At 50.1% G+C, this 57,175-nt stretch carries 58 protein-coding genes and 1 riboswitch (2 of these 59 only partly in view); of the genes, 6 read left to right on the forward strand and 52 right to left on the reverse strand.

What is annotated here, in order from left to right; translation table 11 throughout:
• A protein-coding gene (gene kapB / locus C6I21_RS10650) for a kinase-associated lipoprotein KapB (protein ID WP_425352500.1) crosses the window boundary here: on the forward strand, positions 1-38 show its 3' portion. 334 nt of this gene lie to the left of the window's left edge; the window shows 38 of its 372 coding nt (coding positions 335-372); the start codon falls outside the window, past its left edge; it ends in the stop codon at positions 36-38.
• 108 nt (positions 39-146) lie between these two features.
• On the opposite strand, the gene rnc is transcribed toward kapB, so the two are convergent.
• The 9 genes from rnc to sdaAB form a co-directional block, all read right to left on the reverse strand.
• A complete protein-coding gene (gene rnc, locus C6I21_RS10655; protein WP_425352501.1) occupies positions 147-866 on the reverse strand; it encodes a ribonuclease III in 720 nt (239 codons plus the stop codon).
• A gap of 141 nt (positions 867-1,007) precedes the next feature.
• On the reverse strand, positions 1,008-1,241 hold the full coding sequence (gene acpP, locus C6I21_RS10660) for an acyl carrier protein (RefSeq protein ID WP_105959461.1): 234 nt from the start codon (positions 1,239-1,241) through the stop codon (positions 1,008-1,010).
• A gap of 56 nt (positions 1,242-1,297) precedes the next feature.
• The gene (gene fabG / locus C6I21_RS10665; protein ID WP_105959462.1) at positions 1,298-2,038 is read right to left on the reverse strand and encodes a 3-oxoacyl-[acyl-carrier-protein] reductase; all 741 of its coding nucleotides are present in this window, start codon (positions 2,036-2,038) and stop codon (positions 1,298-1,300) included.
• Positions 2,035-2,979, reverse strand: coding sequence for an ACP S-malonyltransferase (gene fabD, locus C6I21_RS10670; protein ID WP_105959463.1), 945 nt, complete (start codon positions 2,977-2,979; stop codon positions 2,035-2,037). The genes fabG and fabD overlap by 4 nt, the downstream gene beginning before the upstream one ends.
• A 2-nt stretch (positions 2,980-2,981) precedes the next feature.
• Positions 2,982-3,965: a phosphate acyltransferase PlsX gene (plsX, locus tag C6I21_RS10675; RefSeq protein ID WP_105959464.1), complete on the reverse strand. Its 984-nt coding sequence runs from the start codon at positions 3,963-3,965 to the stop codon at positions 2,982-2,984.
• Entirely contained in the window at positions 3,962-4,537 is a 576-nt protein-coding gene (gene fapR / locus C6I21_RS10680; RefSeq protein ID WP_105959465.1) for a transcription factor FapR, read from the reverse strand. Before fapR ends, plsX begins: the two co-directional genes overlap by 4 nt.
• A gap of 77 nt (positions 4,538-4,614) precedes the next feature.
• Complete coding sequence (gene recG / locus C6I21_RS10685) at positions 4,615-6,669, reverse strand: ATP-dependent DNA helicase RecG (RefSeq protein WP_245411606.1); 2,055 nt, start codon at positions 6,667-6,669, stop codon at positions 4,615-4,617.
• Positions 6,647-7,534: an L-serine ammonia-lyase, iron-sulfur-dependent, subunit alpha gene (gene sdaAA, locus C6I21_RS10690; RefSeq protein WP_105959466.1), complete on the reverse strand. Its 888-nt coding sequence runs from the start codon at positions 7,532-7,534 to the stop codon at positions 6,647-6,649. Before sdaAA ends, recG begins: the two co-directional genes overlap by 23 nt.
• Before the next feature lie 17 nt (positions 7,535-7,551).
• Complete coding sequence (gene sdaAB / locus C6I21_RS10695; RefSeq protein WP_105959530.1) at positions 7,552-8,214, reverse strand: L-serine ammonia-lyase, iron-sulfur-dependent subunit beta; 663 nt, start codon at positions 8,212-8,214, stop codon at positions 7,552-7,554.
• Between the two features lie 373 nt (positions 8,215-8,587).
• On the opposite strand from sdaAB, the gene C6I21_RS16545 reads away from it, so the two are divergent.
• Positions 8,588-8,878: a hypothetical protein gene (locus tag C6I21_RS16545; RefSeq protein ID WP_105959467.1), complete on the forward strand. Its 291-nt coding sequence runs from the start codon at positions 8,588-8,590 to the stop codon at positions 8,876-8,878.
• Between the two features lie 720 nt (positions 8,879-9,598).
• Here C6I21_RS16545 and C6I21_RS10705 read toward each other — a convergent pair.
• Genes C6I21_RS10705 through C6I21_RS10715 form a run of 3 tightly spaced genes read right to left on the reverse strand, consistent with a single transcriptional unit; the run spans position 9,599 to position 12,507 of the window.
• The gene (locus C6I21_RS10705; RefSeq protein WP_105959468.1) at positions 9,599-10,462 is read right to left on the reverse strand and encodes a DegV family protein; all 864 of its coding nucleotides are present in this window, start codon (positions 10,460-10,462) and stop codon (positions 9,599-9,601) included.
• A gap of 12 nt (positions 10,463-10,474) precedes the next feature.
• Positions 10,475-12,130 (reverse strand): DAK2 domain-containing protein, encoded by a 1,656-nt coding sequence (locus tag C6I21_RS10710; protein ID WP_105959469.1) that lies wholly within the window; start codon positions 12,128-12,130, stop codon positions 10,475-10,477.
• Positions 12,131-12,150: 20 nt separating this feature from the next.
• On the reverse strand, positions 12,151-12,507 hold the full coding sequence (locus C6I21_RS10715; RefSeq protein ID WP_105959470.1) for an Asp23/Gls24 family envelope stress response protein: 357 nt from the start codon (positions 12,505-12,507) through the stop codon (positions 12,151-12,153).
• 196 nt (positions 12,508-12,703) lie between these two features.
• On the opposite strand from C6I21_RS10715, the gene rpmB reads away from it, so the two are divergent.
• Positions 12,704-12,892, forward strand: a complete 189-nt coding sequence (gene rpmB / locus C6I21_RS10720) for a 50S ribosomal protein L28 (RefSeq protein WP_105959471.1) — start codon at positions 12,704-12,706, stop codon at positions 12,890-12,892.
• Between the two features lie 102 nt (positions 12,893-12,994).
• Here rpmB and C6I21_RS10725 read toward each other — a convergent pair whose 3' ends face one another.
• The 14 genes from C6I21_RS10725 to C6I21_RS10790 form a co-directional block, all read right to left on the reverse strand.
• Positions 12,995-13,621, reverse strand: a complete 627-nt coding sequence (locus tag C6I21_RS10725; RefSeq protein WP_105959472.1) for a thiamine diphosphokinase — start codon at positions 13,619-13,621, stop codon at positions 12,995-12,997.
• Positions 13,622-13,666: 45 nt separating this feature from the next.
• Positions 13,667-14,218: an energy-coupled thiamine transporter ThiT gene (gene thiT / locus C6I21_RS10730; RefSeq protein WP_105959473.1), complete on the reverse strand. Its 552-nt coding sequence runs from the start codon at positions 14,216-14,218 to the stop codon at positions 13,667-13,669.
• 82 nt (positions 14,219-14,300) lie between these two features.
• Positions 14,301-14,406: riboswitch (TPP riboswitch) on the reverse strand.
• A 17-nt stretch (positions 14,407-14,423) separates the two neighbouring features.
• A complete protein-coding gene (gene rpe / locus C6I21_RS10735) occupies positions 14,424-15,065 on the reverse strand; it encodes a ribulose-phosphate 3-epimerase (protein WP_105959474.1) in 642 nt (213 codons plus the stop codon).
• Positions 15,066-15,067: 2 nt separating this feature from the next.
• Complete coding sequence (rsgA, locus tag C6I21_RS10740) at positions 15,068-15,937, reverse strand: ribosome small subunit-dependent GTPase A (RefSeq protein WP_105959531.1); 870 nt, start codon at positions 15,935-15,937, stop codon at positions 15,068-15,070.
• Positions 15,938-15,962: 25 nt separating this feature from the next.
• A complete protein-coding gene (pknB, locus tag C6I21_RS10745) occupies positions 15,963-17,948 on the reverse strand; it encodes a Stk1 family PASTA domain-containing Ser/Thr kinase (protein ID WP_105959475.1) in 1,986 nt (661 codons plus the stop codon).
• A complete protein-coding gene (locus tag C6I21_RS10750; RefSeq protein ID WP_181186212.1) occupies positions 17,945-18,697 on the reverse strand; it encodes a Stp1/IreP family PP2C-type Ser/Thr phosphatase in 753 nt (250 codons plus the stop codon). Before C6I21_RS10750 ends, pknB begins: the two co-directional genes overlap by 4 nt.
• Positions 18,684-20,051: a 16S rRNA (cytosine(967)-C(5))-methyltransferase RsmB gene (gene rsmB / locus C6I21_RS10755; RefSeq protein WP_105959477.1), complete on the reverse strand. Its 1,368-nt coding sequence runs from the start codon at positions 20,049-20,051 to the stop codon at positions 18,684-18,686. Before rsmB ends, C6I21_RS10750 begins: the two co-directional genes overlap by 14 nt.
• Positions 20,032-20,973, reverse strand: a complete 942-nt coding sequence (gene fmt / locus C6I21_RS10760) for a methionyl-tRNA formyltransferase (RefSeq protein WP_105959478.1) — start codon at positions 20,971-20,973, stop codon at positions 20,032-20,034. Before fmt ends, rsmB begins: the two co-directional genes overlap by 20 nt.
• A 19-nt stretch (positions 20,974-20,992) precedes the next feature.
• The gene (gene priA, locus C6I21_RS10765) at positions 20,993-23,413 is read right to left on the reverse strand and encodes a primosomal protein N' (protein ID WP_105959479.1); all 2,421 of its coding nucleotides are present in this window, start codon (positions 23,411-23,413) and stop codon (positions 20,993-20,995) included.
• A complete protein-coding gene (gene coaBC / locus C6I21_RS10770) occupies positions 23,410-24,621 on the reverse strand; it encodes a bifunctional phosphopantothenoylcysteine decarboxylase/phosphopantothenate--cysteine ligase CoaBC (RefSeq protein WP_105959480.1) in 1,212 nt (403 codons plus the stop codon). Before coaBC ends, priA begins: the two co-directional genes overlap by 4 nt.
• Positions 24,622-24,684: 63 nt before the next feature.
• Positions 24,685-24,909 (reverse strand): DNA-directed RNA polymerase subunit omega, encoded by a 225-nt coding sequence (gene rpoZ, locus C6I21_RS10775; protein WP_105959532.1) that lies wholly within the window; start codon positions 24,907-24,909, stop codon positions 24,685-24,687.
• Positions 24,910-24,919: 10 nt separating this feature from the next.
• Positions 24,920-25,531, reverse strand: a complete 612-nt coding sequence (gmk, locus tag C6I21_RS10780; RefSeq protein ID WP_105959481.1) for a guanylate kinase — start codon at positions 25,529-25,531, stop codon at positions 24,920-24,922.
• Between the two features lie 69 nt (positions 25,532-25,600).
• Positions 25,601-25,864 (reverse strand): extracellular matrix/biofilm regulator RemA, encoded by a 264-nt coding sequence (gene remA / locus C6I21_RS10785; RefSeq protein WP_105959482.1) that lies wholly within the window; start codon positions 25,862-25,864, stop codon positions 25,601-25,603.
• Positions 25,865-25,884: 20 nt separating this feature from the next.
• Complete coding sequence (locus tag C6I21_RS10790) at positions 25,885-26,763, reverse strand: YicC/YloC family endoribonuclease (protein WP_105959483.1); 879 nt, start codon at positions 26,761-26,763, stop codon at positions 25,885-25,887.
• A gap of 120 nt (positions 26,764-26,883) precedes the next feature.
• Between C6I21_RS10790 and C6I21_RS10795 the strand changes: the two genes are divergently transcribed.
• Entirely contained in the window at positions 26,884-28,614 is a 1,731-nt protein-coding gene (locus tag C6I21_RS10795) for an Rqc2 family fibronectin-binding protein (protein WP_105959484.1), read from the forward strand.
• A gap of 92 nt (positions 28,615-28,706) precedes the next feature.
• On the opposite strand, the gene C6I21_RS10800 is transcribed toward C6I21_RS10795, so the two are convergent.
• Positions 28,707-29,192: a GNAT family N-acetyltransferase gene (locus tag C6I21_RS10800; protein WP_245411607.1), complete on the reverse strand. Its 486-nt coding sequence runs from the start codon at positions 29,190-29,192 to the stop codon at positions 28,707-28,709.
• A gap of 35 nt (positions 29,193-29,227) precedes the next feature.
• Here C6I21_RS10800 and C6I21_RS10805 point away from each other — a divergent pair, with 35 nt between their 5' ends.
• Complete coding sequence (locus tag C6I21_RS10805) at positions 29,228-29,980, forward strand: DUF3891 family protein (RefSeq protein WP_181186213.1); 753 nt, start codon at positions 29,228-29,230, stop codon at positions 29,978-29,980.
• Positions 29,981-30,082: 102 nt separating this feature from the next.
• Here the strand turns inward: C6I21_RS10805 and C6I21_RS10810 are convergent, their stop codons facing one another.
• The 4 genes from C6I21_RS10810 to C6I21_RS10825 form a co-directional block, all read right to left on the reverse strand.
• Positions 30,083-31,909, reverse strand: coding sequence for an ABC transporter ATP-binding protein (locus tag C6I21_RS10810; protein ID WP_105959487.1), 1,827 nt, complete (start codon positions 31,907-31,909; stop codon positions 30,083-30,085).
• Entirely contained in the window at positions 31,906-33,669 is a 1,764-nt protein-coding gene (locus tag C6I21_RS10815; RefSeq protein ID WP_105959488.1) for an ABC transporter ATP-binding protein, read from the reverse strand. The genes C6I21_RS10810 and C6I21_RS10815 overlap by 4 nt, the downstream gene beginning before the upstream one ends.
• A gap of 189 nt (positions 33,670-33,858) precedes the next feature.
• Positions 33,859-35,199 (reverse strand): Na+/H+ antiporter family protein, encoded by a 1,341-nt coding sequence (locus tag C6I21_RS10820; RefSeq protein WP_105959489.1) that lies wholly within the window; start codon positions 35,197-35,199, stop codon positions 33,859-33,861.
• 180 nt (positions 35,200-35,379) lie between these two features.
• A complete protein-coding gene (locus C6I21_RS10825) occupies positions 35,380-35,709 on the reverse strand; it encodes a hypothetical protein (protein ID WP_181186214.1) in 330 nt (109 codons plus the stop codon).
• A gap of 119 nt (positions 35,710-35,828) precedes the next feature.
• Here C6I21_RS10825 and C6I21_RS10830 point away from each other — a divergent pair, with 119 nt between their 5' ends.
• Positions 35,829-36,041 carry a hypothetical protein gene (locus tag C6I21_RS10830; RefSeq protein ID WP_105959491.1) on the forward strand — a complete coding sequence of 71 codons (213 nt, stop codon included), beginning with the start codon at positions 35,829-35,831 and terminating at the stop codon, positions 36,039-36,041.
• Here C6I21_RS10830 and C6I21_RS10835 read toward each other — a convergent pair.
• The 21 genes from C6I21_RS10835 to ftsA all read right to left on the reverse strand — a co-directional run.
• On the reverse strand, positions 36,034-36,720 hold the full coding sequence (locus tag C6I21_RS10835; protein ID WP_181186215.1) for a class I SAM-dependent methyltransferase: 687 nt from the start codon (positions 36,718-36,720) through the stop codon (positions 36,034-36,036). The genes C6I21_RS10830 and C6I21_RS10835 overlap by 8 nt on opposite strands.
• Positions 36,669-37,301: an orotate phosphoribosyltransferase gene (gene pyrE, locus C6I21_RS10840; protein ID WP_105959493.1), complete on the reverse strand. Its 633-nt coding sequence runs from the start codon at positions 37,299-37,301 to the stop codon at positions 36,669-36,671. The genes C6I21_RS10835 and pyrE overlap by 52 nt, the downstream gene beginning before the upstream one ends.
• Positions 37,273-38,004 carry an orotidine-5'-phosphate decarboxylase gene (pyrF, locus tag C6I21_RS10845; protein WP_105959494.1) on the reverse strand — a complete coding sequence of 244 codons (732 nt, stop codon included), beginning with the start codon at positions 38,002-38,004 and terminating at the stop codon, positions 37,273-37,275. The genes pyrE and pyrF overlap by 29 nt, the downstream gene beginning before the upstream one ends.
• The gene (locus C6I21_RS10850; RefSeq protein ID WP_105959495.1) at positions 37,986-38,912 is read right to left on the reverse strand and encodes a dihydroorotate dehydrogenase; all 927 of its coding nucleotides are present in this window, start codon (positions 38,910-38,912) and stop codon (positions 37,986-37,988) included. Before C6I21_RS10850 ends, pyrF begins: the two co-directional genes overlap by 19 nt.
• Positions 38,909-39,649: a dihydroorotate dehydrogenase electron transfer subunit gene (locus C6I21_RS10855; RefSeq protein ID WP_105959496.1), complete on the reverse strand. Its 741-nt coding sequence runs from the start codon at positions 39,647-39,649 to the stop codon at positions 38,909-38,911. The genes C6I21_RS10850 and C6I21_RS10855 overlap by 4 nt, the downstream gene beginning before the upstream one ends.
• Positions 39,646-42,828, reverse strand: a complete 3,183-nt coding sequence (gene carB, locus C6I21_RS10860; RefSeq protein ID WP_105959497.1) for a carbamoyl-phosphate synthase large subunit — start codon at positions 42,826-42,828, stop codon at positions 39,646-39,648. Before carB ends, C6I21_RS10855 begins: the two co-directional genes overlap by 4 nt.
• The gene (locus C6I21_RS10865) at positions 42,821-43,894 is read right to left on the reverse strand and encodes a carbamoyl phosphate synthase small subunit (protein ID WP_105959498.1); all 1,074 of its coding nucleotides are present in this window, start codon (positions 43,892-43,894) and stop codon (positions 42,821-42,823) included. Before C6I21_RS10865 ends, carB begins: the two co-directional genes overlap by 8 nt.
• Positions 43,894-45,180 carry a dihydroorotase gene (locus C6I21_RS10870; RefSeq protein WP_425352502.1) on the reverse strand — a complete coding sequence of 429 codons (1,287 nt, stop codon included), beginning with the start codon at positions 45,178-45,180 and terminating at the stop codon, positions 43,894-43,896. Before C6I21_RS10870 ends, C6I21_RS10865 begins: the two co-directional genes overlap by 1 nt.
• Complete coding sequence (locus C6I21_RS10875; protein ID WP_105959500.1) at positions 45,164-46,051, reverse strand: aspartate carbamoyltransferase catalytic subunit; 888 nt, start codon at positions 46,049-46,051, stop codon at positions 45,164-45,166. Before C6I21_RS10875 ends, C6I21_RS10870 begins: the two co-directional genes overlap by 17 nt.
• 155 nt (positions 46,052-46,206) lie before the next feature.
• On the reverse strand, positions 46,207-47,532 hold the full coding sequence (locus C6I21_RS10880) for a solute carrier family 23 protein (RefSeq protein ID WP_425352503.1): 1,326 nt from the start codon (positions 47,530-47,532) through the stop codon (positions 46,207-46,209).
• Between the two features lie 184 nt (positions 47,533-47,716).
• Positions 47,717-48,289 (reverse strand): bifunctional pyr operon transcriptional regulator/uracil phosphoribosyltransferase PyrR, encoded by a 573-nt coding sequence (gene pyrR, locus C6I21_RS10885; RefSeq protein ID WP_280953451.1) that lies wholly within the window; start codon positions 48,287-48,289, stop codon positions 47,717-47,719.
• Positions 48,290-48,449: 160 nt separating this feature from the next.
• A complete protein-coding gene (locus tag C6I21_RS10890) occupies positions 48,450-49,361 on the reverse strand; it encodes an RluA family pseudouridine synthase (RefSeq protein WP_105959503.1) in 912 nt (303 codons plus the stop codon).
• On the reverse strand, positions 49,358-49,822 hold the full coding sequence (gene lspA, locus C6I21_RS10895) for a signal peptidase II (protein WP_105959504.1): 465 nt from the start codon (positions 49,820-49,822) through the stop codon (positions 49,358-49,360). The genes C6I21_RS10890 and lspA overlap by 4 nt, the downstream gene beginning before the upstream one ends.
• A gap of 193 nt (positions 49,823-50,015) precedes the next feature.
• Entirely contained in the window at positions 50,016-52,784 is a 2,769-nt protein-coding gene (gene ileS / locus C6I21_RS10900) for an isoleucine--tRNA ligase (RefSeq protein WP_105959505.1), read from the reverse strand.
• A 415-nt stretch (positions 52,785-53,199) separates the two neighbouring features.
• Positions 53,200-53,706, reverse strand: a complete 507-nt coding sequence (locus C6I21_RS10905) for a DivIVA domain-containing protein (RefSeq protein WP_105959506.1) — start codon at positions 53,704-53,706, stop codon at positions 53,200-53,202.
• Positions 53,707-53,750: 44 nt separating this feature from the next.
• Positions 53,751-54,527: a YlmH family RNA-binding protein gene (locus C6I21_RS10910; protein ID WP_105959507.1), complete on the reverse strand. Its 777-nt coding sequence runs from the start codon at positions 54,525-54,527 to the stop codon at positions 53,751-53,753.
• Between the two features lie 14 nt (positions 54,528-54,541).
• Positions 54,542-54,808, reverse strand: coding sequence for a YggT family protein (locus tag C6I21_RS10915; protein WP_105959508.1), 267 nt, complete (start codon positions 54,806-54,808; stop codon positions 54,542-54,544).
• A gap of 22 nt (positions 54,809-54,830) precedes the next feature.
• The gene (locus C6I21_RS10920; RefSeq protein WP_105959509.1) at positions 54,831-55,259 is read right to left on the reverse strand and encodes a cell division protein SepF; all 429 of its coding nucleotides are present in this window, start codon (positions 55,257-55,259) and stop codon (positions 54,831-54,833) included.
• Positions 55,260-55,283: 24 nt separating this feature from the next.
• On the reverse strand, positions 55,284-55,967 hold the full coding sequence (locus tag C6I21_RS10925; protein ID WP_105959510.1) for a YggS family pyridoxal phosphate-dependent enzyme: 684 nt from the start codon (positions 55,965-55,967) through the stop codon (positions 55,284-55,286).
• 29 nt (positions 55,968-55,996) lie between these two features.
• Positions 55,997-57,127: a cell division protein FtsZ gene (gene ftsZ, locus C6I21_RS10930; RefSeq protein WP_105959511.1), complete on the reverse strand. Its 1,131-nt coding sequence runs from the start codon at positions 57,125-57,127 to the stop codon at positions 55,997-55,999.
• A 37-nt stretch (positions 57,128-57,164) separates the two neighbouring features.
• On the reverse strand, positions 57,165-57,175 hold the end of the coding sequence (ftsA, locus tag C6I21_RS10935; protein ID WP_105959512.1) for a cell division protein FtsA. It continues 1,285 nt past the right edge of the window; the window shows 11 of its 1,296 coding nt (coding positions 1,286-1,296); its start codon lies off the right edge, out of view — the gene reads right to left on this strand; its stop codon occupies positions 57,165-57,167.

The following is a 57,175-nucleotide window of genomic DNA, read 5'->3' on the forward strand; positions in this document are numbered from 1 at the left end:
AAACACTCCGCTCTGTCCGGCGGGGCTACCCTGGCTGAGCGCCCGGGTCTGATCAAAATCCGGAAGTGCCAACTGCTTGAAAAAGGATTTATAAAGACAAAAAGCGTGATCGATCAGCAGCCAGGAGGCTCATCGATCACGCTTTTTTATTCGTTGTCCTCGTCGGTCAGTTTTTCCAATGCTTTCTGGGCTGCCATCTGTTCCGCTTCTTTTTTGGAACGTCCGCTTCCCCGTCCGAGCGGATCTTCATCCAGAAGAACCTCAGAGACGAATTCCCTCGAGTGGGCAGGCCCTTTTTCCTGTACGATCTGGTACTGCACCTGTCCCTGGTTCTCACGCTGTATAAGTTCCTGAAGCTGACTTTTAAAGTCCATCATGTGAGAGAAAGCTCCGTCGTGAATTTTCGGGTAAACATAGTTTTCAAGGAAAAGATAAACCGCATCCATTCCGCCGTCCAGATACAGAGATCCGATAAACGCTTCAAACACATCCGCCAGAAGGGCCGGGCGGTTTCTGCCCCCGGTCATCTCCTCGCCTTTTCCGAGAAGAACATATTCACCGAAGCCAAGTTCCTCCGCATTTTTCGCAAGCGACGGTTCACATACGATGGCAGCTCTGAGTTTGGTCATCTCTCCTTCACTCATATGATCGAAGAGCTTAAATAAATACTGGGAGATGGCCAATTCCAAAACAGCATCGCCTAAAAACTCCAGTCTTTCGTTATCATCATGCGGGCGGATGCGGTGTTCATTAACATACGAAGAGTGCGTGAATGCCTGAATAAACAGCGATTCATCTTCATACGTAACACCAAGCTGATCGAGAAACTGCCGGTATTTCGCTTTCTGCGCTTTGGTAAGCTGCATTTTCTTCCCTTGACGTTTCATCCCACGCCGGTATATTTTTCGTGACTGCTGCATAGAAACCTCCAACTTATCGTGTATTTTCGGGTGGTCCATAGAGAAGCAGGCAGGATCCGCATGAGGATCCTGCCGGCAGAGTTCCTCTTATTGATGATTCTCTATGTAGTCGACGACGTCTCCGACCGTTGCGATTTTCTCCGCATCCTCATCGGAAATTTCGAGATCAAACTCATCTTCAAGCTCCATCACGAGTTCTACTACATCCAGAGAATCTGCTCCCAGATCATCTTTAAACGTTGCTTCACGCTTCACCTCGGACTCATCTACACCGAGACGCTCCGAAACGATCTTTGCAATTCTTTCCTGATTTGTTGCCATGTCTTTCACCTCCTTTAGCTATTATAGGATAAACCGCCCTGAAATACCAGACGGGGTCATCCCATATACATGCCACCGTCAACATGAAGCGTCTGGCCGGTCATGTAGGCTGATGCTTCTTCTGTAAGGAAACGGACGACACCAGCGATCTGCTCCGGCTCGCCGAGTCTTCCAAGTGGAATCTGGCCGAGAAGCGCTTCCTGCTGCTCTTCCGTCAGCTCATCTGTCATCTCTGTCGAAATAAAGCCCGGTGACACCGCATTTACGAGAATGTTCCGGTTGGCAAGTTCTTTAGCCATCGATTTTGTAAGACCAAGAATTCCGGCTTTACTTGCTACGTAGTTAGCCTGCCCCGGGTTCCCTGCGGAGGCAACGATGGAGGAAATGTTTATAATTCTTCCGCTGCGCTGCTTCATCATCGGCCTTGTCACAGCTTTTGAGCAGAGAAATGTTCCCTTTAAATTTGTATCCACGACGGCATCAAAATCTTCTTCTTTCATTCTCATAAGAAGGTTGTCCTTTGTAATTCCGGCATTATTGACGAGTATATCAATACTGCCGAAGTCATCCTGAATCTGCTTCATCATCTGCTGCACTTGTGTGCCGTCTGATACGTCGGCCTGATAAACTTCCGCCTTCACACCTAGTTCGCGGCAGTCCGCAGCCGTCTTTTCCGCCTTTTCGGTATTCCCCGCAAAATTTACTGCGATATTCCGTCCAGATTTTGCAAGTTCCAGGCAGATCGCGCGGCCGATGCCTCTCGATCCTCCTGTAACTACTGCTGTCTGTGTACTCATTCTGTATCCTCCCCCCAGGCAGCTTTTGCTTTATCCGCAGTTTCTGTGTCAAAAACCGGGAGCGTTTCCGCCCGTCTGTCTATTTTTTTAACAAGTCCGCTAAGCACTTTACCCGGTCCAGCTTCGACAAACCTCGTCACACCTCGCTCCGACAAGTACCGGATCGTATCCTCCCAGAGAACCGGCGAGGCGATCTGGGCTTCGAGCGCACCGGGAATGTCCTCTTTGGAAACCGGCTGGGCATTTACGTTTGCTATCACGGGAATGCCGGGTTCGCTGATTTCCAGGAACTGAAGCTCCGGTTTCATTTTCTCTGCCGCAGGTTTCATCAGACTGGAATGAAACGGACCGCTGACCTGCAGCATCATGGCACGGCGTGCCCCTGCTTCTTTAGCCAGTTCCACAGCACGTTCTACGCCCGCTCTGCTACCGGAAATGACAATCTGGCCCGGACAGTTGTAGTTGGCCGGCTCCACGACGCCCGTTTCCGCAGAAGCCTGTTCTGTCACTTTCTTAAGCGCATCCCTCTCCAGGCCGAGAACGGCTGCCATCGCTCCTTCTCCGGATGGAACCGCTTCTTCCATAAACTTCCCACGTTTCTGAACCGCCTTCAGCGCTTCTGCAAACGGTACGGCTCCAGCAGCGGTCAGCGCGCTGTACTCTCCCAGACTGTGACCTGCTGCATAGGAAGGTGTGAGCCCATCCGCCTTCAGCACTTCCCAGACAGCGGTGCTCACTGTCAGAAGTGCCGGCTGCGTGTTTTCTGTGCGTTTTAATTCCTCTTCATCTCCGTTAAAAATCAATTCCACAAATTCCGGACCGAGAACACTTTCTGCAAGACGAAAGACTGCCTCCGCCTCTTTCCGCGAATCGAAAAGGTCTTTTCCCATCCCGATATGCTGCGATCCCTGTCCTGGAAAAATGACTGCTGTTTTTACCATCATTACTCCTCCTCTGCTGCTTTACGGATCATTGGAATGACGTTTTCCTGATGCATGGTTACGGCCTGTCTGACAGCACTGAAAAAGGCGTGACCGTCCGACGAACCGTGTGCCTTAATGACCGGTGCCTGCAGTCCGAACAGACCGGCGCCGCCGTATTCTGCATAATCAAGCTTTGAACGGACATTTTTAAACGCCGGTTTTAAAACGCCTGCAGCCAGCTTATTCTTCAGCGAGGAAGTCAGTTCCTTCCGAAGAATCTGGAACAGGGAAAGCGCCGTTCCTTCGATCGTCTTCAGCACCAGATTTCCGGAAAAGCCATCGGTGACGACGATATCTGCTCTGCCTTCCAAAAGTTCTCTGCCTTCAATATTACCGATAAAGTGGATATCCGCCTGTTCCAGGCCGTCGAATGCTTCTTTAACAAGCTCCGTGCCTTTCCCTCCCTCTGCTCCAACGTTCAGCAGAGCGACTCGCGGCTTTTCAATCCCCCGCACGCGATTCATATATACTGATCCCATTTCAGCATACTGCACGAGGTGGGACGCTTTCGCTTCCATGTTGGCTCCGACGTCAAGAAGGAGGAAGCCACCGCCGTCAAGCGTCGGCAGCATCGGTGCAAGTGCAGGCCGCTCAATCCCGGGAATTCTGCCTACGATAAGAAGGCCGGCTGTCATCAGAGCACCAGTATTTCCTGCTGATATACATGCATCTGCTTCCTTATCTTTCACCATTTGAACGGCTTTAACCATCGATGCTTCTTTTTTCCTGCGTACAGCTTTCACCGGTGCATCATCTGATTCTATCTTTTCTGTTGTATGTACGATCCGGACGCGGCTGCTTTCAAGCCAGTCCTCCTTCATCTGCGATTCATCGCCTACTAAAATAAGCTCCAGATCCGGAAATGCATCATGTGCACTCCGGCAGCCATCGAGCGCACTCTGCGGCGCATTGTCACCGCCCATCACATCTACTGCCAGTTTCATGATAGCTCCCCCTTCTCCACCTGGTCTTCGCGGAACATATGAAACGAACCGCTGAAAACGAGTTTCTGTCCGACAAAACTTTCGACATTTACATGCGTCCTGTTCTGCGCTGCCTTATTGACGCGGGCTTTTGCAATGACACGGTCTCCTGCATATACCTGCCGTTTAAACGAGACTTCCGCTTCTGTCGTAAGTGCCAGTTCATCATCAATCACCGCTACAGCGAGAGAGTTCGCCTGTGCAAATAGATGGTGGCCTCTGGCAATATGATTTCTTGAAAAAGCATGCTCTTCTTTAATATCAAGAATTGATATCGCATAGGAATCCAGCTCCAGATCAACGATATCCCCGATCACTTCCTCTTCCGGGAGTGCCTTCACTGGATCATACTGCTTCTGGGCCACGTCTTTAATCCGTTCCCGCACTTCCGGTATATTCATCTCCAGACGATCGAGACGGATCGTCTGCACGCTCACATCAAAAAATGAAGCGAGCGCATCATCTGTTATGAATGGATCTTCTTCAATTTTTTCCCGGAGTTTCGGCTGCCGCTGCCGTTTATTCCATTTCATCGTATCACTTCCATGATCATAGGACTAGGTACTAATTGTAGTATATAGAACGGAGCACCGCCTGTCAAAGCGGCACTCTAGTCCATTCTATCTGCATCAAAGACGCCTTCCTTCTCAAGCATCTGCCGGAGACCGCGATAAGAGGAATCTTTCCAGAAAGCATCGGATTCCACAAGCTTAACGGCATCCTGACGCGCCGTTTCAAGCGCTTTAAAATCTTCCGCAATGTCCGCTACTTTCAGCTCAGGCAGCCCGCTCTGCTTGACCCCGAAAAAATCACCCGGGCCCCGGAGCTCCAGATCGCGCTGGGATAATTCAAACCCATCATTCGTTTCTGTCATAATGCTCATCCGCTCTTTACCATTGTCGGATTTTGGATCAGCGAGCAGAATGCAGTACGCCTGATCACTTCCGCGGCCGACACGTCCCCGGAGCTGATGAAGCTGGGCAAGACCGAACCGGTTGGCATCATAAATAACCATCAGTGTTGCATTCGGTACGTTGACGCCGACTTCCACCACGGTAGTGGAAACCAGTACTTGAACGCTGTTTTCTGCAAACTGCTGCATCACTTCTTCTTTGTCCTGTGCAGGAAGCCTTCCGTGCATCAGTCCGGCTTTCAATTCAGGAAGCGCCTCCTGGATCTGGGTGTGGAGGTCGATGGCATTCTGCACATCAAGCACGTCAGATTCTTCAATTAATGGACAGATTACGTATGTCTGGTGCCCGGCCTCCGCCTGTCTGCGGATAAATCCAAGAACTCTCGGCATCATATCCGGCTTTACCCAATACGTTTCCACCGGCTTTCTTCCGGCGGGCATTTCGTCAATAGTCGAGACATCCATGTCGCCGAAAGCCGTGATGGCAAGCGTCCTTGGAATAGGCGTGGCTGTCATAAACAAAACATCCGGCTGAAGCCCTTTTTCCCGGAGTACTCTGCGCTGCTGCACACCGAACCGGTGCTGCTCATCTGTTATCACGAGACCGAGACGGTGAAAATCCACCCCTTCCTGAATAAGCGCGTGGGTGCCGATAATAATGTCGATCTCACCGGCAGCGAGCTTTTCAAGCGTTTCCCGTTTGGCTTTCGTTTTAGATGAACCTGATAAATGAGCGGTGCGGATACCGCTGTTCTCAAATAATTCTGCAAGCGACTGGGCATGCTGCTCAGCGAGGATTTCAGTCGGGACCATCAGCGCCCCCTGATATCCGGAACGAACAGCAGCGAGCAGTGCTGCTGCCGCTACAATCGTCTTACCCGACCCGACGTCTCCCTGCAGCAGCCGGTTCATGCGGTACGGACTTTTCATATCTTCTGTAATTTCGTGGAGCACTCTTTCCTGTGCAGAGGTAAGTGGAAAAGGAAGTTTGTTTATAAATTGTACCAATTCAGATGGATCCCACACTTTTTCCGTTCCGCTGTCCGCTTCCCTCTGCGTCTTTCTGAAAATCTGCATTTTCAGCTGGAAGACGAGAAGTTCTTCATATACCATCCGTCTGCGCGCCTGTTCAAATAAATCCATATCATGAGGGAAATGAAGGTGGTAGCAGGCTTTTGAGCGTTCCATCAGCTTGTATTTTTTCAACGCCGGATCCGGCAGTATTTCCTGAATATCTTCCTGGAAATCCTGAAATACGCGGGCGATCCACTTTTTCAATGATGCGAGCTTAATGCCGCTTTTCAGCGGATATACCGGTTCAATTTCTCCATCGTCCGCAGGCTGTTTTAAAACAGCTCCCTGCACCATCAGGCGGTGTCTGTCAAATTTACCGTGAAAAGTGACGTAATCACCTGGCTGGATCTGACGTTTTAAAAATGCCTGATTAAAAAAAACAGCCTGTACGAGGACGTTGTCAACAAGGACGCGGATGGTCAGGCGCGATTTTTTCGGACCGTAAAAGCGGAGTTCCGGCTGACTGTGGACGGCTCCCTGCAGCGTGACTTTCTCTTCATGCTCCACTTCGTGAATATTCCGGACAGCGAAATCATCATAGCGGAAAGGAAAATAGAAGATTAAATCGTGGATCGTATAAATGCCGAGATCAGCGAGCTGTTCCACGGCTCTCGGTCCGACTCCCTGCACCGATGACACAGGCTGGGTCAGCACGTCAGCGTACCCCGTTTCCAGCACCGAAAAGCTCCTCCTTCCACCTGCGGCCGGTAGGAGTTGCTGCCAGTCCGCCTTCGCCGGTTTCCCGGAGAGAAGTAGGCATATTCTGGCCGATACGGTACATCGCATCAATAACTTCATCGCATGGGATCCGGCTTTCTATCCCTGCAAGTGCCATATCCGCAGCAAGAAGTGCCTGAGCAGTGCCGCCTGCATTCCGCTTCACGCAGGGAACTTCGACAAGGCCGGCCACCGGATCGCAGACGAGACCGAGCATATTTTTCAGCGTCATTGCCATCGCCTGTGCCGACTGCCTCGGCGTACCTCCAGCCATTTCAACAATCGCTGCGGATGCCATTCCGGCCGCAGAGCCGACTTCGGCCTGACAGCCGCCGGCCGCACCGGAAATAACCGCATTGTTGGCAACAACGAAGCCGAAAGCTCCGCTGACAAAGAGAAACCGGATCATCGCTTCCCGGTCAGGGTTCAGCTTTTCTTTCACTGCGAACAACGTACCCGGTACTACTCCGGATGCTCCAGCGGTAGGCGTGGCACAGATCGTTCCCATCGCTGCGTTCACTTCATTCACAGCCATTGCTTTTGCTGCCGCATCAAGCATCGTATCGCCGGACAGCGGCTCCCGGATCATCCGGTATTCATGAAGCTTTTTCCCATCGCCGCCGGTAAGTCCTGTAACAGACTGAACCGTGTCGAGAATCCCCCGTTCCACCGCGCGTTCCATTACAGATAAATTCCGCTCCATCTGTTCCATGACGGATTCTCTCGTTTTATTCTGCGCCTCCATTTCCTGAAGGATCATCACTTCAGAAATTGGAATTCCTTCTTTTTCTGCTTTCTGCACCAGCTCTTCAGCATTTCGAAACATGCGTCATTCCTCCTCCCCTATTCGTGTATTTTCGTTACCTGTCGGCACTGCGGCACCTGTTCCATTTTCTGAATGAGTCCGGCCGAGACATTCTGGTCCACCTCAATAACCATAAGCGCCTCTTTGCCTTTTTCTTTCCGGGATACCTGCATCTGACCGATATTGACTTCTGCATCTGCAAGAATATCTGCTACAGCAGCTACAGCTCCGTACCGGTCTTCATGTACAATCAAAAGCGCCGGGTGGTTGCCGCTGAGATGCAGGTCGAAACCATTCCATTTCGTAATATCCACTTTGCCTCCGCCGATGGAAATGCCTTCAAGCGTCATTGTTTCTTCACCCTCAGACAGCTCAATCATCACCGTGTTCGGGTGCAGAGACACTTCGTCTTCTTCAATAAATTCGTACTGGAGCCCTTCCTTGTCCGCCTCCTGACGGGAAGTGCGGATACGCTCATCGCTGGTATCAAAACCGAGGACCCCTCCAAGAAGCGCTGCATCGGTTCCATGACCTCTGTATGTTTTGGCAAATGAGCCGTACAGATGGAACACTGCTCTGGACGGGCTCCGCCGGAACATCTGCCTGGCTACGAGACCGATTCGTGCAGCTCCTGCAGTATGAGAGCTGGAAGGTCCGATCATAACCGGACCGATAATATCAAACACGCTGCGGTATTTCATTTTCATGCTCCTCTCCTCTTCAGGTACCTGGTTATTGCTGATGAAATAACTCCCTTGTTATCTACTGTCAGTGTAGCAGAGAACGCCCGTTCCTTCCAGATGCAATGTGTTCACTGAAAAGATTGTTCTTTCTATGTATACATCACGGAAAACACGCCGTTCTAAGCAGCATGCCGGTGCTTCCGGCTTAAAAGTACGCTTCTACCGAACAGCGGAGAAGCTCCATCAACAGAAACAATCGGTACACGGAACAGAACGCTGAAATGCTATAACCCTTGGCATCCCTGCCCGGAAGAGGCTTCAGGCTTTATACATTTTTACTCCATAAAATAACCCAGGCAGAAACCGCCTGACCTTAAAAAAGGGAGGTCTGTTGAACAGGTTCCCGCTTCCTGCCTGCACCTGCAGCCGTTCGCGTTCCGGAGGGAATCTGAAAAGCGGAAGCGCCCTGCTTACGAGCGACCAGTCCTGGAAGCCCTGCCGACGAAAGCTGATCTTCGCTTTCGTCGGCAGGGGTGAAGGAACCTCGAGCGAGTGGGTGCTGCAGCTGGACAATACTTCGATTGAAGAAGCACGGCTTCGCGCGGCCGCGCCGCATGGCAGAAAATCGCTGCCCTGCGGCTTAAACCAAAGGCCGGCTCCGCTCGTGCTTTCAACCGCTTGACGCGGCGTGGATTTTCGCCTCGTTCGGATCCTCCCGGAGTCGACGGCCTCCGGTTTCGGCAGGTAGAAAGAAAACGCTTGTTAGAAGCGGTACCTTCTGTATAGAAACTGCTTCCATCCAGTTCCGGAGTAAGGGTCATTATTGCCTTACGCATTTCGTTCCTGCTACGGAGCCTCTGTATTTCGTCTCTATTTTACTACGCTTCGGAGCGTTCGGCAGGGACGCCGGTGGAATTAAGCGCAGTCGCCCGAAAAGCGGAAGCGCCCTGGTCACGAGCGACCAGTCCTGGAGGCCCTGCCGAAGAAAGCTGCTCTTTGCTTTCTTCGGCAGGGGTGAAGGAACCTCGAGCGAGTGGGCGCTGCAGCTGGACAATGCTTCGATTGAAGAAGCATGGCTCCGCGCGGCCGCGCCGCATGGCAGAAGATCACTGCCCGGCGGCTCAAACCAAAGGCCGGCTCCGCTCATGCTTTGCAGCCGTGCAAACAGCGCCCGGCTGGAAGACAAGCCCACGGCAAGCTTCTGCCGGGTAGCGGAGAAGCTTTATCAACAGAAACAAACGGTAAATGTAACAGAACACTGAAATGCTATAACCCTTAGCATCCCTTCTCGGAAGAGGCTTCAGACTTTATACATTTTTACTCCACAAAAAAACTGCTGCCTCCGGCTTGGAGGCAGCAGCTCAGTGTAACCAGTTGGTTTGAATTCAGGACGTTCGTCTGCTCAGTTTTTACGGGCTGCGGGCGCAACGCTGATCGATACCGTTCCCGGACCGACATGGGTTCCGATGACCGGACCGATATCGGTGATCACTTCCTGCTGGACATCGAACGATTCTTTCATCCGGTCCATGAATGCGGATGCTTCTGCAGGTGCCTGAGCATGAGAAATCCCTACGTGCACAGGTCTTCCATTAAACCGGTTCCGAAATTCAGATACGATCTTCTCTGCAGCTTTCCTGCTTCCGCGGACTTTTTCAAACGGATATACTTCCCCCGCTTCATTAAGCGAGAGGATCGGCTTTATTTTCAGAAGCGATCCGACGAGCGCAGAAGCTTTGCCGATACGCCCGTTTTTCTGCAGATATTCAAGTGTATCAACCATGAAAAAGACCGTTGTATCTTCAAGCATTTCATCGATCCGCTGCCGGATGGATTCAAGCGATTCTCCCTGCGCCGCCATTCGCGCAGCTTCTGCTGCGATAATACCGATCGCGTAGGAAGCGCGGCGGGAATCAATTACCTCGACCGGCACGCTGTCTCCCAGTGTCTGCTGTGCAATATAGGCAGACTGATACGTACCGCTCAGCTTGGAGGATAGGTGAATGGAAAGTATCTGTTCGACACCGTCTTCATTCAGTTCCTGATACACTTCTTCAAACTGTCCCGGAGTAGGCTGGGAAGTAGTAGGGATGGTCTCAGAAGCGGAGAGCTTCTCGTAAAACTGGGAGGAAGTAAGGTCCACTCCATCCTCGTACGTATCCTCACCGAAATGTACTTTCAGTGGTACTACCTTAATACCGAGTTCGTTTGCGAGCGCTTCAGGAATATCTGCTGTTGAATCTGTTACGATCACGATCCTGCCCATACCATTCACTCCTTATTCTACGGAAATAATATACGAATAAAGCGGCTGACTGCCTTCATGCACTTCCACTTCTACTTCAGGAAACTTCTCTTCTACAAAGGATGCCAGTGCATCTGCTTCTTCTGCCGTCCGGTCTTCCCCGTAAATCAGCGTAACGATTTCCGATTCCCCGTCGACCAGTTCCTGCAGAAGGTTCTGTGCCACTTCCGCTACATCCGTGCCGCAGTTTAAGATTTTTTTTCCGGAGATACCCATATAATCTCCTTTTTTGATCGCCGTACCATCAATACTCGTATCCCTGACCGCGTACGTAACTTCCCCGGTTTTGACTTCCGTGGATGCTTCTTCCATTGCCGGAGCAAGCTCATCCAGGCCGCCGTTCTCTTCGTAGGCGAGCATGGCCGCCAGACCCTGCGGTACCGATTTCGTTTTCACAACACGGACGTCGGCATCCGCCACTTCCGCTGCCTGTTCTGCGGCCATAATGATGTTTCCGTTGTTTGGAAGAAGGATGACACGGGAAGCCCCGCTGTCATCAATCGCGCGGATAAAGTCTTCCGTTGACGGATTCATCGTCTGACCACCTTCGATAACTGTATAGGCACCAAGTCCTTCAAAAAGTGCCTTGATTCCGCTTCCCATCCCTACAGTGATCACAGCCGGTTCGGTTACTTTTTTCTTTTTGGCGGGCTCATTCACGATAGATTCATGCTGGTCACGCATATTTTCCGCTTTGATCTGCACGAGGGAACCGAACTGCTGGGCCTCGTTGATTACTTCGCCGGGGAAATCCGCATGAATATGTATTTTTAGGAGCTCTTCATCTGACACGACGAGAAGGGAATCTCCGTATTCACTCAGCTTCTCCCGGAAATTGTCCTCATCAAATGGTTTTTGACTCAATTTTTCTGCATCGAACTTTACCATGACCTCTGTACAGTACGTAAATGTAATATCTTCAGCATTCATATGAGACTGGGCGGATTGATGATGCTCCATTTTCACCAGTTCTTCCAGAGAAGGCTCTTCCTCTTCTCTGTACGACATTTCTTTTCCTTCCAGTACAGCTTCAAAAGCCTCATAGATTGTTAACAGACCTTGTCCTCCGGAATCTACGACCCCTACTTCTTTAAGCACCGGCAGAAGGTCCGGGGTTCTCTCCAGCGAAGCTTTCGCTTCTTTCGTGACAGCTTTCATGACAAATGTACAGTCATCTTCCTCAACTGAAGCATCCCAGCCGGCTTTGGCTGAATCTTTTGCGACGGTGAGAATCGTTCCCTCTACAGGCTTCATTACTGCTTTGTAAGCCGTCTCCACACCCTGCTGAAAAGCTTCTGCCAGTTCCGTACCGCTTACAGACTCCTTGCCTTCCAGCGCTTTGGAAAAACCACGGAACAGCTGTGATAAAATGACGCCGGAATTTCCGCGGGCTCCCATAAGAAGTCCTTTTGCGAAACGTCCTGCAGTCACACCTGCAGAAGAAGACTCCTGCGCCTTCATTTCTTTAACACCTGAAGTCATCGTCAGGTTCATGTTCGTTCCAGTGTCCCCATCCGGGACAGGAAAAACATTAAGTGCATCGATTTTTTTTGACTGGGCGGACAGATTCGCCGCCCCTCCCTGGATCATTTGAACAAGTTTTTCTCCTTGAATCGTTTGTACAGACACTGCGTTTCCCCCTGACTAACCTAATTTGTCACTCGAACTCCAGACACGAAAATGTTCACGGAGTTAACCTTAAGACCGAGCATTTTTTCAAGCTGATACTTTACTTTCTGCTGCACGTTTGAAGCCACTTCAGAAATACGTGTTCCATAGCTTACGATAATATACATATCGATATGCAGATTTTCATCTTCACGGATGACAACACCACGTGCCAGATTCTCTTTGCCAAGTAAATCTGTAATGCCGTCTTTCAGCTGCTTCTGCGAAGCCATACCTACGATTCCGTAGCAGTCTACAGCAGCTCCTCCTGCAATCACTGCTACTACTTCTTTCGATACATCTATACTTCCGAACTCAGATTGAATTTCAATGGTCATAATATATGGAAGCCTCCTCGAAGGATAATAGTAGCTCAAGGCTATCAACATTCTACTACAATATTACTGGATTGGAAAGGCAGGGTGAATAGAAGTGTCAAGGAAATCCGCTTGATTTTACTACTTGAATTTCATTTAAGCCGATGCTACAATATTCAAGTATGCAAAACGAACGCAGCACGAAGGAGGGATACGAATGTCTAGACGATGTGCAGTAACTGGTCGTGGACCAGCAACTGGAAATAAACGCTCCCACGCGATGAACGCGTCCAAGCGCCGCTGGGGTGCCAATGTTCAGAAAGTTCGAATCATGGTGGACGGCAAGCCGAAGCGTGTATACGTTTCTGCGCGTGCACTTAAGTCCGGCAAGGTACAGCGCGTATAATCCGGATATGTATAAAAAGCACTGAATTCTTCATTGAATTCAGTGCTTTTTTTCATTGAGAATGAACCTGCCTGTATTAGAATTATTAGACCTTTTAAGAAGCTACGCTGGATCAGTGGAATGTATCATCAACAGAAGTCCGCTGGAAAAGCGCACGAAAGCTGCATCCCCCTGCCATTCATTACTCACACAGAGACTCGACCCCCGGCGCAGAGAAGCATTTCTCAGTGGATATTTCGTTCCCGATAAAACGAGCCCTTCAACAGAATCTGTTACACTCAAAAATGACAAGTAAGTGGATCCTGTATTTTCCAGCGTATACTCCCCCGGGCGGAGCAGTTCCATGCGGTTCCACCGGTCCAGAAGAACCGTCGGAATCTGGACTGCTTCCAGAAGCTGAAGCGCAAACAGTGAATGGTCCATTCTTCCGCCTAGTGCACCATAAATATATAGTTTACCAGCCCAGGGTTCGGCCCACGTGCATGCAAGCTCCAGATCTGTCTGATCTTTCTCTGCCGGGTGCGTAATAACTTCTTCAGCAGATGCACGAATCACCTGCATTTCGGAATTGCTGACGGAGTCAAAATCACCGACGGCCGCCTTCATGTGCACCCCTTTTTCTGCGAGATACAAAGCACCCCGGTCTACGCCGATCCAGGACTGGCCGGAGTGAAGCTCCGGCAGAATGACATTTTCCTGCGGCGATCCGGCAAGCATATAAATATCCAACAATGGGTCCCCTTTCTTCTCATCTCAACCGTAAACGGATCCTTCTTACGATGTTTCCGGATGAAAAAGCCGCTCTCCTGTGCGGACGATAAGCACCATGATGAGAATCGTAATAACAATAATAGGCCCGATATAGGCAATATTGTAAAGAAAAGAGTACAGTTCGGGAGACATTCCGTCCGGAGCGAGTTCTCTGAACCATACAACACCTGCCGTAAAGTGGGAAGCCAGTCGAAGCAGATTTGCTACGATAGTTCCGGCAATGACTGCGGTAAGCTTGCGCTTCAACGTCCACGACCGCTTAAATGCGAAAAATCCTGCTGTACCCAGCACACCAAACGCGACCGGGTAGTCCAGTAGCATCTGTGCCCAGTGAACAACGTAGCCGCCGATCATCCAGTTGATAATTCCAAAGATAACTCCTGCAGTAATACCTGCGCCTGCCCCCCGGCGGAATGCAAGAAGAATAAGCGGTACTGCAGCCAGTGTAATCGATCCTCCAAACGGCATCTGCGCCACACGGACAAAATCAAGTATTACTGCCAGTCCTGTCATCATCGCTATTTCCATCATGACAACCAATCGATTGTGTTTCATTCAGCAGCCTCCTTCCCACGGGGAATTCCTGCAGAAGGAGAGCCGTAAATGAAAAAACAGCTGCCGAGCAGGCAGCTGTTTCCAGTCTACTACTCCACATTCCCTTCGCAAGCATCAACTTACAGGTTCTTAGGGTCGAAGCGTTAAGCTTCCTCTCAGTCCTTCCAGGGACTCCCCTCGTGGTTATATTATTTTCTTCATCTTACTAGCTGCCGCGGATTTCTGCAACTGCTTCCGCCCGGTCCTCCCGTGAAAACACGGCGGAGCCTGCAACGAGAACGTCCGCCCCGGCATCGACACACTGCCTCGCTGTCTCCTTGTTCACACCGCCATCTACTTCCACCTCAACGTCCGGACCGGCCATACTCCGGACTGCACGGATTTTTGGGAGTACTGAAGGTATGAAAGATTGACCCCCGAAGCCGGGATTGACGGTCATCAGCAAAACCAGATCTACGTCCTGAATGATAGATTCCACTGCCGAAACCGGTGTCCCGGGATTCAGGACGACCCCCGCCTTCACTCCCGCAGCTTTAATCTGCTGAATGACACGGTGAATGTGCGGGCAGGCTTCGATGTGTACACTGATGATATCCGCCCCTGCATCGACAAAGTGCTGGATATAGTTTTCCGGCTTTTCGATCATTAAATGCACATCGAGCGGCTTCTTTGTATATTTACGGCAGGCCTCTGTAATCGCCGGGCCGAGCGTTATATTCGGCACAAAATGTCCGTCCATGACATCTACGTGTATATAATCTGCTCCCGCCCGGTCAACCGATTGAATCTCCTCTCCCAGTCTGGCAAAATCAGACGCGAGAATGGAAGGTGCTATTTTAATTTCCATGACTAATACCTCCGCTTCTGACTCGAAATTTCTTCATGAAACTGCTTATAATTTTTGTATCGGAATGACGCGATGTCACCCTGCTCCACGGCAGCCTGCACTTCACACCCCGGTTCATTCAGATGCCGGCATCCCCGAAAGCGGCAGTCATTAATCCGCTCCGCCATTTCCGGAAAATAGTGGGAAAGTACTTCTTCTTCGATTCCGGAAAAGTCCAGCGAGCTGAAACCCGGTGTATCTGCTACATATCCGCCCTCTATAGGAATTAATTCTACATGTCTTGTCGTATGCTTCCCGCGCTTCAAGCTTTTGGACACTTCGCCGGTTTCAATTCCGAGCTCAGGATGGAGTGTGTTTAAAAGCGTGGATTTGCCGACACCCGACTGACCTGCAAAAACAGAAACCTTTCCCTCCAGGAAGCTCCGCAGTTCTTCGGCAGCACCTTCGGAATGAGCAGTCAGAATAACAGGGTAACCAAGCTGACGGTATACCAGGCACGCTTCCTCAATGTCCTCCGTGACGCCGAGATCTTTCTTCGTTATGACAATAACAGCATCCATTCCTGCAGCTTCTGTGTGAACGAGCAGTTTATCCAGAATCAACGTACTGAAAGCCGGGTGCTCCACAGCGCTTACAATGACAGCCTGATCGACATTAGCTACAGGCGGCCTGCGCAGAGAGCTGCTGCGGTCGTGAACTTCCATAATATAACCGTCCGTTTTATTTTCCGCCTCATACTCCACCCAGTCTCCTACGATGGGCGTAATGCCCCTATTTCTGAAATTTCCCCTGGCTCTGCACTGAAAGATTTCGCCATCACTTTCAACATAATAAAAACCGCTCAGTGATTTCACAATTCTGCCCTTCGGCATAAAAGCCTCCCTTTTATTCATTCATTTACTCTCCGGATACGAGTTCATCATACGTATATTCATAAGGAGAGTCCGCAAACGTTTCTCCGTCCACTTCCAGGTGAATAAAGCCGGAACCGCCTTCTTCAACAATTAATGGAATGTCATATTCAGTAGTTTCCGATATCACTTCGGAAATCTCAACAGCCGGGCTGCTGTTTTCAGCATCTTCAACAGAAATAACGATATCGTACTCTCCGCCGCCCGGCGGAACTTCTACCCGGAAAGGCACGGATCTCTCTGCCTCCCCGGGTTCATTATCCTCTTCCGGTTCTGACGGCACTGGCTGCTCCGCTTCCTCTTCTATCGTGCCGGAGGAAAGCGTAATCGTCACTTCTACGGGGCTTGATATTTCCGTCCCCCGTTCAGGGAATTGAGAAACCGCTGTCCCTTCCTCTGCGGAAGAAGGCTCTTCCTCAAACGTGAACGATACGTAAGGCAGGTCCTCTGACTGTTCCAGAACTTCCTCCTGCGTCATGCCTTGAAAATTGTTCAATGTAAATGTCTCTCGTTCACTGACGGAAAGAAGCATATTTACCGGTGGTTCGATCGCTGCACCGGCTTCCGGCTGCTGTTCTGCAATTTCGCCGGCAGTCCCTTCCGTAGTAAAAACCGTTTCAGTCTCCACATCGCCAAGGCCTTCCAGCGCTTCCTCCGCTTCTTCCAGTGTCATACCGGTGACATCCGGCATTTCTCCTGGAAGGTCGGGAGAGCTTACAATCACTTCGATAGACGAGCCGACTTTCACCGACGTCCCTGCACCAGGAGACGTACTGATCACGTGCCCCGCCTCTGTATCATCATCTTCCCGTGTCCTCTCCTCCACTTCCAGATCCAGCTCCTCGAGTTCCATTCTCGCTTCCTCCACAGGCTGTCCGCTGACTTCCGGAACGTTTACCTCTTCCACATGGAGAAGTCTCGGTAGAAATACGAGTGCGATAATTCCCATTCCAATAAAGAAAATAACGAGCAGAACCAGAAGCCCGGCTGCTTTTTTCCCACGCCCTTTCTTTTTCGGGGATACAGGTGATTCCTGAGCCGGGGTCTTCATTTCAGAAGAGAGCGTGGCCTCGGTTTCCGGCGGCTTGACCGCGGGCATAATTTTTGTCTCTTCCCCGGTTTCATCTTCAGGTGCTGTTGAAGCGATCACTCTGTCAGGATCCAGCACGGTCTCCAGATCCCAGGAAAGCGACTCTGCAGACGCGTAACGGTCGTCCGGTGATTTCGCCGTCAGTTTCGAAATCAAATCCACTACACTCTGTGGCAGATCCGGAACATGGGTACGTATATCCGGCATAGGATCCTGAAGATGTTTCAGTGCAACTGATACAGCCGTGTCACCTTGAAACGGCACCTGACCGGTCAGCATTTCATACAGCAGAATACCAAGCGCATACAAATCAGACTGATACGTTATTCTCCCGCCTTTTGCCTGTTCCGGTGACAGGTAGTGGACAGATCCGAGAACGGAATTTGTATGCGTAATAGTTGCGTCACTGATGGCACGGGCAATGCCGAAGTCGGTAACGAGCACATTGTTGTCTTCCCCGATAAGAATGTTCTGGGGCTTTACGTCACGGTGGATCAGGTGATTCTGGTGTGCGTGGCTGAGAGCGTCTGCAATCTGCTTTAGAATGCGGATGCTTTCTTCAGAAGAAAGCGGGCCATTTTCTTTAATGTATTCTTTAAGCGTCGGTCCATTAACGTACTGCATGACGATGTAATAGACATTGTTTTCCTCGCCTACATCAAACAGAGAGACGATATTCGGATGAGAAAGACTGGCGGCAGACTCGGCCTCCCGATGAAAGCGGCGTATGAATTCATCGTCATGAGAAAACTGTTCTTTGAGAACTTTCACGGCGACATGCCGGTTTAAAATAAGATCTTCCGCTAAAAATACGTCAGCCATTCCGCCTCCGCCGACCGGACGGATAATTTTATAACGTTCATTAATCCGTTTTCCGATCATGAGGAGTTCCCTCCATCCGTATCATCAATCAGAATGAGGGTAATGTTATCCTCGCCGCCGCGGTTGTTCGCTTCATCAATGCACATATTTATCCGCTCAGACAGAGGCAGGTGCTTCTGCCCGATAATCTCATGCAGGTCGGAGTCGGATAATTTATTTGTAAGACCGTCGGAACAGAGAAGAAGCAGTCCCCCTGTTTTTCCGGGGAATGACGCTGCATCCACGTTCACCGAAGATTCTGTTCCCAGCGCCTGAAGCAGGACATTTTTTCTTGGATGATGGGCTGCCTCCACTTCAGAAATTTCGCCCCGCCTTAGAAGCTCGCCGACGAGCGACTGATCGTTTGTCAGCTGAACAAGTGCTTCCGGGGTCCATTCGTACAGCCTGGAATCACCTACGTTCACGCTGGAAATCCCGCTGTCTGTTACCACGACGGCTGTCATCGTCGTTCCCATTCCTGCGCATTCCGGATGTGTCCGCTGGTATTCGTTCAGTCTCTCATTTACCGAATAAACAGCCTGTTTGAGCACTTCTGTACACAGATCCAGTTCTTCAGGAAGCGTCTCCTTCTGAAGGAGTGCTTTCAGCTCCTCCACAGCCAGCCTGCTCGCAACATCTCCGGCGCGGTGCCCGCCCATGCCATCGCAGACGACAGCAAGGAGGGCATGGTTATGCAGCTGGATTACGTCCACAGTATCTTCATTATGCTTACGGACACGTCCGACATCGGTTCCTTTATGATAATGCATCTGCATGTCCACCTCCGGCCGGCATTTTTTTAACAGATGCAATGAAAAAGCCATCCATATCCATCGTGCCGGGATAGAGTTCCAGCATCCCCTCTTCAGAAATATAGGGGGCCAGCTGCTCAGGAAGGTAAGGAGTTACATCTTCTCCCTGTGCATCCACGGTTTGCTGGAGAAGTGTTCTAACCTGATCAGCGTTTTCCTCCCGGTCGATCGTGCATGTGCTGTAAATCAATCTGCCTCCCGGTTTCAACGAAGGCCAGACGTGGCGCAGAATATCTGTCTGAATGGCCGCGAGACGGGTAATATCTTCTTCTTTTTTCGTCCATTTCATATCCGGTTTTCTTCTCAGAACCCCGAGCCCGGAGCAGGGGGCATCCACGAGAATTTTATCAAAGCTTTCCGGCTCCAGTTCCATTTTCCTGGCATCGGCAGCCAGTGTAGTTATGTTGGAGATCTGCTGCCGTTCTGCTGCTTTCTCAATCAAATTCACTTTATGCGGATGAAGGTCAACCGCGGTTATTTCCGCACCGGGTGCCAGGGAAGCAATGTGAAGAGACTTTCCTCCGGGAGCCGCACAGCTGTCGAGAATTTTCTCTCCGTCTTCCGGGGAAACGACGTCTCCTGCAAGCATCGATGCTTCATCCTGTATGGCGATCCATCCCTTTTTAAATGCAGCTGCAGATGCGGCAGAACCACGCTCTATATGAAACGTATTCAGTCGGAGACTGCTTTTCAGAACAAGAAGACCATCTTCTTCCATACTTTCCAGAACTTCTCCGGTCGCTGGAGCCAGGTGAGTCAGACGAACCGTCGTTTTTGGAGGAATATTATTCGCTTCAGCAAGTTTTTTCGTCTGTTCAAAGCCAAGCTGGCTTATCCAGCGCTTGATCATCCATTCCGGATGAGACGTTTCTACAGCCAGCTGCTCTATATTCCCTCCTGCTTCTGTAAATGGGCGGGGGCCTTCTCTCAAACAGCTGCGCAGTACGCCGTTCACCATCCCTGAAATCCCTTTATGGCCACGGGATTTAGCAATCGTAACTGCTTCGTTTAATACTGCATGATCCGGGACTCTTTCCAGAAACCGCAGCTGATACAGGCTTATCCGCAGGAGAACGAGCACCCAGAGATCGAGCTTATGAAGCGGCTTTGAGCTTCGTTTTTCCAATTCGAAATCGAGTCGTTTTTTATACTGAAGTGTTCCGTACACAAGCTGGGTGAACAGGGGTCTGTCGACCGGTTTCATGCCGCCCTTTTTTATCATTTCATTTAAAAGCAGGTTACTGTACGTCTGCTGCTTCTCAATTTTCATTAACGTGTCCAGTGCCGTTTCTCTAAGACTCATCTGTTTCATTCGTAAACACCTTTCCGTCTGTATCCGGACTGCCGGCCGCGAATGCGGATGCATGCATTCTCTTTCTGCCGGAAGGCTGCATTTCCGTAAGCTCGATCAGACGATGGTCACCGCAGACTGCAAGAAGACGTCCGTCATGATGAATCAACGTTCCTGCATCTTTATTCGACGTTTCTCCGGTCAGAACGGCGGACCAGATTTTTATTCTTTTTCCTTCCAGCTCTGTATACGCGCCGGGCCACGGGGAAAGGCCGCGGATCTGATTGTAAACCGACTCCGCGTCTTTCCTCCAGTCCAGACGCTCCATCTCTTTTGTGATGTTCCGGGCAAACGTTGCTTCTTCCTCCACCTGCTCGATGGATGGAGCCGTTCCATTTTGAATGGATTCGAGAGCTTTTGTTACAAGCTCCGCTCCGCATACACTCAGCTTATCGTGCATCGTGCCGGTCGTATCTTCCGGCTCAATGGCTACAGACTCCTGAAGAATAATATTTCCTGCATCCAGCTTCTCCGCCATGTACATGATGGTAATGCCGGTTTCTTTTTCCCCGTCGATGACCGCCTGATGGATCGGTGCCCCGCCTCGGTACTTCGGCAGAAGAGAGGCGTGGACATTAATGGCACCGTAAGGAGGAATATCGAGAATGTCTTTCGGCAGAATCTGACCGAATGCTGCCGTTACAATGACATCCGGATTTTCATTTCTTATAATAATGTCGTGGTCTTTTATTTTCTCCGGCTGGAATACTGGAAGTCCCATTTCCAGCGCCGCTTTTTTTACAGGCGGCGGTGTCAGTTCCTTTTTTCTCCCTTTCGGTCTATCCGGCTGCGTTACGACAAGCGTCACGTCGTGTCCGCTTTCTTGTAATTTCTTCAATACCGGAACAGAAAAATCCGGTGTTCCCATAAAAACTATTTTCATTGTGGATTAACCTCCATTGTTACATCATCATGTACGGATTCGTATCGATCGTCAGCTGAAGATCCGTTTTTGCCGTTTCCGGCTGCAGAGCTTTCATTAATTCCTGCAGGACGTGATACAGCCTTGGCTCAGCTTTATATTTTATCATGCATTGATACCGATATCTATCTTTGATACGGGGTATCGGACTAGCGGTGGGACCGTAAACAACCGTCTTCTCCGAAAGTCTTTCCCGTAAGAATGCAGCGGCTTTTTCGGTAAAGCGGACGGCCTGGCTGAGATCTGTATGACTGATCTGAAGCATCGAAAGGTAATAATATGGCGGATAGCCGCCGAAGCGTCTCATCTGCATTTCTTTTTCGTAAAAGGCGGTATAGTTGTGGCCCTGTACTTCTGTGATGCTGTAATGTTCAGGGGAGTAAGTCTGAATCAGCACTTCTCCGGGCTTTTTATGCCTTCCCGCTCTTCCTGCTACCTGAGTGAGCAGCTGGAATGTCCGTTCTGCCGCCCGGAAATCAGGAAGATGCAGCATCGAATCTGCAGCGAGCACTCCTGCAAGGGTAATGTTTGGAAAATCGAGCCCTTTTGCGATCATCTGCGTGCCGAGAAGTATATCTGCCTCTCCGCGCCCGAATGCATCCAGGAGCTTTTCGTGTGATCCTTTCTGCCTTGTCGTATCCACGTCCATACGTATAATGCGGACGCCATCCAGTTCTTTCCGGAGTTCTTCCTCCACTTTTTGTGTCCCGGTTCCGAAAAAACGGATATGGCTGCTTTCACATTCCGGACACCGCTGCGGGAGCGTCTCCTGATATCCGCAGTAATGACACTGCAGAGACTGGGAGCTTCGGTGGTAAGTCAACGAAATATCACAGTGGATGCACTGCGGAACATAACCGCAGTCTCTGCACATAATAAAGCTGGAGTATCCCCGGCGGTTCAGCATCAGGACAGTCTGCTCCTTGTTTTCCATCCGCAGACGCATCGCTTCTTTCAGCGACTCGGAAAACATGGAACGGTTCCCTTCATGAAGCTCCTTTCTCATATCAATCAGCTTCACTTCAGGCATTTCCAGGTCGTTGACACGATCTGCCATTGTAAGCATCTCATAGACGCCTTTTTCTGCCCGTGCGTAGCTTTCCAGTGACGGAGTGGCACTTCCGAGAAGAACGGGGCAGTGATAATATTCACCGCGCAGGATAGCTGTCGTACGTGCATGATAGCGGGGGGACTCCTCCTGCTTATAGCTCGCTTCATGTTCCTCATCAATAATGATCAGCCCGAGATTTTCGAACGGGGCAAACACAGCAGAGCGGGCTCCGACAACGACATCTACTTCTTTATTTCTGATCTTGACCCACTCATCGTATTTTTCCCCCTTCGAAAGCGCACTGTGCATGACGGCAACACGGCTCCCGAACCTGGCTCTGAAACGCAGCACCATCTGAGGTGTGAGAGAAATTTCCGGAACGAGAACGATCGCTTCTCGGCCGGCTGCTATGACCTTTTCAATAGCCTGCAGGTATACTTCCGTTTTACCGCTTCCTGTTACGCCGCGGAGAAGCAGCGTTTTATGCTTCCTGTGCTGAATCAGCGCATCGACCCGGTTAAACGCCTCTTCCTGGGCAGCGAACAGCTCCATCGGCTGATCCGGAGCGACTTCCCTTCCTTCAAATGGGTCCCTCGAGATCGTCTTTTCCGTTTTTTCCAGTATGCCCTGCTCTGTTAATGTCTCCAGCACCGCTTTGGAGATGCCGTGCTGTTTCGCTTCATCTACAGTCCATAAGGCGTCCTCATGTTGAAACAGCGCAGCAGCAGAAGCCTGTTTCGGCGCACGTTTTTCCTGTTCTTTCTGAAATAAAGCGGTCTCCTCCGGCGTAGCAGACCGCCTGTAAGCGACACGCTTTTTCGCAGCATCTCTCGTCGTTACGACCGGCTCCACCTGGACACGGCCGGCACGGACAGCCCGCATCATAAGCGCACGCTGTGGTTCATCTGCCTGCTTTCTCCAGTCCTCCAGACTGTCGATTGCTGCTTCTCCGGAAAACAACGCCTCGAGATCAGTGCCTTTCTCCTCTTCCGGACGGAGAAGCAGGAGACGTTTCTTGTAGGAGGACCGCATCGCCTGCGGAAGCATCGCTTTTAAAATAGCCACATGGAGAGCAAGTGTCGTTTCTTTCAGCTTTTCCGCAAGTTGCAGCAGCTCCGGTGTCAGCGCGGGAGATAAATCGATCTGCGACGCGACAGGTTTCAGCTTCTGCAGATCCAGTGGTGTTGTTTCCTTCAAATGAACGACAAAGCCCTGAACCGGACGGCCGGCAAACGGTACATGGACGCGGCATCCTTCTGCCATCGTCTCTATGAATTCTTCCGGAACGAGATAATCAAATCTCCTGTCGACCGCCTGGGAAGGCACGTCCACGATGACTTCGGCTATCATTGCTTTTCCCTCCATAACGTATGCGCTTCATCCAGAATGACTTTTGCCGCAGCTTTCTTGGACGTCTGTTGGATCGAAACATTGTCTTTATTTTGAAAAAAAAGCGTCAGGGCATTCGTATCCGCTTCGAATCCGCCGCCCGGAGTTGTGATGGAGTTGGCACAGATCATATCTGCGTTTTTACGTTTCAGCTTCTCTACAGCGTATGTGTGCAGATCATCGGACTCAGCTGCAAAACCGATCAGTGTCTGGCGCTCTTTTTTGATTTTTCCGAGCTCCAGCAGAATGTCCGTCGTCCGCTCCAGGTGCACTTCCTGGTCCTCATCGGTTTTTTTCACTTTATACGCATAAGTCTTTTCCGGCCGGTAATCCGAAACGGCTGCGGCTTTAATAATAATATCCTGCTCCTCTGCATGTTTTAAGACAGCGTTTTTCATCTCTTCCGCCGATGTCACATTTATCCGGGTAACTCCATGCGGGTCCGGCAGTGCGGAAGGACCGGCAATCAGTATTACGTGCGCTCCGCGTGCAGCCGCCTCCTCCGCCAGTGCGAAGCCCATTTTTCCGGAGGACCGGTTGGAAATGTACCGTACGGGATCGATAACCTCCCTCGTCGGACCGGCGGTCACAAGCACTTTTTTACCGTGCCATTCCGGATGAGTTTCGTAGATGAAGTGATGCTGCATCATCGCCAGAAGATCCTCGGGTTCCGCCATTCTTCCTTTGCCTGTATAGCCGCATGCCAAATACCCTTCATCCGGCTCAATGAAGCGGCACCCGTCCAGCTTCAGCTGATCCATGTTCCGCTTTACAGCCGGATGGGCATACATATGAACATTCATCGCCGGTGCCACATAGACCGGCGCAGTGGAAGCAAGAAGTGTGGTTGTTACCATATCATCCGCGTGCCCCCCTGCCATCTTCGCAATCAGGTCCGCAGAAGCAGGTGCACATAAAATGACGTCCGCCCAGTCTGCGATATCAATATGGGCAATCTGGGAAGGGTCCGGTTCCTCAAATGTATCCGTATAAACCGGCTCCCTGGATAACGCCTGGAACGTCAGTGGTGAAATAAATTTTTCCGCGTTTTTCGTCATCATGACTTTGACTGAGAAGCCCGCCTGAACCAGTTTCGAGGTGAGTGCCGCCGCCTTAAATGCAGCAATACCCCCGCTGACTGCCAATAGAACCCGCTTCGTTTCCAACATAAAGACCGCCTCCAGAGGATGAATTTTCCATATTTAAGAATGAAAAAGAAAACGATCTGTTAATCAGATCGTTTCCTTTACTTTGTCTTCATTCAGTTCGTACGTCAGCTGCTCCGCTTCAATTTCCTCGAGCGCCATCCCGACATAATTGACGGATTTGGAACCTTCCGGATAATTAAACGCTTCTGGTGTTTCCCGGAGCTGACGGGCTCTCTGCGCTGAAATAGTTACCAGCGTATACTTGGATCTGATTTTCGTCTGCAGTGAATCAATGGACGGCTGCAGCATAGACATTCTATCAATCCTCCATTAATTGTTTATATTGATGAATCAATCGGTCTTTCCGGCAGTTTTCCGCCGTAACGATGGACTGGATGCGGGAAACGGCAAGTTCAACCTTATCATTTTCCACAACATAATCATACTTATCCATCATATCAATCTCTTCTTTTGCTACCGTCATGCGGCTGTCAATCAGGTCGTCTGTTTCTGTTCCGCGGCCCTCTATCCGGCTGCGGAGTTCATTCAGACTTGGAGGCATCAGAAAAATGAAGACGCCTTCCGGGAAACTCTCTTTTACCTGCAGGGCTCCCTGTACTTCGATTTCCAGAATGACATCGTGCCCTTTTTCCAGCTCTTCTTCCACGTATTTTCTTGGAGTGCCGTAATAATTGGAGACGTATTTCGCATGTTCCAGCATATCGCCTTCGGCAATCATCCGTTCGAACTCCTCGTGGCTTTTAAAGAAATAATTGATGCCGTCCACTTCGCCTTCACGCGGCTTTCGCGTTGTAGCTGAGACGGAATATTTAATCTGCGTGTCCTTTTCACGCAGCGCTCCGCAGACCGTTCCTTTACCGACACCGGACGGCCCGGAAAGAACGATCAATAATCCTTTTTCGCGTTTCATCAAGATCCTCCACTCTGCCGAATACTTTTCATATCAGATATACAGTATATCACTGCCCGGGCTGGAATGCTATTCCTCCGTTGCATCCTCGCGGCTCGAAATAACACGCTGTGCCACTGTTTCCGGCTGAACTGCTGACAGAATGACATGGTCGCTGTCTGCAATAATAACCGCTCTCGTCCGGCGCCCGTACGTCGCATCAACCAGCATGTTGCGGTCTCTTGCATCGGAAATAATCCGTTTGATCGGGGCGGATTCAGGGCTCACAATCGAAATAATGCGGTTCGCTGAGACGATGTTGCCAAAACCTATATTGATTAATTTAATATCCACAGAAACATCTCCTTCAAGGGTTATTCGATATTTTGAATTTGTTCTTTTATTTTTTCAAATGATTCTTTGACATCGATAACTTCAGCTGATATTTCCGGAAGAGATGCCTTGGATCCGATCGTGTTGATCTCCCGGTTCATCTCCTGAAGAATGAACTCCAGTCTTCTGCCGGCGGAACCTTTCCGATTCAGCGTTTCGCGGAATTGATGGATATGGCTCCAGAGGCGGGTGATTTCTTCTGTGACATCCGCCTTCTCTGCAAATACAGCAGCTTCTGTTAAAATACGGTCCTCCGAAATCTCTCCTGGACTGAGCCACCGGCTGATCCTCGAAGCAAGCTTCTCCTGAAAATCCGTTCTGACCGCAGGAGCAGCGTTCTCCATTCTGTAGAGACTGTTTACCGTCTTCTCCAAAAGCTGTTCAATATTTTCTTCGAGCGCCTTGCCTTCCGTCCGCTTCATCCGGTTCAGTTCAGAGGCGAGCCGATGTAATATCGGCGGGATCACCTCTTCTGCCGCGGCTTCATCTGCCACGCTGCCGGAAAAGAAGGTTACTTCCTTATGTTCCAGCATCGCCGCCGCTGGAAACGAGTCTGTTGAACCGGTTTGTTCAGCGATCCGGTCAAATGTTTCTTTCAGCTGGGCCAGCAGCGCTTCATTAATATGTATATCCGCCTCTTTATCTTTATCCGGAATAAATTCCACAAGAAGATCAATTCTGCCGCGCTCGATCCTGCTTTCGAGTTCTTTTACTGCCTGAGGCTCATAATGCTGCCACTCTTTCGGAAGTACTGCATGAATTTCGCAGAAACGATGATTAACCGCTTTTATTTCTGCTCTCACCCTGCCGCCGGAAATTTTCTCCTCCAATCGGCCGAATCCTGTCATACTCTTCAGCATTTCTATCACATCCACTTTTTTATTCTAACGAAAATCCGGGACGTGTACAAGTCCAGCTGAATCCTCTTCAAGTACAGAGGCGTTGTCTGCTATACTTGATACCAGAGGAGGAAATTGACTATGGCTTTTGATGGAACAGTGACACGCGCTGTCACGATGGATATAAAAGAACAGCTAACCGGAGGCCGGGTGGCGAAGATACACCAGCCTCACGAACTTGATATTGTGATGACGATCCGGGCAGCAGGGAAAAATCATTCCCTGTTTTTTTCCGTAAACCCTTCCTTTGCCCGCTTTCACCTGACGAATATTAAATTTCAGAATCCACAGGAACCGCCGCTTTTCTGTATGGTTCTCCGAAAGCACCTTGAAGGGGCCGTACTGGAATCCGTAGAGCAGGATGGACTGGAACGGGTCATTACGTTTTCATTTAAAGGAATGAACGAGCTGGGGGATGTCTCGTACAAGAAATTGATTCTAGAGCTGATGGGACGCCACAGCAACTTTATTTTTGTGGATGAAGAAAAAGGCCACATTCTGGAAAGTATCAAACATATTCCGCCTTCCCTTTCACAGGTAAGGACGGTACTTCCCGGGCAGCCGTATACCGAACCACCGAATATGGATAAAAAAAATCCGCTTACTGCCTCCAGAGAAGAGCTGTTAAAAACCGTCGATTTCAACGCCGGTAAAATGGATAAGCAGCTGATGAAAGCGTTCAGCGGACTTTCCCCTCAGCTTGCAGCTGAAATTGTTCACCGCGCTGGCTATCCGAATGCCGAGACACTGCCGGCAGCGTTTGAAGAGGTTGCAGGGAGTGTCCGGGACGGCTCCTTTTACCCGCAGCGCATCCGGGGAGAGAAGAAAGAAGCATTTGCGGTCGTCGACATGACCCATATTCAGGGGGAGAAGACGACGTACGACACTGTTCATGCACTGCTGGATGATTTTTACGGCGGAAAAGCGGAGCGTGACAGAGTCCGCCAGCAGGCGTATGACCTCGAGCGCCTTCTTAAAAATGAATATGAGAAAAACAAAAAGAAAATCAAAAAACTGGAAAATACATTGACCGATGCAGAAAAAGCGGCTGAAATGCAGAAGTACGGGGAGCTTTTAACAGCGCATATGCATATGGTCAAGCCCGGCATGACGGAAATCAGCGTTGTCGATTACTATGACGACGAGCAGGGGGAAGTGACCATTCCCCTCTCAAACAGACTGACGCCTTCGGAGAATGCCCAGCAGTATTTCCGAAGGTACCATAAGCTGAAAAATTCCGTCAGCTATGTGAAAACGCAGATACGCCATGCTGGAGAGGAGATGGAATATCTCGACAGACTTCTCCAGCAGATGGACGTGGCTTCAACGACCGATATCGAGGATATCCGTGAAGAACTCTCCACCCAGGGGTACATCAAGCGCCGCAGGCAGCCCCAGAAAAAAAAGCCGAAAAAGCCGTCGCTTGATCATTACCGGTCTACTTCCGGCATTGATTTATATGTAGGTAAAAACAACCGCCAGAATGAATATTTAACGACAAGAATGGCGCGTCAGGATGATACGTGGCTGCACGTGAAAGACATCCCCGGCTCACATGTCCTGATCCGGAGTGTTGAACCGGATGACGAAACCATCATGGAAGCAGCCATGCTGGCCGCGTATTTCAGCAAGAGCAGGATGTCCGGAAACGTCCCGGTCGATTTCACAAAAATACGCTACGTGAAAAAACCAAATGGAGCTAAACCGGGGTATGTCACATACGACCGGCAGACGACCGTTTTTACAACACCGGATGAGACAGAAATTAAGCGTTTGAAAAAAAATACGCTTACACCGGCCGGTACGCAGTAACCCCTCTCATACAGCACGAAAAACGCGGGTTCTCCTTTCTGGAGAGCCCGCGTTTCACTGTTTAACCCCAGAACCGGTAATGCTCCAGCGGTTTATTCTTCTTTGAGATCCGTTTTTCGAAAGACGAAACTTGCCCTGCTGTATCCTGCTTTTTCTTCATAGAAGCGGTGGGCTTCGGTCTTCTCCAGGCCGGAGGAAAGAGCAACACTCGTAAACGCGTGATCATGTGCCCACGTCTCCACGTCCCGGAGCAGATAGGCGCCGAAGCCTTCGGATCGCCGTGAGACATCGGTAACCAGGTCGGATACCCAGACAAACCGGCCGTAATAAAGCGTGATCATCGGCTGGAAACCGATCAGTGCACAGAGTCTGCCTTCTTCAAACAGCCCTCTCAGCCGGTACCCTTCTTTCGCCTGCGCTTCAAGCACCAGGGAAACATACTCCTCTTCATCCAGATGAGGCCGGAGCTGATTCATCAGTGGGTAGACTTCACGAATCTCTTCTTCTGACTGCAGATCTTTCATCGTAATGTCCATAATTCCTCCATTAGTCTGCGCTGTTCCTTTTACCAGATTCATTCTTCCCCGGAAAGGGTATACGCTTATTGGATTTAATGTCAATTAGTCAGGGGTGGATGGAAATGATTATACAGGAGATGGAAAACGAATACTATATGATTAAGCAGGAAGATCATGCTGTTTTATCCGGAGTATTTGCATCGATGCTTACGACAGACAGCGAGATCCTCTCTGCCTGTGAAACGCACGACAGAGCATGGAGAGAGCTTGATGAAGTGCCTGTCTGGAATGACCTGGCAGAAGCCCCGTATTCTTTCCTTAACTATCCGGTGGCTGTCAAACTGATCCATTACCGGCACGGAATAGATGAGATAGAGAAGCAGTCAACGTATGCCGCCCTTCTGCACAGCCTTCATTACACTAAGCTAACTGGTCAAGAAAGAGAGACGGAAAAATGGTTCCATGACGAAGAGCTCCGCAGGCAGGAACGTCTTCAGCAGCTGCAGCCGCAGAAGGAGCCGGAGAAAGACACTGCCCTTCTCCGGCTGGTAGACAGTTTATCGTTGTTTTTCTGTATGCACCTTCCGGGAGAAAAATCCTACGAGAATGCAGCTCAAGGTCTGGAACCGCTCGCGTCTGTCCGGCCGGAGTTCAGAGAAGAGCTTACCGGCACCTGGACAGCCGAGGATACGTTTCAGTTTCACCCCGCCCTTTTTAAACAGACGTTTGACATTCACGTTCCGGTTTATATTGTTTCTAAAGAAAAAGCCCGGAATCATGGACTTGCCGGCGCCTGGAAACAGAGTCAGCCGGAGAACCGGGTCATCCGCATACGTGGAGGCAAGTAGGCATGGTACAACGAATAAAGGCTGCCGGAGGTCGTATATCGATTCCGGCAGCCTTTATTATGTTTATAATTTTATTCTGCTGTAAAAGCGGGACAGCGTGAACTAGCCGGCGGACGTCTCCTGAAACTGCGAGCGGACCAGTTCAAAATATTCGCCGCGCTGATTCATGAGCTCGCTGTGACTCCCCTGTTCGAGAATGCGTCCGTGCTCCAGCACAAATATTGTATCTGCATCCCGGATAGTGGAAAGCCGGTGGGCAATCATGACAGCTGTTCTTCCTTGCAGCAGTTTCTCAAGCGCGCGCTGTATGAGCTGCTCTGTTTCCGTATCGATGGAAGCCGTCGCTTCATCGAGAATCAGGATTTTTGGATCAGCAAGAAGGGCGCGTGCAAAAGAAATCAGCTGTCTCTCCCCAACGGAAAGAATGTTTCCCCGCTCCTCCACTTCAGTTTCATAACCGTTTGGAAGCTTTTGTATAAACCGGTCTGCACCGACCGTTTTCGCGGCTTCCATGCACTCTTCATCTTCTGCGTCCGGGCGCCCGAAGCGGATGTTGTCCATAATCGTCCCGGAGAAAATAAACGTATCCTGAAGAACGATACTCACCTGGCTCCGGAGACTGTCGAGTTTGACATCCCGGAGGTCTTTTCCGTCGAGAAGCACACGGCCGGCTGTCGGATCATAGAAACGGGAAATTAAATTGACGATCGTCGATTTTCCGCTTCCGGTATGTCCGACAAGCGCGACGGTCTCTCCTGCCTTCATAGTGAGATCCATATGATGAATGGCCTTCCGTTCTGAATCGTAGGCAAACTCCACTCCATCCAATACGATTCCTCCCTGAATATCATCCAGTTCCTCTGCGTTTTCTTTTTCCGGAACGGATGGTTTTTCATCGAGAAATTCGAAAATACGCTCCGAAGAAGCCATCCCGACGAGAAGCTGATTGTACACCTGTCCCAGCCGGGAAATCGGCTCCCAGAACATCCCTAGAAAAAGTGAAAAGGTGAAGAAATCACCGACAGATAGCGCGTTGTTCTGAATGAGAATGACACCGAACCAAAGCAGGATCGCCGTTCCCACCGCCCCGCTCATCTCAACAAATGGGCGGAACATGGCACTTTTTTTCGTCGCCTGACGCCAGGATTCATAATTCTGACCGTTAATTTTATGGAAAAAGCCTATGTTCGGCCGCTCCTGCGTGAAGGACTGTGTCACGCGGATTCCCTGAATACTTTCGTTTAAATGGGAGTTAAGCATCGACTGCTTTAAACGGACGTCCTGCCATGATCTGCGGATGTTGCGCCTCAGCTTAGTGGAGATAAAAAACATCAGCGGCAGAACGATCATGATCGCAAGCGTCAGTTCCGGACTGATGATCGACAAAATGACGATGATCCCGACGAGCATGATAATATCCATCAGCAGGTTGATAACACCATTCGTGAACAAATCCTGAAGAGAATTCACGTCATTAGTGATCCGGACTAAAATGGAACCGGCAGAGCGCTGATCAAAAAACCGATGGGACAGCTTTTGTATATGATTGAATAACGATTCACGGAGATCGTAGATAATGTACTGTCCCAGCCGGTTCATGTATCTTACGCGGAGAACGTTTCCGACGTACGAGATCAGGTACAGAAAGGCAATTAAAGCCGTCATCCAGGCGAGAAAAGACATCTCCCGGTTTTCGATAATATGATCGAGTGCGTAGCTTCCGATCAGCACCGGCGCTGCAAGACGGACTGCAGTGGAAAGGAACATCCCGAGAATAGCAACAGGAAGGAGGGTCCGGCTGTATGGTTTCATGTAAGAGAACAGCCGCAGCATCTGCTTCCAGTTAAACGGCTTCTCGATTACTTCATCTGTGGAATAGTGAAACCGTTCAAGCGTTCGTTTTGTTGATTTTTCAGACTGGCTGCTCATCCAATCCCTCCTTTCGCTTCTTCCAGGAATTGATACTGGTCTTTATACTGCAGGTCATAAATCCGGCGGTAGCTGCCATTTTTCCTCAGCAGTTCCGTATGTGTGCCCCGCTCCACCACTTTTCCTTCATCCATGACGAGGATTTCATCGGCATGCATTAAGGAAGAAATCCGGTGGGCAATAATGAATGTCGTCCTGCCTTTCATTACTTCCTGGAACGCCCGCTGAATTTTACCTTCCGTCTCCATATCTACAGCACTTGTTGCGTCATCGAGAATTAGAATCCCCGGATCCATGCAGATCGCCCGGGCGATGGCGATACGCTGCTTCTGGCCCCCGGAAAGTCCTCCACCCCGCTCGCCGAGGACGGTATCATAGCCGTCCGGCAGGTCCATAATGAAAGCATGGGCATCCGACCGTTTGGCTGCGTCCACAATCTGTTCCATATCCACTTCCGGATTCCCGTAGGAAATATTGTCTTTCACGCTGGAGGAGAAAAGAAATGATTCCTGAAGTACAACACCCGTATTTTTACGGAGGGACTTTAAAGAATAGTCTCCGATCGGTTTTCCGTCGATGAAAATCGATCCTTCATCCGGTTCATAAAACCGTGTGATCAACTGAGTAACCGATGTTTTTCCGGAACCGGTTGCGCCGATCAGGCCGATGGTGGAACCTTTCGGTGCGTCAAAGGAGACTTCTTTCAGCGCATCCTCCGTTTCCCCGGCATAGCGGTGCGTTACGTTGGAAAACTGCACACTGCCTTCCAGCTGATCGACCTCCATCGCTCCTTCTTTATCTGCAATTTCCTGAGGTTCCTCAAGCACTTCCAACAGCCGCTCGCCGCTTGCTTTGGCCTGGGAAAAGGTATTGACAATAAAGCCGAGGTTCATGAGCGGATTAATAATAAACCAGATTAAACTGAAAAATGCTGCCAGCACCCCAGGCTGGATATCTCCGTTAATAACGAGAAATCCGCCGTAACCGAGAAGTACAACGACACAGATATGACCGATAAATTCCATAAACGGAAAGTAAACGGACCAGATGTTGGACGTGTGAATGAACTTATCTTTGTAATCCCCATTTTTACCGCCGAACCGCTCCATTTCAAAATTTTCTTTTGAGAGGGATTTAACGGTGGACATTCCGCTGATGTTCTCCTGCACTTTTGTCGTCAGACCGGCAAAGGACTTCCGGATATCTTTGAATGCGGGATGTACTTTTTTATCAAACTTGTAAACCGTAATAATTAGAAACGGCATCGCTGCAAGAGTGACAAATGCAAGCGAAGGGCTGTAGAAAAACATAATGCCAAGACTTAAAAAAACAAGCATGACGACGTTAATCAGCTGGGCAAATCCGAAGGAAAGAAAGAATCGGAATCCTTCCACGTCTGCCGTCAGCCTCGACATCAGATCCCCGGTTCTTGCATTATCGTAATAACGAAATGGCAGAAACTGAAGTTTTTCATACAGTGAGTTCCGTATTTCGTATACCGAGCGGATGCCGAATAGATCTCCTAAATACTGATGGAAGTAAACAGCGACCCCCTTGAGCATCGTCAAAATGAAAAAGCCGATAGCCGCGTAGGGAATCCACTGATAATTCCCCTCCAGAATAATGCGGTCAATCGTAAACTGCAGAATAACCGGGTACGCCACTGTAAACCCGGTGACTGCAAGTAATAAAGCAATCGACCAGAAAAAATAAGCCTTAAACGGCCAGTAAAAATGACGCAGCTTTTGAAACGTATTCATATTCCTGTAACTCCTTTCCATACCTCCTGTGCATAAAATATATCGATTCCCGAAACATTTTATGTTTTTCATTTTACCTCATCTTTCTGTACATTTCCTCCCTTTTGATCTAATTAAGGATATTTTTTCCTGTATGAATAAAAAATACAGGCAGAAGCCTGTCCGGCTCCTGCCTGCTGTACCTATTTTCTACAATATCATTGCCGCAATCCAGCCGAAAATCAGAAGCGGAATGTTGTAATGAATAAATGTGGGAACGACGGTATCCCAGATATGGTTATGCTGACCGTCTGCATTCAGACCCGCTGTCGGTCCGAGCGTACTGTCCGAAGCCGGACTTCCAGCGTCCCCGAGTGCTCCGGCTGTGCCAATAAGTGAAATGATGGCAAGCATAGAGAACCCAAGCGATTCCCCGAGCGGCACAAATACGGCGGCGAGAATAGGCACGGTGGCGAAAGAGGAACCGATACCCATCGTAATAAACAAACCGATGATGAGCATGACGGCTGCTGCAAGTCCCATTCTGCCATCCACCCACTGTGCTGCTGTATTGACGAGAGAATCGACGTGGCCGGTTTCACGGATCACCTCGGCAAATCCACCGGCGGTGATCATCACGAAACCGATAAACGCAAGCATTTTCATTCCGTTCGTTAAAATATCATCCGCATCTGAAAGTGTAAATCCGGAGGTGATACGCAGAACGATAAAGTAGATGTACAGAAGGAGCAGACCGGAAAACGCTCCCGCAATCATTGAATCTGTCTGAACCTGCACCACCAGCACAACGACAATGGAGAGGACAGCACAGGCAATGCCGAAAGTGGAGAACTGCGCACTCTCTTCCTCTTCGACCGCAAGTGGACGGTCTTCATACGTCCGCGGCTTACGGTAGGAAAAGAATAAGGCAATAAATAATCCAACGACCATGCCGGCCACCGGAATGATGAGCGCATCCTGTACCGCTTCAAACGGGATAGACATGCCGCTTGCTTCCATGTTTTCCTGAATCGTCTGGTGGTAAATCGCGCCGTATCCTGCCGGAATCAGCATGTAAGGTGCTTTCAGACCGAATGTCAGCGCAGACGCCGCCGCTCTGCGGTCAAGATACAGCTCATTAAACACCTGAAGCATCGGCGGAATCAGCAGTGGAATAAAGGCAATATGTACCGGTACCAGATTCTGTGAAAGACTGGAAATAAAAACGATAACGAGCAGAATCAGCACTTTCATAAGGCCCCGTCTGCGCGTATCTTCTTTTGTAGAAAGAACTTTCAATGCAGCATTGATCATCAGTTTCGGAAGCCCTGTGTAGCTTACAGCTACAGCAAATGCGCCCAGCAGTCCATAGCTCAGCGCGATCAGCGCATTGGATCCAAGCCCTTCACTGAATGCAGCAAGCGTTCCTTCCACGCCGAGACCTGCAGTTAGACCTCCGGCAGCTGCACCGGCTATCAGGGCGACGACCACGTGAATTCTGGCAAGACTGAGACCGATCATAACGAGTACAGCAATAATTACAGCATTCATAACAAAAACGCTCCTCACTTCTTTACTGTGCTAAATTGGTAGAGAAAAAAAGACCTCTAAGAGAATAGCACGGTCCGCTGCAGGCGTCAATATCCATAACAAAAGAGCTGGAAACGGCTCCTTCACGTTCAGAAACCGTTCCCAGCTGTAGAATTATCGATGATAACGACCTTCGGTTTATTATACGGTGCGGATCCGGGCCGGCAGCAGGAGGAGCAGGACACCGATCAGCAGGACAGCTGCTGACAGAGTGACTGTGGCCGTAGCGTAAGCTTCGAGATGTGTTACCTGTTCGTATGTATAAGAAAAAGCATTACCGCCGATCGGCATATTCATAAAGTGAAGCAGTGCGGTGAACGGAAGCGCTCCTGCAGCACAGGCCGCCGCCGCGGATAAAACAAATCGTTTTTTCCTGAAACCTGCGTAAAGAAAAATGATGCAGCAACCCCAGCTTACAAGACCGGCTGCATACCATAAAAATGACAGCATCCCGCACACTCCTTCCATCATGTTAATGATCAATTAAAGGTTCTGTTCCAGTATACAGGAATCGAATCTTTACGTCATGACGGAAGCTGGTTTAACGATTCCCCCCGCGGGTATGGGAGGGAAGAAATGGAGGCGGTTATGTGAGAATCAGTATTATTGCAGTATCTGGACTCATTCTTTCAGCAAATATTTATTTTCTGCTTACGGGAACACTTCTTCCATTATGGTTTGCCATCACTGAAATTATTTTATTCCTCGTATTAAGTCTTCTGCTTCTCCGAATTCAGGCCCGGCTGTTAGGTGTTGTCATGGCATTTACTGCCATCTATTTATTTATCCGCCTGTTCATTTGACAGCACGCGTGAGCAGTGCCAGCCCATCTTTCGACGGAACCGTTTCGGTGTGCGAAAAACCCGCCTTCTCCAGAAGCTCAGCCAGCCGGCAGCTTGTAAATCGGTGCCTCCGTTCTGCAACGCGTCCCCATTCACGGAGCATGGATGCTTCGTCATCCGGAAGCCTTTCGGCAGAAGGCTCGATAGAAGAGCGGCTGACGAGCGGGGACGGATTCAAAAGCAGCATCTCCCCGCCGGCAGTAAGCACACGATGCGCTTCTTTCAGCACCTTTTCAGGTTCCGGCATCAGGAACAGAACATTAATGGAAAGCGCCGTCTGGAAGGAAGCTTCTGGAAAGGGTAGATTCCCGGCGTCTGCGTGGAGAAACGTCACGCTTTCAGACCCGGAAGCTCGTTTACTCTTCGCTGCCTGAATCATTTCTTCCGCAAAGTCCACGCCTGTCTTTGAACCGCCTTCTTCCATGGAAAAGAGCACTTCTCCTGTCCCACAGCCGATATCAAGAATATGTGCTTCTTTAAACCGTCCCCGGCTTAATAGATCTGATGTCCAGCTTTTCAGCCAGGATGATTCAGCCATGGCCTGAAAAAAATCGGTCCGCTCATTAAATACAGAAGATGGAATAGGCTTCATGCCTTCATCTCCTTCTTTGTCCCCCACCGGGCGGGATTTTTCTGCCACTCGCGGATACTCGACTGCTCCTCGACTGTCAGCAGATTCGTACGTCCCGCGGCCTGAAGAAGTTCATTTAAATCGGTTAACGCGGAAAGTGGATAGGGGACCGACGCGGATTCCTCCAGCCCGTAAGTGAAGATGGCTTGAATACCCACCGTTTCTGCCCCTGCTTCTTCTACGGCATCTGCTGCTTTCACCGCGGAAGCGCCGGTGGAGATTAAATCTTCAATTACGACCACTCTCGAACCAGGAGGGAGATGGCCTTCAATCTTATTTTTTCTGCCGTGGCTTTTTTCTGCTGCGCGCACATACACCATCGGCAGATCCAGAATATCCGCCACCCAGGCTGCGTGGGGAATGCCTGCAGTCGCCGTGCCGGCGATAACGTCCGGATTCAATGCAGCGGCGGCTTCGGCCAGCGCACGGCTTATCTTTTTCCGTACAGCCGGATAAGAGAGCAGGATACGGTTATCACAGTAAATCGGGGACTTCAGGCCGGAACTCCAAGTGTAAGGAATCTTCTCCGACAGCGTCACGGCACCTGTCTCCAAAAGCTTCTCAGCGGTATATACAGCGTTGTTTTCCATGTTCCCACTCCTTCTCATAACGGTAGTATGCTTCAGCCGGATCTACCGATTTCGTAATGCCTCTTCCAACAACGATCCCGGTGACCCCTCTCTCTCCTGCTTCTTTCGGCGTCATAATGCGCTTTTGATCGCCTGCTGCATCTTCTTTTCTACGGATACCCGGAGCTATCGTCATAAAGGAAGTCTCCGTTTCCTGCCGTATGGCCTCTGCCTCATGGGCCGAGCAGACGACTCCGTCCAGTCCCGAACGCTGCGCGTTTCCTGCCAGAAACAAGACATGGTCCCGAAGAGAGCCGGAAATGTTCTGATCCGCTTTCATCTCCTGCTCCGATGTGCTGGTCAGCTGCGTTACTGCAATTAGCCGGGGCCTCTTTTTACCGGCAGCTGTGCCTGCATCCAGTCCTTCAAGAGCTGCTTCCATCATCTGCTGCCCTCCGAACGCATGAACATTTACAATTTCCGGTTCAAGCTGAGCCAGGTTTTTCATGCCGCGTTTGACCGTTTCCGGTATGTCATGAAGCTTCAAGTCTAAAAATATCGGATGTCCTTTTTCCTTCCATTTCCGGACAGGATCCGGTCCTTCTCTGTAAAACAGCTCCATCCCGACTTTCAGCCAGCAGGAAGCGGGAAGTTTCGATGTCAGTGTTTCCGCCTCCGCCGCTGATTCGACATCAACGGCAACAATTAAAGGGCGCTCATGCATGGTTTCCAGCTCCTTCCCTTAATAGATGATACCGTTTCTTCCTTCTCTTCCAGCCACGTATCCAGCGCTGTAATCAGTTCCGGACAGATCCATGGGTTGGTGAAGTTCGCCGTTCCGACTGCAACGGCAGAAGCTCCGGCATAGAGAAATTCAAGCACATCCTCCAGTGTGGAAACGCCTCCCATCCCTATAATCGGAATAGATACGTGCTGTGATACTTCATAAACCATACGGACAGCGACCGGCTTTACTGCGGGACCGGAAAGGCCTCCCGTTGTATTTGCCAGAATCGGTCTGCCTGTTCGTACATCAATTTTCATTCCGATCAGCGTGTTGATCATACTCAATCCATCTGCACCGGCTGATTCGACGGCCTGCGCCATGCCGGTGATGTCGGACGTATTTGGGGAAAGCTTCACGTAAACAGGCACACTCGACACTTCCTTAACAGCTTTTGTCAGTGCCGCTGCTGATTCAGGATCGGAACCGAATTGAATGCCTCCATCTTTCACATTCGGGCAGGAAATATTTAATTCGAGCGCTGAAACCAGACCCGAGCGGCTCAGCCTTCGAGCTGTATAAACATAGTCTTCAGGGGAAGAACCAGCTGTGTTGGCAAGGATCGGCACATCGTACTGCTGCAGCGGCGGAAGCTCCTCTGAAATGACTTTTTCCACACCGGGATTCTGCAGTCCAATGGCATTCAGCATGCCGGCGGTGGTTTCCGCTGCCCGGGGCAGTGCATTGCCTCTTTTCGCTTCCGGCGTTGCCGCTTTTACTGTCACCGCTCCAAGCTGGTTAAGATCATACAATGAAGCGAATTCTCTGCCGAAAGAAAAGCATCCCGATGCCGGAAGAATTGGATTTTTCATGTCCATCCCGGGCAGCTTAACACTGGATCGATTCATAAAAGCACCTCCCTGCTCTGAAATACGGGGCCGTCGAGGCATGCTTTCACCAGTGTTCCGTCCTCTTTTTCCATAACACAGGCGTAGCAGGCACCAAAGCCGCACCCCATACGTTCTTCAAGAGACACATAGCCTGAAGCCGGTGCTTTCGCTTCCACGGCTTTCAGCATCGGCTTTGGTCCGCAGGCAAAGTACGTATCAAACCCATTATCTGTTTCGAGTTCATCCGTCACCCTGCCTTTTCTCCCTGCAGAACCATCCTCTGTATAAACAATCGTTTCCGCCCATTTCTCCATTTCCTCCACGAGCATCACCTGATTTTGGTCAGCAAATCCGATTCTCGCCTGGATACGCACCCCATTTTTATGAAGCTGTTCTGCGGCGGCGAGAAGCGGCGGTACACCGACGCCTCCTCCAATGAGAAGCACCGTTCCGCTCTGGATGTCAGGAAACCCCTGTCCGAGAGGCCCTAGCACGTCCAGCTTGTCTCCGGAATTTTGTTTGGCGACCGCTTTCGTTCCATCTCCTTCCAGGCGGAAGACGATCCGGCATTCAGTCTCCTCGATTTCACAGATGCTGATTGGTCTTCGTAAAATAAACCGCCCCTCTCCCGGCGGAAGCAGATGCAGAAACTGGCCGGGACGTGCCTCTAGAGGCTCATCTGTTTGCAGAGTCATACTGCAGATATTTTCCTGAATCATTTCTTTAGAGGAGATGACTGCTGCGTGTTTTTTCATTGGAGCACCCCGGCTTTCCCGCGTACAGGTTCCAGCGCAAACTGTCTTGATTCCATCACCTGAAGCAGTGCACCGGTCGTATCCAGCGATGTATGGCAGACGATGCCGCGTTCCACCGCTTCCCTGCGGATCCGGAAACCGTCCCTTGCCGGACGCCCTCCCGGTTCCAGTGTATTAATAATCATGCCGCATGTTCCTTCTTTAATGACTTGAAGAAGGTCCGGCGATTTTTCCCCGAGCTTGTAAATCGTTACAGCCGGCAGTCCGTTATTTTCGAAAAAGGCTGCCGTGCCGGGCGTGGCGTAAATGCCGAAGCCGAGTGAGTGAAACCGGCGTGCGTGTCTGAGCGCTTCCTGCTTGTCGCAGTCTGCGATGGTGAACAGGACGTTTCCTGTTTCCGGTACGGTCATTCCGGCTGCCGTCAGTCCTTTATAGAGCGCTTTTTCAAACGTTTTATCACGTCCGAGTACTTCGCCCGTCGATTTCATTTCCGGTCCGAGTGTGATATCTACGCTTCGAAGCTTCCGGAATGAAAACACCGGGACTTTCACTGCTACATCATCCGGCTCCGGCAGACAGCCTGTCGTATAGCCCTGGGAGGCGAGAGACTGGCCGAGAACGGCCTTCGCTGCTGCCTGTGCCATATTCATGCCGGTCATTTTGCTCAGAAACGGAACAGTTCTGCTGGAGCGCGGATTGACTTCAATGACGTAAAGTTCCTCTCCGGAAGCAACAAACTGAATATTCATCAATCCGCGGACATCAAGACCTTCCGCAAGGCGGATCGTATAGTCGATCACTTTCTGCTTCAGCTTCTCTGATGCGTGCTGCGGCGGGTAAACAGCGGTAGAGTCACCTGAATGAACCCCTGCGCGCTCAATGTGCTCCATGATCCCGGGAATGACGACCGTTTCTCCATCACAGACAGCATCGACTTCCATCTCCTGTCCGGTAATGTAGCGGTCGATCAGCACCGGGTGGTCTCTGCTGACTTTTACGGCTTTTTCCATGTAGTCCAGCAGTTCATCCGGATGATAGATAATCTGCATTGCTCTGCCGCCGAGAACATACGATGGGCGCAGCAGAACCGGATAACCGATATCGGCAGCTGTTTTCATCGCTTCACTAGTGGAAAAGATCGTTTTTCCCGGAGGCTGTGGAATACCGTGCTTGTTCATTGCTGCTTCAAACTTATCTCTATCCTCGCACGTATCAAGCTGTTTCTGTGTCGTTCCGAGGATTGGTATTCCTTCCTGCTCCAGCCTTGCTGCCAGATTGAGCGCTGTCTGGCCTCCGAACTGTACGAAAACTCCCTCCGGCTTCTCGTTCTCAACCACATGGAGCACATCCTCTTCAGTCAATGGCTCAAAGTACAGTCTGTCGGACAGCTCGAAATCCGTCGAGACCGTTTCTGGATTATTGTTGATAACGATGGCCTCATATCCGGCATCGCGTATTGCCCGGACGGTATGAACGGTAGCGTAGTCAAATTCAATTCCCTGACCGATCCGGATCGGTCCGGAGCCGAGGACGAGAATCGATTTTTTTCCGCTCGGTGACGCTTCGTTTTCTTCTTCATAGGTGCTGTAAAAGTAAGGCGTGGAAGAAGCAGATTCCCCTGCGCACGTATCCACCATTTTGAATACCGGCCGCACATTGTTCTCGCTGTAGATAACCTCCAGTTCCTTTTCAGGAATTCCACTGAACCAGGAAACAGCTTTCGTCGTAAAGCCTTCCTTTTTAGCTTCAACGAGCCTCGTTTTATCCCTGAGGGCTTTTTCGATATCGACCATCCGCTCCAGTTCCCAGAGGTAGAAATAGTCAATGCCTGTCCATAGATGAATCTCTTCCGGGGAGACGCCCTGCCGGAGACCTTCCGCCACATAGAGAAGACGTTCATCATCCTGCGCGAGAATTTTTTCTTTCAGCTCTTCCCCGAAAAGTGCTTCCGGAGGCAGGAGGTGGAAACAGTCAATCTCTGCAGAACGGACTGCTTTTAAGAGGGATTCCAGAAGCGTCCGGCCGAGCGCCATCACTTCTCCGGTTGCTTTCATCTGGGAACCAAGCTTCCGGTTCGCTGAATCAAATTTATCAAACGGAAAACGGGGCCATTTTGTTACGACATAGTCAAGTGATGGCTCAAACGCTGCGGACGTCGTTTTCGTAATGGGATTGGTCAGCTCATCGAGTGTATACCCCGCAGCGATTTTTGCAGATAATTTTGCGATAGGGTAACCTGTTGCTTTCGAAGCAAGGGCTGATGATCGGCTGACTCTCGGATTTACTTCGATAATGTAATACTGTTCGCTGTCCGGATCGATGGCACACTGAACGTTGCACCCGCCTTCAATTCCAAGAGCCCGGATAATCCGCAGGGAAGCGTTGCGGAGAAGCTGGTACTCTGTATCGGTTAATGTCTGACTTGGCGCTGTGACGATGGAATCACCCGTGTGAATGCCGACAGGATCAATATTTTCCATATTGCACACGACGATGGCCTGGTCTTTTTTATCCCGCATGACTTCGTATTCAATCTCTTTAAAACCGGCGATGCTTTTCTCCACCAGACATTGATTCACCGGGCTTGCATCCAGACCGGACGCGGTAATGTCACGAAGCTCTGCCTCACTGTCTGCCATACCTCCTCCAGTGCCACCGAGCGTGTACGCCGGACGGACGATGACCGGGTAGCCGATTTGTGAAACAAACGCTTCGGCTTCCTCCACCGAATGGATAATGTCACTTTCCGCCACCGGTTCTTTCAGTTCATGCATCAGGCTTCGGAAGGCTTCTCGATCCTCCGCTTTTTTGATCGCGTCCATTCTCGTTCCAAGAAGCTCAATGTTCATCTCTTCCAATAAACCGGAGTCATACAGCTCCATGACAAGGTTAAGTCCGGTCTGTCCACCGAGTGTCGCAATAATCCCATCCGGACGCTCTCTTCGGATGATGGAAGCAATAAATTCTTTGGTCAATGGTTCGATATAGACACGGTCCGCGGTTGTTTCATCCGTCATAATGGTAGCCGGATTGGAGTTTGTCAGGATGACGGTATACCCTTCTTCTTTCAGCGCCTGGCATGCCTGTGTCCCGGCATAATCAAATTCCGCAGCCTGTCCGATAATTATCGGCCCGGAGCCGACAACGAGAATTTTTTCAATATCCATCCGTTTAGGCATGTGCCATTCCCCCTGTATGAATCATCTTCAGAAATTGATCAAATAACCCTCTTGAATCGTGAGGCCCCGGTGCCGCTTCCGGATGGTACTGGACACTGAAAACGGGAAGCGTCCGGTGTCTTATTCCTTCGATGGAATGATCGTTTAAATTTCGGTGGGTGATGTGCAGGTCGGCTCCTGGAAAGGTATCCTCTCTTATTGTGTAACTGTGATTCTGTGATGTCAGCGTCATTTTACCGGTTTCAACGTTTTGTACAGGCTGGTTGCTGCCGCGGTGGCCGAACGTCATTTTTTCAATTCCCGCCCCGTAGGCCATCGCCAGAAGCTGGTGTCCGAGACAGATACCAAAAAGCGGATACGTTTCCGCAAGCTTTCGGATGACCGGCACCGTCTGTTCAATCTCTTCCGGATTTCCCGGCCCGTTACTCAGCATAATTCCATCCGGCATTAAGGCGCTTATACGCTGGTACGAGGTGTTCCAGGGAACGGAAATGACTTCACAGCCTCGTTCCGTCAGCTCCCGGATGATGCCGTTTTTGGAACCGAAGTCGAGGAGTACGATGCGGCAGTCTTTTGTCCCTGGGTGCCACGTCTCTGCCGCCTGCGATACTTTCTGAACGGCTTGATTTTTTGTTTGGAAAACGAGTGCGGTGTTCTCATCGATATCTCCATCGATAAAGCATCCTTTCATCGTTCCCCCGGTGCGGATCATTTTCGTGAGCCTGCGTGTGTCTACTCCTTCAAGACCCGGAATCTCCTGTTCTTTCAGCCATTCATCCAGGGAGATCCGGCTCCGGTAATGATTCGGCCTTTTGGAGGCGCTGCGGACAATGACACCGTGCAGCCGGGACACCGTCTGTTCAAAATCCCGTCGGTTGATGCCGTAGTTTCCGATCATTGGATACGTCATTGTTACGATCTGACCACAGTAGGAAGGGTCCGTAAATATTTCCTGATATCCCGTCATGCCGGTATTAAAAACAACTTCCCCGGCTTCTGTAGGGGATGCTCCAATTGCGGTTCCGGTAAAGTGAGCACCATTTTCCAATACGAGTGTTCGTTTCATTATTCCCGCTCCTTCCGGTCCCAGACAAGACGTCCGGAACAAAACGTTTTTTCAGGCCAGCCGGAGAGTTCCCAACCAAAAAATGGAGTGTTGGAGGAAGCGGACTGTATTTCCTGAGGTATTACAGTACGCGGCTTTTCGATATCGATAAGAACAAGGTCAGCTCTCTCCCCGGTTTTTATCCCTCCGTTTTTCAGTTGAAAGATCCCGGCGGGTGCTGCACTCATCCAGTCGATCAATTTAGTCAGCGGCAGCTGATTGTTCTTCACGAAAAAGGTATATAACAGTGGAAAAGCAGTTTCCAGGCCGATAATACCGAACGGTGTGTTTCTCATCGATCCGCGCTTTTCTTCTGTAGCATGCGGTGCGTGGTCGGTCGCGATAAAGTCGATGGTGCCGTCCAGAAGACCTTCTACAAGTGCAAGACGGTCACTGCTGCTCCGAAGCGGCGGATTCATTTTGTAGAGCGGGTCATCTCCCGGGATATCCTCTTCTGTCAGAAGCAGGTGGTGCGGAGTGACTTCCGCCGTTACGTGAATCCCCGCCTTTTTCGCATCCCGGATAATCCGGACAGATTCTTTTGTACTGACGTGACAGACATGATAATGTGCTCCCGTTTCCTCTGCGAGCAGCACATCCCTTGCAATATGTACGGACTCCGCTGATGAAGAGATTCCCGGCAGGCCGAGTGCTTCTGCCTGTTTTCCCTCATGCATGACACCGCCGTTTACCAGCGAGTTGTCTTCACAGTGGGCTGCAACCGGCAGACCGAGTGCAGCAGCTCTTTTCATTGCTTCTTTCATCAATCCCGCCTGCTGAATGCCGACACCGTCATCGGTAAACGCGCAGATACCACCATTTTTAAGCGACTCCATGTCTGTCAGTGCTTCTCCTTTCAGCGATTTTGTGAGAGAACCATAATGGTGGACATGAACGAATGCGTCTTTCAATGAGGACTGCACTTCCTTAAGTGTTTCAGCGCTGTCGGGCACCGGATTAGTATTCGGCATCGCGCAGACCGTGGTAAATCCGCCTGCCGCCGCAGCTTTCGTCCCGCTCCTGACTGTCTCTTTGTGCTCACCGCCCGGCTCACGGAGGTGAATGTGAACATCGATAAAGCCAGGCGCCAGAAGTTTCCCTTCTGCTTCAATTGTTTCATCTGCCATATCAGTGGATAAAGACTGCGCGGCTGCTTCAATTACTCCTGTTTCCTGATTGATCAACACATCTTCCTGTTTCAGTGTCCCTGCCTGATAAACGAGGGCTCCTTTAACTAATCGCTTCAAACCGCTTCTCCCCTTTCTTTTGTAAACAGACAGCCAGTACTGCCTTTCGGACGCTGACGCCATTTTTCATCTGCGTGTAGATTCTTGATTTTGAATGTTCGACTAGGGAATCTGCCATCTCCACTCCCCTGTTCACCGGTGCAGGGTGCATAATGACCGCATGAGACTGCATGTTCCGCGCCCGTTCCAGTGTCAGTCCGTGCTTCTCCAGGTATCCCCCTCGATGCCAGGACGTTTCGTGCCGCTCCTCCTGTACCCGGAGCATCATCAGCACATCCGCTTCTTTGACTGCTTCATCCATCGGCAGGTGGGGAACATCCCATTCCGGCATTCTCCACTCCTCCGGCCCGCTCGTCAGGATCTCTGCTCCAAGACGCTCAAGTGCCTGTTTATTGGAATGGGCGACCCGGCTGTGCCTTATATCTCCGCACATACAGACGCGGACACCCTGGATGCTGCCGAATTCTTTTACGATCGTAAATAAATCAAGAAGCGTCTGCGTCGGATGGTCCCCTGCACCGTCTCCGGCATTTATGACGGGGATACTGATCCCCTCCAGCTGCTCATAAAATGCTTTTTCCTGATGACGGATCACGAGCGCATCTACGCCTAAGGATTCGAGCGTCCGGCTCGTATCATATAAGCTTTCCCCCTTCTGCACGCTTGCACCCGCTTCATCCAGCTGAAACCTTGCCATACCGAGTTGATGCTCGGCTATTTCAAAACTGCACCGGGTTCTCGTCGATGGTTCAAAAAACAAATTTGCCGCCATTTTTCCATGAAGCTGATTGGTCAAATCCGTATCTGCCAGAGAGAGCACCTCATTAATATCTTCCGCTGTCCAGTCGTTTAATGTAACGAGACGTTTCATGTCATCTCCTCCTCTATCGTATATCATGAAAACTGTTCCCATTCTTTATAAAAACAGCCGCCCCGGTCATACGTCGGGACGGCTGTACATACAGAAGTGCTGAAAACCTTCTGTACACCGTCCTTTGGCTGCCTCACGGGACAGCATTAAAAGGATCAGGCTGCAGAATCTGAATTATTTTCCTGAAATACTTCTTCTTCAGAAGGTACCGGATCTCTGCCCGGCAGGATAAGGTTAAGCGTGATGCCGATGAGCGTTGCGAGAGCCACCCCGGCAATCTGAATCTCGTCTGTAACCTGGATGAACGCCCCGCCGATTCCGATAACAAGAATGACAGAACTGATGACAAGGTTGCGCTTTCTTCCGAGGTCCACCTGATTATCAATCAGCATCCGCAGGCCGTTTGCAGCAATGATCCCGAAAAGGAGAATGGATACGCCGCCCATGACCGCGGTTGGAATCGTAGAGATGAATGCAGATACTTTACCGATAAATCCGAACAGGACAGCAAATACGGCAGCTCCACCGATTACGAAGACGCTGAACACTCTTGTCAGTGCAACGACGCCGATGTTTTCTCCGTAAGTTGTGTTCGGAGGACCACCGATCAGCGAGCTGATGATGGTAGCAGCTCCATCTCCGAAAATAGAACGGTGCAGCCCCGGCTTTTTAAGAAGGTTTTTTTCCACTACTTTACTCAGCACCATCTGATCTCCGATATGTTCCGCCAGTGTCACTGCTGCGATTGGCACCATAATGGCTGCGATCGTCCAGTTGAATGCCGGTTCGTATGTGACAAAAGGAATGAGAAAGGACGGCATTTCAATCCAGCCGGCTTCCAGTACAGGTGTGAAATCCACAAGTCCGGTATAAAGTGCCGCTGCATACCCTGCGGCAATGCCGGAAATAATCGGCAGCAGGCGGAAAAATCCGCGGAAGAATATCGATGCCGTAATGGTAACTGCGAGTGTAACGGCAGCTGTAAGCATATGCGGTGTGCTGTATGCGTCTGTCTCCGGATGAAGCATCGCCATGTCAACGGCGGTAGCTGCAAGTCCCAGGCCGATTACCATAATGACCGGTCCGACGACAATCGGCGGGAGAAGCACCATCAGCCACCGTACGCCGGCAGCGCGGATAATGAGTGCAACGAGGCCGTAAAGAACGCCTGCAAGAAAGCTTCCGAACATCGCTCCCTCCGGCCCGCCGATTCCAACTGCTGCGATCACAGGAGCAATAAAAGCAAAGGAGGAGCCGAGATAGGCAGGTATCTGACCTTTAGTAATCAGCAGGTAGCTGAGTGTTCCAAGTCCGCTTGAAACGAGTGCGACAGCCGGGGATAGTCCTGTTAAAAGTGGTACAAGGATCGTTGCCCCAAACATCGCAAACAAATGCTGCAGACTGAGTATGAACCACTGTGTTTTTTTAGGCATTTCGCGGATTCCGATGGTTTCCTGTGTCATGACGTCACTCTCCTTCATTGAATAAAGCAGACGGTATCCCTCTGCATTTTCGTAAACAAAAAACCTCTTCGACAGTCGAAGAGGTCCGGAGAATCCACGCCACAGGCAGAATACTGCCAGTGAGCAGAAGCGGCCCCTTCTCTGACTCTCTGGTCAGAATTAAAAGGGAGGTTTTTTGTTTTCGTCATCTCTCACTTTCACATTACTTTGATGCAATCGATACTTTTTCTTCTCCGTCTACTTCACGGAGCCGCACTTCAACCACTTCATTTTTCGACGTTGGTACGTTTTTACCGACGTAGTCCGCCCGTATTGGAAGTTCCCGGTGTCCGCGGTCGATGAGAACGGCCAGCTGAATCTGTTCGGGACGGCCGATATCGACAACCGCATCGAGTGCAGCCCGCACCGTTCTTCCGGTGTACAGCACATCATCGATTAAGATGACCCGGCGTCCCCGGACTTCTACTGGAATCTCGGTTCCGTGCACTTCCGGCTCTTGATTTTCCCGGCGGTGCGTCAGATCATCACGATAAAGCGTAATATCGATATCGCCTTTGTCCACCGGGCGTCCTTCAATTTCCTGAATTCTCTCTGCCAGCCTTTCCGCGAGGTACGTTCCTCTCGTGCGGATCCCGACGAGAACGATGTCGTCAATGCCTTTGTTGCGTTCGATAATTTCATGGGCAATGCGGGTGAGCGCCCGCCGGACAGCCTGTTCATCAAGCAGCTCTTTCTCCACTGTATCCCTCCTCTGTTTATATCTGCCGTGCCTTATCCGCCGGAGTCAGTAATGAAGTATAAAAAACCCTTCCGGCCTCAAAGGCACAGAAGGGTACACTTGTCTCTAAAAGTGTCGTTCCTTCCCTGCCTCTCTGGACAATGGTTAAAGGACTGGCTTTATTCTTTTCATAGTATGTCAGACAATCACTGCCGTGTCAACGCCCTAAAGAAGAAGCATAAGAAAGACATGCTTGAAAATCTTCCGGCACCGGCGCCTGAAACTCCATAAATTCGCCTGTTGAAGGATGGGTAAAGCCTAGAACAGCAGCATGGAGCGCCTGCCCCTCTATCGGAAACGTGTTCTTTTTTCTTGAACCGTATTTCGGATCGCCGACAATCGGGAATTCAATATAGCGCATATGCACCCGGATTTGATGCGTACGGCCGGTTTCCAGTTCACAGGCAACATGTGTATGACGCTCAAAACGATCCAGCACGGTGAAATGAGTGACAGCGTCCCGTGCATTTTTTTCGGTGACCGTCATTTTCTGGCGGTCATCGGGATCTCTACCGATCGGGGCATCAACGGTTCCTTTATCGTGCGGAATAACCCCCTGCACAATCGCTTCATATCGACGCAGCGTTTTTTTATCTTTCAACTGGGAAACGAGCGATTCATGCGCAGTATCGTTTTTCGCTGCCATAATCAGGCCGGATGTGTCTTTATCAATCCGGTGGACGATGCCGGGACGGATCACTCCATTAATTCCGGACAGATCGGTACAATGATAAAGCAGTCCGTTTACGAGCGTTCCGTTCGGGTGCCCGGGCGCCGGGTGTACGACCATGCCGCGCGGTTTATTGACGACGATCACATCGCTGTCTTCATAGACTACATCCAGATGAAGATTTTCTGCAGTCACTTCCAGTTCTTCTTTCTGTGGTTCCTCTACGGTAATGACATCACCGGCCGCCAGCTTGTAGTTCTGCTTTGATGGTTCTCCGTTTACAAGAATATATTCTCTTTTGATCCAGTCCTGTACACTGCTCCTTGTCAGCCCGCTTTCCTGCGTCAGCCATTTATCAAGGCGTGCGGATGTCTCCGCATTGTAATGGTATTCATTCATGTAGATTTCTCCTGTCTTTTTTCATCCAGAAAGGTGAAAATAATGATCATAATAACTCCGACAACGAGAGCCGAATCGGCTACGTTGAATATGGGATAGTTGTAGCTTCCGATATACACATCTACGAAGTCGACGACAGCACCCATGTAAACGCGGTCAATGAAGTTACCGATTGCTCCGCCGAGGACAAGTGCCAGTGCAATTTTATACAACCGCCCCTCTTCCCCGTTTTTCTGCAGCAGATAGATGAGAAAGATAACAACAACGACTGTCACGATATAAAACAGCCACTGCTGGCCCTGCAGAATCCCGAATGCCGCCCCTTCGTTCCGGTGGGATGTGAGATAAAGTATATTCGTAATAAGCGGAATGCTCTGCCCGATCTCCATCTGGGTAACAACCAGCCATTTCGTCAGCTGATCGAATCCGATAATGACAGCAGCGATGATATAGTAGATCAACGATCCTACCTCCCAAAAATCTTCGTTCAAACCTTATTCAGTATAACAGAAATCACCGTCTGTGCGTATGTCGTGATGAAACTGTTGGAAAAAGACCATAGATATGCTCCCTGAAGCGCGGACGGGCTGCTGATCTTCTGCTCGCTGCAAAAAAATCCCGCACAGAAAATGTTTTCTGTGCGGGAGCAGGGAATTATTTACTCTGATAGTGGTACTGTACGGTCTCTGTGCACTCGGGGCAGAGTGTCGGGTGGTCCGGGTCTGTTCCGAGATCTTTCGATACAACCCAGCACCGCTCACAGGTTTCCCCTTCGGCACGATCTACGAGTACTTTCACTTCATCGTAAGACGACGCTTCTTTCGGTGCGTCTTTTTCCTCCTCGAGATGAACCTGGGATACAATAAAGAGTTTCTCCAGTTCCTCCATTGATTCAAGTAGTGCTTTGTCCTGATCCGAAGCATAAATAGTTACTGCAGCATGCAGGTTTTTCTTGATTCCTTTTTCATTACGCGCTTCTTCCAGCGCCTTCATCACATCATCCCGCAGATCCATAAACCGGTCCCACTTTCCGATGAGATCCTCAGGCACTTCCACCTTCTGCACATCCGGCATATCCGTCAGCTGCACAGCCTCTGCTTCTTTTTCAAATGGAAGGCTGTTCCATACTTCTTCTGTTGTATGCGGAATAACAGGATTCATCACTTTTACAAGGGCCATCAGCGTTTCGTACATCACGCTCTGAATACCTCGGCGGGATGGATGGTTTTCTCCTTTTGTATAGAGCGTATCCTTGGAAATATCCATAAAGAAGGAGCTGAGTTCAATCGCACAGAAGTTGTGTACGAGTGAATAAACGTGAGCGAACTGGTAATTTTCGTAGGCTGCCTTTACATCCTGAACCAGTGTATCCAGCTTCCACGTCATATACTGCTGGAGCTCACTCCGGCCGCTCAGCGGAACAAGATCCGTCTTAGGATTAAAGTCGCTCAGATTCCCAAGCAGAAACCGGAACGTGTTTCTAATTTTACGGTAGCCTTCCGCCACCTGCTTTAAAATATCGTCCGACACGCGCACGTCCGCCTGGTAATCGACAGAAGCCACCCAGAGACGAAGAATATCCGCTCCGAGCTGCTTCATCACTTTGTCAGGAATAATGACGTTCCCGAGTGATTTACTCATTTTTTTACCTTCCCCGTCGAGTGTAAAGCCGTGGGAAATAACTGATTTAAACGGAGCTTTTCCCGTTACAGCGACGGAAGTGGAAAGGGACGAATTAAACCAGCCGCGGTATTGATCGGATCCTTCCAGGTAGACATCTGCAGGACGCTGAAGTTCTTCTCGCTCTTCCAGCACAGCCTGGTGGGAAGAACCGGAATCGAACCAGACATCCATAATATCCGTTTCTTTTGTAAAAGTGCCGCCGGGACTGTGCTCAGAAGTAAATCCTTCCGGCAGAAGATCTTTCGTTTCCCATTCAAACCAGATATTCGATCCGTGCTGACGGAACAGCGAAGCAACATGTTCAATCGTTTCTTCTGTAATAATCGGCTCCTGGTTTTCTCCATAGAAAATCGGAATCGGCACACCCCATGCACGCTGACGGGAAATGCACCAGTCGCCCCGGTCTCTTACCATATTGTGAAGTCGTGTCTCGCCCCATTTCGGCAGCCACTCTACTTCGTTAATCTCATTCAACAAGTTTTCACGGATGCCGTCAATTGACGCAAACCACTGAGCTGTAGCACGGAAAATAACCGGTTTTTTCGTCCGCCAGTCGTGCGGATAGCTGTGCGTGAAAAATTCAAGTTTCAGAAGCTTACCTGCTTCCTGGAGCTTTTCCGTAATCGGTTTATTTGCCGTGTCATAGAACTGACCTTCAAACATCGGAGCTTCTGAAGTGAACACCCCTTTATCATCCACCGGACAGAGAACATCCAGACCGTACTGCTGACCTACAATATAGTCATCCTCCCCGTGTCCGGGAGCTGTGTGAACACAGCCGGTGCCGGCATCTGTCGTTACATGCTCTCCTAGAATAACGAGAGATTCCCGGTCATAAAATGGATGGGCTGTTTTAACACCTTCCAGCTCACGGCCTTTGTATGTCTGCTTCACTTCATAGTTCTGCCATTCGAACTTTTCAGCGAGCTCTTCAAGCAGCGCTTCTGCGACGACATACACTCCCCCGTCTGCTTCCACACGGACATAGGATAACTCTGGATGAACGGCGATCGCCAGGTTGGCAGGAATCGTCCAGGGTGTTGTGGTCCAGATGACAAAGCGCTCATCTCCGACAAGGACCCCTTTATTTTCGGTAACATCAAACGTGACATAAATAGATGGTGACCGTTTATCGTGATATTCAATTTCAGCTTCGGCCAGAGCGGACTCAGAGGAAGGAGACCAGTAGACAGGCTTTTTCCCTTTATAAATATACCCTTTCTTCGCCATTTCACCAAAGACACGGATCTGCTGGGCTTCATAGTCATGTGTCAGCGTTACGTAGGGATGATCCCAGTCGCCGCGGACACCGAGGCGCTTAAACTGCTCCCGCTGGCTGTCGATCTGGCCGAGCGCATACTCTTCACACTTGCGGCGGAATTCCGCAATGCTCAATTTTTTACGATCCACTTTTCCTTTTTTCGTCAGTGCCGTTTCAATCGGCAGTCCGTGCGTGTCCCATCCGGGAACATACGGAGCATGATACCCCATCATCGACCGTGAGCGTACGATAAAATCCTTCAGTACTTTATTGAGCGCATGGCCCATGTGGATATCTCCGTTTGCATAGGGAGGTCCATCGTGCAGGACAAACAACGGCCGGCCTTCCGTCCGCTGCTGTACTTTTTCGTACATTCCTTTTTCATTCCAGGCCTGCTGCATATCCGGCTCTTTATTCGGCAGATTTCCACGCATCGGAAAATCTGTTTTCGGCATCAATAGCGTTTCTTTATAATTCATGCTGTATTTCCTCCTTTTAGTTACTCTGACCAGCTGGATGTTTCGATCCGGCTGCTGCGAACGTCGTTTTCTGCACCATTTCTCTTAACCGGAAACCATTCAGGACCTGAGCGGCAGCGTTCTTGAACAACAAAAAACGCCCCTGTAAAAACAGGGACGGAATAAATCCGCGGTACCACCCACGTTGCTGTTGAACAGCCGCTCAGGATGCGGTAACGGGCATCCGCCGGTGCAGTCTAATCGGAACATGTCCTTTCTCTGCACAGCTCCGGGGTGATCTGAAACGCCGTTCCGCTTCAGGCTCCCACCATCCCTGAATCGCTGTGCCGGTAAAGAAACGCCCTGCTGGCCCCATCGTTGCTAATGTTTAACTGCTAATAGTATACTCGATCAGAAAAACGTTCGTCAATCGTCCTTAATAGGATTCGTGGTCATCCTTCTCATAATACGATTCTTCCGGCTCCATAGCCAGATCATCCCAGTCGTCTGTCTGAAGCATTTCCAGCTGCGCTTCGAGAAGCATTTTGAAACGAGTCCGGTAAACAGCTGCCTGTTTTTTCAATTCCTCAATTTCAAGCGAAATCTTCCGCGACTTCGCAAGCGATTCATTGACGACCCGGTCGGCATTTTTTTCAGCTTCCTTAATAATCAGCTTAGCCTCTTTATCGGCATTCCGTTTTACCTCTTCCGCCGTTTCCTGTGCTATCAGGATCGACTTGTTCAGCGTCGTTTCAATATTGGAAAAATGGCCGAGTTTCTCCTCCAGTTCATCAACGCGGTGAAACAATTCATTTTTTTCTCTGCTGATCTGTTCGTAGTCTTTAATAACCTGATCAAGAAACTCATTCACTTCATCTTCATCGTACCCGCGGAAACCACGGGTAAACTCTTTGTTATGAATATCCAGCGGTGATAATGGCATTTCCGAACTGCACCTCCGATAAAATCCTCTTTTTCCGGACCGGCTTATCCACCGATCAATGCTATGTTAATACGGATTTTCCCACGCTTCGTTTCCCCTTCGATCCGGTCGAGACGCACACGGCCGGAGCCTCTGAGTGAGAGCATATCTCCCTCTTCCAGCTGCATGGAAGGGTCCGTGACAGGCCTCCAGTTCACTTTCGCTTTTTCGTTTTGAACGAGAGGTTTCACTTTAGAACGGGATAGATGGAACGCTTCTGAAAGGACGACATCAAGTCTGAGCGAACTCACAGTAACTGTCCGCTCTGTTTCCGGTTCCTGTTTATGTAGAAGCTCATCCAGAGGGATCCGCTTCAAAGACAGCGGCACTTTCCCGGCCTGGACCAGCTGCTGCTGAACATAATCGGCAGTGTCGCCGCATGTTAACAGCTGTATGACCTGTTCTTCACTAATAAGAATATCACCGAATTTCTCCCGGACAAGACCAATTCCCATCATGGAGCCAAGCAGCTGGCTGTGCGTTACTGTTTCAAATTTTAACGGATAATCCACATGGAAAGCAGCCAGATCAAAATCCTCCACTTCCGGCAGGAAATAGTCCGGATACAAGAGACAGCGTCTGCGTTCTGCATCCGGTGCCCCTCCGGAGAATGAAGCGAGCACATCTCCGGTGCCGAGGATCGTGCGGACGATTTTCTGCTGGCGGGGATCGAGAAAGTCGGTCCGCTTCGGCCGATACTCCGTTCGGACTGTCTCGATCCAGTCCAGCACCTGATCGACAAATGCATGCTCTTCACGGCGAAAGTGCTGATACAGTGACACGGCGGTACTCCTTTCTATGCAAGAAGATTAAAAAAGAGAAACCGCACGCCGTCCATCGCAAACCGCAGTGCAAACAGGGCAACAATCGGCGAAATATCGATCATACCGATCGGTGGGATGATCTGACGGAACGGTGCAAAATACGGTTCAACAATTTTTCCGACCGTCTGACCGAAGTTCGATTCCCGGGCATTCGGAATCCATGACATAAACACATAAATAATACAGATGAAAAAATATACGTTCATCAGCGAAACAATGATATTACCAAGTTGAATCAAGCAGCTTCACCTTCCTGATGTATTATTCCTGGAGCATTTCAGAGATGGAGCCTGATACATCAACATTATCCGGAGTGCATAAGAATATATGCTCCCCAAGCTTCTGAATATCTCCACTTATAGCGTAAACGGTTCCGCTCAAAAAGTCTACTATCCGCTTCGCCTGTTCTTTCGGTATCCGCTGCAGATTAATAACTACTGCTTTCCGGTCTTTTAAATGATCTGCAATTTCCTGTACTTCATCATAGGAATGCGGTTCAAGAAGAATGACTTTGGAGCTCTGCCCCTGTGAGACGGCGCTTAAACTGACAACGTTCGGCTTGTCCTTTTTCTTCTTGGACAATGCAGGCGAAAATTCCTGTTCTCCAGCTTCTTCTTCAACAGCAACTTCACGCTCTTCATACTCTTCTTCCATATCAAAGAAGCGTTTAAGCTTTGTTTTGATCGTCATCACAGAGACCTCCTTTTAATGCGTTCATTCTTCTGACCCGACGAGCGAGGAGCCGAGGCGGACAAATGTTGCGCCCTCCTCCACCGCAATCTCCAGATCGTTTGACATTCCCATCGATAATTCGGTACAGGGGGCCCACGGAAGATCAAGTGAACGGATTTCGTTGCGCAGCTCCCGGAGCTTCTGGAAAAAAGGACGGACTTCCTCTGGATTCTCTGCATAAGGAGCCATTGTCATCAGTCCGACCACCTTAACGGCCGGATACTGTTCCAGTTCTTCAATAAATGAGCGGGTCTTTTCCGGATCCAATCCGGATTTGGACTCTTCTCCGCTTACATTCACCTGAACAAAGCATGAAACCGTTCTGCCTTCCTCCGCCCGTTTTTGAATCTCTTTCGCTAATGATAATCGATCCAGAGAGTGAATATAATCATATGCATGAAGCATATCTTTCACTTTTCTGGATTGAAGACTTCCGATAAAATGCCAGACTGCCCGGCTGCCGATAGCATCAAATTTTTCCATAGCCCCTTCCAGCCGGTTCTCACCAAGATGGTGGATTCCGGCTTCAAGGGCTTCTTCTGCACGCTCAATGGAAACGTATTTTGTTACTGCAACGATCGAGACGTCTTCCGGTTTTCTTCCGGAACGCCGGCAGGCTGACTCTATTTTCAAATTGATATCAGAAAGGTTTTCTTGTACGGTCAATGCTTCAGCCTCCCATCGTACCGTTCTACTTATCTGCGGCGCCGGTTTCTAAGGAATGCCGGAATATCCAGTGCATCCTCCTGGGACTCCTGCTGTTCCTGAACAGGCTCCTCCTGGCGCGGTGCTTCCTGCTTCTGCTGGCTTTCCTGAGGCTGTGTGCGCTGCTGTCTGCCCGGCGCTGCCTGAGGAGCAGCCTTTTTCTGAATGTTTTCATCAAAGCCTGTAGCAATCACGGTAACGACGATTTCATCTTTCAGATTCTCATTAATCACAGAACCGAAAATCATGTTCACCTCTTCATCGGAAGCGGATGAAACAATCTCTGCTGCTTCGTGTACTTCAAAGAGACTCAGGTTTGCTCCGCCGGTAATGTTCATCAGAACACCCTGTGCACCATCAACACTTGTTTCCAGAAGCGGTGAGGAGATGGCTTTTTTTGCAGCTTCTGCAGCACGGCTTTCCCCTGTAGCAACGCCGATTCCCATCAGCGCAGAGCCCTTTTCACTCATGATCGTCTTCACATCGGCAAAGTCGAGGTTGATCAGACCGGGAACAGCAATCAAGTCGGAAATACCCTGAACACCCTGGCGAAGAACGTTATCCGCTTCGCGGAAAGCTTCCAGCATCGGTGTGTTCTTATCGACAATTTCCAAAAGACGGTCGTTTGGAATCGTAATCAGTGTATCCACTTTTTCTTTCAGTGCTTCAATACCGGAGCTTGCATGGCTCATCCGGCGGCGCCCTTCGAATGTAAACGGACGGGTAACGACACCGACAGTCAGCGCACCGCACTCTTTTGCAATTTCTGCAATAACAGGTGCAGCACCAGTTCCGGTTCCACCACCCATGCCGGCAGTGATAAAGACCATGTCAGCTCCCTGAAGATGCTCTTCCAGCTGATCCCGGCTTTCTTCTGCAGCTTTTTTACCGATATCCGGGTTAGCACCGGCACCTAGTCCGCGCGTCAATTTCCCGCCGAGCTGCAGTGTTTCATCCGCCTGAGACATCTGCAGAGCCTGAGCATCCGTATTGACTGCGATGAATTCTACACCCTGAAGACCATTTTCTATCATACGGTTAACGGCATTGCTTCCGCCGCCGCCTACTCCGATGACTTTTATCGTTGCCAGCTGTTCACTTTCCATTTCAAAATCCAGCATGTTTTCGTCCTCCTATCTAGATAATCAGTTCCCGGAGTTATTCCAGAA

The organism is Alkalicoccus urumqiensis (assembly GCF_002993335.1).
GTDB lineage: Bacteria > Bacillota > Bacilli > Bacillales > Salisediminibacteriaceae > Alkalicoccus > Alkalicoccus urumqiensis.

Excerpts from the sequence above, each read along its gene's own strand:
- rnc (WP_425352501.1), bottom strand. The coding sequence starts at position 866 with ATGCAGCTTACCAAAGCGCAGAAAGCGAAATACCGGCAGTTTCTCGAT.
- acpP (WP_105959461.1), bottom strand. The coding sequence starts at position 1,241 with ATGGCAACAAATCAGGAAAGAATTGCAAAGATCGTTTCGGAGCGTCTC.
- fabG (WP_105959462.1), bottom strand. The coding sequence starts at position 2,038 with ATGAGTACACAGACAGCAGTAGTTACAGGAGGATCGAGAGGCATCGGC.
- fabD (WP_105959463.1), bottom strand. The coding sequence starts at position 2,979 with ATGGTAAAAACAGCAGTCATTTTTCCAGGACAGGGATCGCAGCATATC.
- plsX (WP_105959464.1), bottom strand. The coding sequence starts at position 3,965 with ATGAAACTGGCAGTAGATGTGATGGGCGGTGACAATGCGCCGCAGAGT.
- fapR (WP_105959465.1), bottom strand. The coding sequence starts at position 4,537 with ATGAAATGGAATAAACGGCAGCGGCAGCCGAAACTCCGGGAAAAAATT.
- sdaAA (WP_105959466.1), bottom strand. The coding sequence starts at position 7,534 with ATGTTTCGAAATGCTGAAGAGCTGGTGCAGAAAGCAGAAAAAGAAGGA.
- sdaAB (WP_105959530.1), bottom strand. The coding sequence starts at position 8,214 with ATGAAATACCGCAGCGTGTTTGATATTATCGGTCCGGTTATGATCGGA.
- C6I21_RS10705 (WP_105959468.1), bottom strand. The coding sequence starts at position 10,462 with ATGGGCAGGATCGTGATCGTAACAGATTCAACAGCAGATATTCCTGAA.
- C6I21_RS10715 (WP_105959470.1), bottom strand. The coding sequence starts at position 12,507 with ATGACCATTGAAATTCAATCTGAGTTCGGAAGTATAGATGTATCGAAA.
- rpmB (WP_105959471.1), top strand. The coding sequence starts at position 12,704 with ATGTCTAGACGATGTGCAGTAACTGGTCGTGGACCAGCAACTGGAAAT.
- thiT (WP_105959473.1), bottom strand. The coding sequence starts at position 14,218 with ATGAAACACAATCGATTGGTTGTCATGATGGAAATAGCGATGATGACA.
- rpe (WP_105959474.1), bottom strand. The coding sequence starts at position 15,065 with ATGGAAATTAAAATAGCACCTTCCATTCTCGCGTCTGATTTTGCCAGA.
- rsgA (WP_105959531.1), bottom strand. The coding sequence starts at position 15,937 with ATGCCGAAGGGCAGAATTGTGAAATCACTGAGCGGTTTTTATTATGTT.
- pknB (WP_105959475.1), bottom strand. The coding sequence starts at position 17,948 with ATGATCGGAAAACGGATTAATGAACGTTATAAAATTATCCGTCCGGTC.
- C6I21_RS10750 (WP_181186212.1), bottom strand. The coding sequence starts at position 18,697 with ATGCATTATCATAAAGGAACCGATGTCGGACGTGTCCGTAAGCATAAT.
- rsmB (WP_105959477.1), bottom strand. The coding sequence starts at position 20,051 with ATGAAACAGATGAGTCTTAGAGAAACGGCACTGGACACGTTAATGAAA.
- fmt (WP_105959478.1), bottom strand. The coding sequence starts at position 20,973 with ATGAAAATAGTTTTTATGGGAACACCGGATTTTTCTGTTCCGGTATTG.
- priA (WP_105959479.1), bottom strand. The coding sequence starts at position 23,413 with ATGATAGCCGAAGTCATCGTGGACGTGCCTTCCCAGGCGGTCGACAGG.
- coaBC (WP_105959480.1), bottom strand. The coding sequence starts at position 24,621 with ATGTTGGAAACGAAGCGGGTTCTATTGGCAGTCAGCGGGGGTATTGCT.
- rpoZ (WP_105959532.1), bottom strand. The coding sequence starts at position 24,909 with ATGCTGCAGCCGTCCATTGATTCACTGCAGACGAAAATCAGATCCAAG.
- gmk (WP_105959481.1), bottom strand. The coding sequence starts at position 25,531 with ATGAAACGCGAAAAAGGATTATTGATCGTTCTTTCCGGGCCGTCCGGT.
- C6I21_RS10790 (WP_105959483.1), bottom strand. The coding sequence starts at position 26,763 with ATGCTGAAGAGTATGACAGGATTCGGCCGATTGGAGGAGAAAATTTCC.
- C6I21_RS10795 (WP_105959484.1), top strand. The coding sequence starts at position 26,884 with ATGGCTTTTGATGGAACAGTGACACGCGCTGTCACGATGGATATAAAA.
- C6I21_RS10800 (WP_245411607.1), bottom strand. The coding sequence starts at position 29,192 with ATGAATCTGGTAAAAGGAACAGCGCAGACTAATGGAGGAATTATGGAC.
- C6I21_RS10805 (WP_181186213.1), top strand. The coding sequence starts at position 29,228 with ATGTCAATTAGTCAGGGGTGGATGGAAATGATTATACAGGAGATGGAA.
- C6I21_RS10810 (WP_105959487.1), bottom strand. The coding sequence starts at position 31,909 with ATGAGCAGCCAGTCTGAAAAATCAACAAAACGAACGCTTGAACGGTTT.
- C6I21_RS10815 (WP_105959488.1), bottom strand. The coding sequence starts at position 33,669 with ATGAATACGTTTCAAAAGCTGCGTCATTTTTACTGGCCGTTTAAGGCT.
- C6I21_RS10820 (WP_105959489.1), bottom strand. The coding sequence starts at position 35,199 with ATGAATGCTGTAATTATTGCTGTACTCGTTATGATCGGTCTCAGTCTT.
- C6I21_RS10825 (WP_181186214.1), bottom strand. The coding sequence starts at position 35,709 with ATGATGGAAGGAGTGTGCGGGATGCTGTCATTTTTATGGTATGCAGCC.
- pyrE (WP_105959493.1), bottom strand. The coding sequence starts at position 37,301 with ATGGAAAACAACGCTGTATATACCGCTGAGAAGCTTTTGGAGACAGGT.
- pyrF (WP_105959494.1), bottom strand. The coding sequence starts at position 38,004 with ATGCATGAGCGCCCTTTAATTGTTGCCGTTGATGTCGAATCAGCGGCG.
- C6I21_RS10850 (WP_105959495.1), bottom strand. The coding sequence starts at position 38,912 with ATGAATCGATCCAGTGTTAAGCTGCCCGGGATGGACATGAAAAATCCA.
- C6I21_RS10855 (WP_105959496.1), bottom strand. The coding sequence starts at position 39,649 with ATGAAAAAACACGCAGCAGTCATCTCCTCTAAAGAAATGATTCAGGAA.
- carB (WP_105959497.1), bottom strand. The coding sequence starts at position 42,828 with ATGCCTAAACGGATGGATATTGAAAAAATTCTCGTTGTCGGCTCCGGG.
- C6I21_RS10865 (WP_105959498.1), bottom strand. The coding sequence starts at position 43,894 with ATGAAACGAACACTCGTATTGGAAAATGGTGCTCACTTTACCGGAACC.
- C6I21_RS10875 (WP_105959500.1), bottom strand. The coding sequence starts at position 46,051 with ATGAAACGTCTCGTTACATTAAACGACTGGACAGCGGAAGATATTAAT.
- C6I21_RS10880 (WP_425352503.1), bottom strand. The coding sequence starts at position 47,532 with ATGAAGGAGAGTGACGTCATGACACAGGAAACCATCGGAATCCGCGAA.
- C6I21_RS10890 (WP_105959503.1), bottom strand. The coding sequence starts at position 49,361 with ATGAATGAATACCATTACAATGCGGAGACATCCGCACGCCTTGATAAA.
- ileS (WP_105959505.1), bottom strand. The coding sequence starts at position 52,784 with ATGAATTATAAAGAAACGCTATTGATGCCGAAAACAGATTTTCCGATG.
- C6I21_RS10905 (WP_105959506.1), bottom strand. The coding sequence starts at position 53,706 with ATGCCATTATCACCGCTGGATATTCATAACAAAGAGTTTACCCGTGGT.
- C6I21_RS10920 (WP_105959509.1), bottom strand. The coding sequence starts at position 55,259 with ATGACGATCAAAACAAAGCTTAAACGCTTCTTTGATATGGAAGAAGAG.
- ftsZ (WP_105959511.1), bottom strand. The coding sequence starts at position 57,127 with ATGCTGGATTTTGAAATGGAAAGTGAACAGCTGGCAACGATAAAAGTC.